This window comes from Herbaspirillum sp. VT-16-41 (assembly GCF_001994935.1).
Classification (GTDB): domain Bacteria; phylum Pseudomonadota; class Gammaproteobacteria; order Burkholderiales; family Burkholderiaceae_D; genus Herbaspirillum; species Herbaspirillum frisingense.
On record NZ_MUXB01000099.1, the window covers coordinates 1 to 57671 of the forward strand.

The 57671-nt window shown below is 61.7% G+C and carries 51 protein-coding genes and 1 tRNA gene (1 of these 52 running past the window's edge); 24 read left to right on the forward strand and 28 right to left on the reverse strand.

What is annotated here, in order from left to right; all coding sequences use genetic code 11:
- Positions 1-259: 259 nt before the first annotated feature.
- The gene (locus BTM36_RS08465) at positions 260-1036 is read right to left on the reverse strand and encodes an enoyl-CoA hydratase (RefSeq protein WP_006465093.1); all 777 of its coding nucleotides are present in this window, start codon (positions 1034-1036) and stop codon (positions 260-262) included.
- 214 nt (positions 1037-1250) lie between these two features.
- Here BTM36_RS08465 and BTM36_RS08470 point away from each other — a divergent pair, with 214 nt between their 5' ends.
- Positions 1251-1688: a universal stress protein gene (locus BTM36_RS08470; RefSeq protein ID WP_006465094.1), complete on the forward strand. Its 438-nt coding sequence runs from the start codon at positions 1251-1253 to the stop codon at positions 1686-1688.
- A 74-nt stretch (positions 1689-1762) separates the two neighbouring features.
- Here the strand turns inward: BTM36_RS08470 and BTM36_RS08475 are convergent, their stop codons facing one another.
- On the reverse strand, positions 1763-3013 hold the full coding sequence (locus BTM36_RS08475; protein ID WP_077235923.1) for a murein transglycosylase A: 1251 nt from the start codon (positions 3011-3013) through the stop codon (positions 1763-1765).
- Here BTM36_RS08475 and BTM36_RS28300 point away from each other — a divergent pair.
- Positions 3012-3176 carry a hypothetical protein gene (locus tag BTM36_RS28300; protein ID WP_168189762.1) on the forward strand — a complete coding sequence of 55 codons (165 nt, stop codon included), beginning with the start codon at positions 3012-3014 and terminating at the stop codon, positions 3174-3176. The two genes, BTM36_RS08475 and BTM36_RS28300, sit on opposite strands and share 2 nt — an antisense overlap.
- A 32-nt stretch (positions 3177-3208) precedes the next feature.
- On the opposite strand, the gene apaG is transcribed toward BTM36_RS28300, so the two are convergent.
- Complete coding sequence (apaG, locus tag BTM36_RS08480) at positions 3209-3583, reverse strand: Co2+/Mg2+ efflux protein ApaG (RefSeq protein WP_006465097.1); 375 nt, start codon at positions 3581-3583, stop codon at positions 3209-3211.
- A 210-nt stretch (positions 3584-3793) separates the two neighbouring features.
- Between apaG and rpe the strand changes: the two genes are divergently transcribed.
- The 6 genes from rpe (at position 3794) to trpC (ending at position 9518) form a co-directional block, all read left to right on the forward strand.
- Positions 3794-4459 carry a ribulose-phosphate 3-epimerase gene (gene rpe / locus BTM36_RS08485; RefSeq protein WP_013235823.1) on the forward strand — a complete coding sequence of 222 codons (666 nt, stop codon included), beginning with the start codon at positions 3794-3796 and terminating at the stop codon, positions 4457-4459.
- Positions 4460-4528: 69 nt separating this feature from the next.
- The gene (locus BTM36_RS08490) at positions 4529-5209 is read left to right on the forward strand and encodes a phosphoglycolate phosphatase (RefSeq protein WP_077235924.1); all 681 of its coding nucleotides are present in this window, start codon (positions 4529-4531) and stop codon (positions 5207-5209) included.
- A gap of 343 nt (positions 5210-5552) precedes the next feature.
- The gene (gene trpE, locus BTM36_RS08495; RefSeq protein ID WP_077235925.1) at positions 5553-7049 is read left to right on the forward strand and encodes an anthranilate synthase component I; all 1497 of its coding nucleotides are present in this window, start codon (positions 5553-5555) and stop codon (positions 7047-7049) included.
- Positions 7050-7625, forward strand: a complete 576-nt coding sequence (locus BTM36_RS08500) for an aminodeoxychorismate/anthranilate synthase component II (protein WP_077235926.1) — start codon at positions 7050-7052, stop codon at positions 7623-7625.
- A gap of 38 nt (positions 7626-7663) precedes the next feature.
- Positions 7664-8701: an anthranilate phosphoribosyltransferase gene (gene trpD, locus BTM36_RS08505; RefSeq protein ID WP_077235927.1), complete on the forward strand. Its 1038-nt coding sequence runs from the start codon at positions 7664-7666 to the stop codon at positions 8699-8701.
- A 16-nt stretch (positions 8702-8717) separates the two neighbouring features.
- A complete protein-coding gene (gene trpC, locus BTM36_RS08510; RefSeq protein WP_077235928.1) occupies positions 8718-9518 on the forward strand; it encodes an indole-3-glycerol phosphate synthase TrpC in 801 nt (266 codons plus the stop codon).
- An 81-nt stretch (positions 9519-9599) separates the two neighbouring features.
- Here trpC and BTM36_RS08515 read toward each other — a convergent pair whose 3' ends face one another.
- Positions 9600-10367 (reverse strand): 3-oxoacyl-ACP reductase family protein, encoded by a 768-nt coding sequence (locus tag BTM36_RS08515; RefSeq protein WP_077235929.1) that lies wholly within the window; start codon positions 10365-10367, stop codon positions 9600-9602.
- A 161-nt stretch (positions 10368-10528) separates the two neighbouring features.
- On the opposite strand from BTM36_RS08515, the gene BTM36_RS08520 reads away from it, so the two are divergent.
- On the forward strand, positions 10529-11455 hold the full coding sequence (locus BTM36_RS08520) for a LysR family transcriptional regulator (RefSeq protein ID WP_077235930.1): 927 nt from the start codon (positions 10529-10531) through the stop codon (positions 11453-11455).
- Positions 11456-11464: 9 nt separating this feature from the next.
- Here BTM36_RS08520 and BTM36_RS08525 read toward each other — a convergent pair whose 3' ends face one another.
- The 8 genes from BTM36_RS08525 to BTM36_RS08560 all read right to left on the reverse strand — a co-directional run bounded on the left by BTM36_RS08525 (position 11465) and on the right by BTM36_RS08560 (position 22371).
- On the reverse strand, positions 11465-12961 hold the full coding sequence (locus tag BTM36_RS08525) for an MFS transporter (protein WP_077235931.1): 1497 nt from the start codon (positions 12959-12961) through the stop codon (positions 11465-11467).
- Positions 12962-13015: 54 nt separating this feature from the next.
- Entirely contained in the window at positions 13016-14590 is a 1575-nt protein-coding gene (gene ubiB, locus BTM36_RS08530) for a ubiquinone biosynthesis regulatory protein kinase UbiB (RefSeq protein ID WP_006465107.1), read from the reverse strand.
- On the reverse strand, positions 14590-15198 hold the full coding sequence (locus tag BTM36_RS08535; protein WP_077235932.1) for an SCP2 domain-containing protein: 609 nt from the start codon (positions 15196-15198) through the stop codon (positions 14590-14592). The genes ubiB and BTM36_RS08535 overlap by 1 nt, the downstream gene beginning before the upstream one ends.
- Before the next feature lie 185 nt (positions 15199-15383).
- Positions 15384-16370 carry a Tim44 domain-containing protein gene (locus BTM36_RS08540; RefSeq protein WP_077235933.1) on the reverse strand — a complete coding sequence of 329 codons (987 nt, stop codon included), beginning with the start codon at positions 16368-16370 and terminating at the stop codon, positions 15384-15386.
- A 143-nt stretch (positions 16371-16513) separates the two neighbouring features.
- Positions 16514-17248, reverse strand: coding sequence for a bifunctional demethylmenaquinone methyltransferase/2-methoxy-6-polyprenyl-1,4-benzoquinol methylase UbiE (gene ubiE / locus BTM36_RS08545; RefSeq protein ID WP_077235934.1), 735 nt, complete (start codon positions 17246-17248; stop codon positions 16514-16516).
- A gap of 84 nt (positions 17249-17332) precedes the next feature.
- Positions 17333-17755 (reverse strand): gamma-butyrobetaine hydroxylase-like domain-containing protein, encoded by a 423-nt coding sequence (locus BTM36_RS08550; RefSeq protein WP_077235935.1) that lies wholly within the window; start codon positions 17753-17755, stop codon positions 17333-17335.
- A gap of 152 nt (positions 17756-17907) precedes the next feature.
- On the reverse strand, positions 17908-18354 hold the full coding sequence (locus BTM36_RS08555; RefSeq protein WP_077235936.1) for an HIT family protein: 447 nt from the start codon (positions 18352-18354) through the stop codon (positions 17908-17910).
- A 15-nt stretch (positions 18355-18369) separates the two neighbouring features.
- Positions 18370-22371 carry an FAD/FMN-binding oxidoreductase gene (locus BTM36_RS08560; RefSeq protein WP_077235937.1) on the reverse strand — a complete coding sequence of 1334 codons (4002 nt, stop codon included), beginning with the start codon at positions 22369-22371 and terminating at the stop codon, positions 18370-18372.
- A 336-nt stretch (positions 22372-22707) separates the two neighbouring features.
- Here BTM36_RS08560 and BTM36_RS28305 point away from each other — a divergent pair, with 336 nt between their 5' ends.
- Entirely contained in the window at positions 22708-22854 is a 147-nt protein-coding gene (locus tag BTM36_RS28305) for a hypothetical protein (RefSeq protein ID WP_168189761.1), read from the forward strand.
- Positions 22855-22950: 96 nt separating this feature from the next.
- Here BTM36_RS28305 and BTM36_RS08565 read toward each other — a convergent pair whose 3' ends face one another.
- Positions 22951-23442: a YqaA family protein gene (locus tag BTM36_RS08565; protein ID WP_006465114.1), complete on the reverse strand. Its 492-nt coding sequence runs from the start codon at positions 23440-23442 to the stop codon at positions 22951-22953.
- Positions 23443-23796: 354 nt separating this feature from the next.
- On the opposite strand from BTM36_RS08565, the gene ilvA reads away from it, so the two are divergent.
- The 6 genes from ilvA (at position 23797) to rapZ (ending at position 29963) form a co-directional block, all read left to right on the forward strand.
- Positions 23797-25335 (forward strand): threonine ammonia-lyase, biosynthetic, encoded by a 1539-nt coding sequence (gene ilvA / locus BTM36_RS08575; protein WP_256385239.1) that lies wholly within the window; start codon positions 23797-23799, stop codon positions 25333-25335.
- A gap of 86 nt (positions 25336-25421) precedes the next feature.
- On the forward strand, positions 25422-26306 hold the full coding sequence (gene queF, locus BTM36_RS08580; RefSeq protein ID WP_077235939.1) for an NADPH-dependent 7-cyano-7-deazaguanine reductase QueF: 885 nt from the start codon (positions 25422-25424) through the stop codon (positions 26304-26306).
- 314 nt (positions 26307-26620) lie between these two features.
- Positions 26621-27247, forward strand: a complete 627-nt coding sequence (locus tag BTM36_RS08585) for a hypothetical protein (RefSeq protein WP_077235940.1) — start codon at positions 26621-26623, stop codon at positions 27245-27247.
- A 261-nt stretch (positions 27248-27508) separates the two neighbouring features.
- On the forward strand, positions 27509-27982 hold the full coding sequence (locus tag BTM36_RS08590) for a PTS sugar transporter subunit IIA (RefSeq protein ID WP_077235941.1): 474 nt from the start codon (positions 27509-27511) through the stop codon (positions 27980-27982).
- Between the two features lie 56 nt (positions 27983-28038).
- Positions 28039-28977: an HPr(Ser) kinase/phosphatase gene (gene hprK, locus BTM36_RS08595; protein WP_006465120.1), complete on the forward strand. Its 939-nt coding sequence runs from the start codon at positions 28039-28041 to the stop codon at positions 28975-28977.
- A gap of 122 nt (positions 28978-29099) precedes the next feature.
- Positions 29100-29963 carry an RNase adapter RapZ gene (rapZ, locus tag BTM36_RS08600; RefSeq protein ID WP_168189763.1) on the forward strand — a complete coding sequence of 288 codons (864 nt, stop codon included), beginning with the start codon at positions 29100-29102 and terminating at the stop codon, positions 29961-29963.
- 22 nt (positions 29964-29985) lie between these two features.
- Here rapZ and mutY read toward each other — a convergent pair whose 3' ends face one another.
- Positions 29986-31119, reverse strand: coding sequence for an A/G-specific adenine glycosylase (gene mutY / locus BTM36_RS08605; protein ID WP_077235943.1), 1134 nt, complete (start codon positions 31117-31119; stop codon positions 29986-29988).
- On the reverse strand, positions 31116-31937 hold the full coding sequence (gene mutM, locus BTM36_RS08610) for a bifunctional DNA-formamidopyrimidine glycosylase/DNA-(apurinic or apyrimidinic site) lyase (RefSeq protein ID WP_077235944.1): 822 nt from the start codon (positions 31935-31937) through the stop codon (positions 31116-31118). Before mutM ends, mutY begins: the two co-directional genes overlap by 4 nt.
- Before the next feature lie 187 nt (positions 31938-32124).
- Between mutM and BTM36_RS08615 the strand changes: the two genes are divergently transcribed.
- From BTM36_RS08615 to BTM36_RS08640, 6 genes are all read left to right on the forward strand, one after another.
- A complete protein-coding gene (locus tag BTM36_RS08615) occupies positions 32125-33930 on the forward strand; it encodes a tetratricopeptide repeat protein (protein ID WP_006465124.1) in 1806 nt (601 codons plus the stop codon).
- A complete protein-coding gene (lolB, locus tag BTM36_RS08620) occupies positions 33927-34559 on the forward strand; it encodes a lipoprotein insertase outer membrane protein LolB (RefSeq protein ID WP_077235945.1) in 633 nt (210 codons plus the stop codon). The genes BTM36_RS08615 and lolB overlap by 4 nt, the downstream gene beginning before the upstream one ends.
- 57 nt (positions 34560-34616) lie before the next feature.
- A complete protein-coding gene (gene ispE / locus BTM36_RS08625) occupies positions 34617-35486 on the forward strand; it encodes a 4-(cytidine 5'-diphospho)-2-C-methyl-D-erythritol kinase (RefSeq protein ID WP_077235946.1) in 870 nt (289 codons plus the stop codon).
- Between the two features lie 70 nt (positions 35487-35556).
- Positions 35557-35633 (forward strand) — tRNA-Gln (locus BTM36_RS08630).
- A gap of 127 nt (positions 35634-35760) precedes the next feature.
- On the forward strand, positions 35761-36711 hold the full coding sequence (locus BTM36_RS08635) for a ribose-phosphate pyrophosphokinase (RefSeq protein ID WP_006465127.1): 951 nt from the start codon (positions 35761-35763) through the stop codon (positions 36709-36711).
- A 137-nt stretch (positions 36712-36848) separates the two neighbouring features.
- A complete protein-coding gene (locus tag BTM36_RS08640) occupies positions 36849-37457 on the forward strand; it encodes a 50S ribosomal protein L25/general stress protein Ctc (protein WP_006465128.1) in 609 nt (202 codons plus the stop codon).
- A 154-nt stretch (positions 37458-37611) separates the two neighbouring features.
- Here BTM36_RS08640 and BTM36_RS08645 read toward each other — a convergent pair whose 3' ends face one another.
- The 11 genes from BTM36_RS08645 to BTM36_RS08695 all read right to left on the reverse strand — a co-directional run bounded on the left by BTM36_RS08645 (position 37612) and on the right by BTM36_RS08695 (position 52478).
- Positions 37612-38316: a hypothetical protein gene (locus BTM36_RS08645; RefSeq protein ID WP_077235947.1), complete on the reverse strand. Its 705-nt coding sequence runs from the start codon at positions 38314-38316 to the stop codon at positions 37612-37614.
- Positions 38317-38356: 40 nt separating this feature from the next.
- Entirely contained in the window at positions 38357-38761 is a 405-nt protein-coding gene (locus tag BTM36_RS29255) for a helix-turn-helix domain-containing protein (RefSeq protein WP_306460534.1), read from the reverse strand.
- Between the two features lie 105 nt (positions 38762-38866).
- Positions 38867-39715 carry a hypothetical protein gene (locus BTM36_RS27720; protein ID WP_139347110.1) on the reverse strand — a complete coding sequence of 283 codons (849 nt, stop codon included), beginning with the start codon at positions 39713-39715 and terminating at the stop codon, positions 38867-38869.
- Between the two features lie 158 nt (positions 39716-39873).
- Complete coding sequence (locus tag BTM36_RS08660) at positions 39874-41166, reverse strand: PD-(D/E)XK nuclease family protein (RefSeq protein ID WP_254426963.1); 1293 nt, start codon at positions 41164-41166, stop codon at positions 39874-39876.
- A 68-nt stretch (positions 41167-41234) separates the two neighbouring features.
- Entirely contained in the window at positions 41235-41588 is a 354-nt protein-coding gene (locus tag BTM36_RS08665; RefSeq protein ID WP_254426964.1) for a hypothetical protein, read from the reverse strand.
- A 219-nt stretch (positions 41589-41807) separates the two neighbouring features.
- Positions 41808-43604 carry a M61 family metallopeptidase gene (locus tag BTM36_RS08670; RefSeq protein ID WP_077235950.1) on the reverse strand — a complete coding sequence of 599 codons (1797 nt, stop codon included), beginning with the start codon at positions 43602-43604 and terminating at the stop codon, positions 41808-41810.
- 165 nt (positions 43605-43769) lie between these two features.
- A complete protein-coding gene (locus BTM36_RS08675; protein ID WP_077235951.1) occupies positions 43770-45233 on the reverse strand; it encodes a glutamate synthase subunit beta in 1464 nt (487 codons plus the stop codon).
- 108 nt (positions 45234-45341) lie between these two features.
- A complete protein-coding gene (locus BTM36_RS08680) occupies positions 45342-50018 on the reverse strand; it encodes a glutamate synthase-related protein (protein ID WP_077235952.1) in 4677 nt (1558 codons plus the stop codon).
- 184 nt (positions 50019-50202) lie between these two features.
- On the reverse strand, positions 50203-50934 hold the full coding sequence (locus BTM36_RS08685; protein ID WP_077235953.1) for a transposase: 732 nt from the start codon (positions 50932-50934) through the stop codon (positions 50203-50205).
- Positions 50935-51124: 190 nt separating this feature from the next.
- Positions 51125-52096 (reverse strand): TerC family protein, encoded by a 972-nt coding sequence (locus tag BTM36_RS08690; protein ID WP_077235954.1) that lies wholly within the window; start codon positions 52094-52096, stop codon positions 51125-51127.
- A 61-nt stretch (positions 52097-52157) separates the two neighbouring features.
- Entirely contained in the window at positions 52158-52478 is a 321-nt protein-coding gene (locus tag BTM36_RS08695; RefSeq protein WP_077235955.1) for a zf-TFIIB domain-containing protein, read from the reverse strand.
- A gap of 165 nt (positions 52479-52643) precedes the next feature.
- On the opposite strand from BTM36_RS08695, the gene nhaR reads away from it, so the two are divergent.
- Entirely contained in the window at positions 52644-53618 is a 975-nt protein-coding gene (nhaR, locus tag BTM36_RS08700; RefSeq protein WP_077235956.1) for a transcriptional activator NhaR, read from the forward strand.
- Between the two features lie 349 nt (positions 53619-53967).
- Here nhaR and BTM36_RS08705 read toward each other — a convergent pair whose 3' ends face one another.
- Positions 53968-54831: a LysR substrate-binding domain-containing protein gene (locus BTM36_RS08705; protein ID WP_006465617.1), complete on the reverse strand. Its 864-nt coding sequence runs from the start codon at positions 54829-54831 to the stop codon at positions 53968-53970.
- 132 nt (positions 54832-54963) lie between these two features.
- On the opposite strand from BTM36_RS08705, the gene BTM36_RS08710 reads away from it, so the two are divergent.
- Positions 54964-56205, forward strand: a complete 1242-nt coding sequence (locus tag BTM36_RS08710) for an MFS transporter (RefSeq protein WP_077235957.1) — start codon at positions 54964-54966, stop codon at positions 56203-56205.
- A 56-nt stretch (positions 56206-56261) separates the two neighbouring features.
- Here the strand turns inward: BTM36_RS08710 and BTM36_RS08715 are convergent, their stop codons facing one another.
- Positions 56262-57671, reverse strand: partial view of an AMP nucleosidase gene (locus BTM36_RS08715; protein WP_077235958.1) — the 3' portion only. It continues 93 nt past the right edge of the window; only the last 1410 of its 1503 coding nucleotides appear in the window; its start codon lies off the right edge, out of view; the stop codon is at positions 56262-56264.

Below are 57671 nucleotides of genomic sequence, written 5' to 3' on the forward strand. Positions count from 1 at the left end.
TCGCCCACCTTCGTCGCTCTGTTTTTCAACTTCGCTTCGTGTGTCGCGTCAGCAGGGGGCGAACTATAGCAACGCCCTCCACACCACGCAAGCACTTTTTGAAAAATATTCGAAAATAATTTAGCCAAGCTTGGAAGCCGGCATGGTCGATGCCACGCAAACCCTTGCCCGGCATAGCTTTGAGCTCAAAATCTGGAAACAGAAACCCTACAAACAAGAATGGCCGCCCTGGCGGGCGGCCATTCTTCATCTTATCTATTCAGGCATTCTTGAAGACTGCCGGCCGCTTTTCCAGGAAGGCTTTCATGCCCTCCTTCTGGTCTTCCGTCGCAAAGCAACTATAGAAGAGTGCGCGTTCATACCGGATGCCGTCGGCCAGGCTGCTCTCAAAGGCCCGGTTGACGGAATCCTTCACCATCATCGCTACCTGACGCGGCATTTCGGTAATGGCCACTGCCGCCGCCATCGCCTCTTCCATCAGCTTGTCTGCGGGAACAATGCGCGACACCAGTCCGGCGCGTTCGGCTTCCTGCGCATCCATCATGCGCGCCGTCAGCGCCATGTCCATGGCTTTGGCCTTGGAAACGGCACGTGGCAGACGCTGCGTGCCACCGGCACCGGGAATGATGCCCAGCTTGATTTCCGGCTGGCCGAACTTGGCATTGTCAGCGGCAATGATGAAATCGCACATCATCGCCAGCTCACAGCCGCCACCGAGCGCGTAGCCGGCCACCGCCGCAATGACCGGCTTGCGGATGCGACGCACGGTTTCCCAGTTACGGGTAATGAATTCCCCGTTGAAGACGTCCATATAGTCATAGCCCGCCATCACGCTGATATCGGCGCCGGCGGCAAATGCCTTCTCGCTGCCGGTGACGATGACGCATCCGATCTCATCCTGGGCATCGAATGCCAGCAGGGCCTCGCCCAGTTCGATCATCAGGGCATCGCTCAGTGCGTTGAGCGCCTTGGGGCGGTTCAGGCGGATCAGGCCAACCTGGCCGTGCGTTTCAACCAGGATGTTTTCGTAGCTCATGTAGGTCTCCTTCTTATGGATGAATCGGGGAACCGCCCGGACGTGGCACAAACCCGGTACGGCGATGTGCAAGAATAAGCCAAAAATAATGAGGAAGTCCGACCTGGCGCAATGACTGCCGATAATTTCATGCGAGCAAGGCGGCACCAGACTATATTGGAGTCATCTAACCACCGTCACGCGTGAACCCAACTTCATCGACAAGGAGGCCTCCATGTTCAAGACCATACTCGTGCCCACCGACGGCTCCGAACGTTCGGACAAGGCCATCGCCACCGCCGTGGATTACGCCAGGCATTGCGGCGCCCGTCTCATCGGCATCTCGGTCGCAGAACCGTATCCGTTCTCTCCACTGGCCGAGAGCTCGATGGCCATCGATCCCGCCCTCTATGAGGAAAACGTCAAGACCCTGGCCAACCAGCACATCAAGAAGATCTCCGATGCTGCCGCAGCAGCCGGCGTGCCATGCCAGACCGAGATCGTGATGTCCTTCAACCCGGATGAGGAAATCATCAAGGCCGCCCAGCTTCATGGCTGCGACGCCATCTTCATGGCATCGCACGGTCGCAGCGGGCTCTCGCGCATGTTCCTCGGCAGCAAGACCCAAAAGGTGCTGGCTCACTCCACCATTCCGGTGCTGGTACTACGCTGACTGGCCCCTTCAACGGAAAAAGCCTGATCCATCTCCGGACCAGGCTTTTTTATTGCCGAGGGGAAATCTGAGGTTTAATTACCACCAGGCGGATTCATCCCCTTAGGCAGCAGCACCCACATCATCCCGCGCTGCTTCATCGAGCCCGCGCGGTCCTCGGCTTCGTCGCCGAAGCCCCAGAAGTAGTCCGCCCGTACCACGCCGCGAATGGCACCGCCAGTATCCTGCGCCACCACCAGACGCTGCAGCGGCCTATCGCTATTGGGAAGGGTGGTCGCCAGGAAGACCGGCGCACCCAACGGGACATGCTGCGGATCGATCGCGATCGAGCGCTGCGGCGTCAGCGGGATACCCTGGGCACCCTTCGGCCCCTTCGACGGATCGGGCAGCTTTTCCTCCTTGAAGAAGACATAGCTGGGATTGGCGTTGAGCAACTCTTCCTTGCGCGCCGGATTGGCCTGGACCCAGGCCTTGATGTTCTGGGCCGACGCCTGGGACAGCTCCATCTCTCCCTTGTCCACCAGATAGCGGCCTATGGATTTATAAGGGCGGCCATTCTGGTCAGCATAGGCCAGGCGAATGGTCTCGCGTGACTCCGGCAGATAGACCCGGCCGGAACCTTGTACCTGCAGGAAGAAGGCCTCCACCGGATCATCAACCCACACGATCTCCTTGCCAGCCAGATTATTGCCCTGCATCAACTCGGCGCGGGTGGGATAGGGCACTACCTTGCGCCCCACCACCTTGCCGCGCAGACGCAGGTTCTTCAATTCCGGATAGACGCTGGCCATGTCGATGGTCAGCAAGTCATCCGGCGCCTGATACAGCGGCGTCTGGTAAGGCCCGGCACGACGGCGCGAACCGCGCAGCAGCGGCTCGTAATAGCCAGTGACCAGACCGGTATCGGTACCGTCGGGGTTGAACAGCTGGTAAGGCGTGAAATAGGTCTCGAAATACTGGCGCAGGAAGCCCAGGTCGCCGGCATTGACCTGTTGGGCTGCACCACAGGCGGCGCGCCACTCCGGCTTGCGGATCAGCACCGAGCAGGAAGACTGCAAGGCCGGCCAGGCCTCGCGCAGGTCATCATTACCCCATCCCGGCAGCTGCGAGAAAGTGGTGGCGCGCATGGCCGGCCCCGGCTGGACGGTCGGCTTGGCCGGCGGCTGGCTCACCGGCGGCGTGGTCAGCGGCGTGGTCTGGCAGGCCGCCAGCAGGACGGCGACCGAGACTGCCAATGCGGGTACACTGAGGCGCCTGAGCGAGGCCAGGCTGAAGGAACGATTCAAGCGATTCAAACGATTCAATGACATCGGAGACAAATTCATGTTGTGGTTGATCCTGGAGGCCTGCGCCGCCTTCTTTCTGCTGGTCTTCATCGTCTGGTGGACCATGTTCTCGGGCCGCAAGGAAAAGAACGGCAGGCCAGTCACCCGGCGACAGCAGGCGCAGCAGCAGGCACGAGAGCAGACAGACAGCGACCAGCGCTGAAAAATCCGCTGGTCACCTCCAAAACCTTCATTTCAATGCAGCGTGCGCGGAAGGGAAAGGACGAACTCGGGAATCCGGGCGTCGAACTGTTCGCCATCCTCGGCCACGCAGAAGTATTCGCCGTGCATGCTGCCCTGCGGCGTCTTGAGCGAGGTACCGCTGGTGTATTCGAACTGTTCGCCCGGTTGCAGGAAGGGCTGATGGCCTACCACACCCAGCCCGCGCACTTCCTCGACGTGGTTGTTGGCATCGGTGATCACCCAGTGGCGCGAGATCAGCTGGGCCGGCACGGTGCCGGTGTTGGCGATGGTGATCGCATAGGCGAACACGTAGTGCGAACGCGATGGATCGGATTGTTCCTCCAGGTACTGGGTCTTGACCGTCACCGTGAACTCATACGCTGCCATGGGATTTTTCCTGTGTTGTCGTTATGTCGGGCCGCGCACGAAGAAAACTCGCAGCGACCATCCCCGATTGCACACGAATTCGTCACGCAGCGCAAGCCGCAACGTTCCGTCAGCGCGTCAGCGCCCGGCGACAGGGTAAAATAGCAGCTTTGCCGCCTCCGTGCCGAGCGCCGGGGCCGCCGTCGATTCAGCCATCCTTTCTTTACAGCCATGCCGACCTATCGTATCGCCCCCAGCATCCTGTCCGCCGATTTCGCCCGTCTGGGTGAAGAAGTGCGCAATGTCGTCGCCGCCGGCGCCGATTTCATCCACTTCGACGTGATGGACAACCATTACGTGCCCAACCTGACCATCGGCCCGCTGGTGTGCGAAGCGATCCGCCCACATGTACAGGTCCCCATCGACGTGCACCTGATGGTCAAGCCGGTGGACCGCATCATCCCCGACTTCGCCAAGGCCGGCGCCAACCTGATCACCTTCCACCCGGAAGCCTCCGAGCACATCGACCGCTCGCTGCAACTGATCCGCGACAACGGCTGCAAGGCCGGCCTGGTGTTCAACCCCGGCACGCCACTGCACTATCTGGATCACGTCATGGACAAGCTGGATATGGTCCTGATCATGTCGGTGAACCCCGGTTTTGGCGGCCAGTCCTTCATTCCCGAAGCACTGAAGAAGATCGCCGAAGTGCGCCGCCGCATCGATGAATCCGGCCGCGACATCCTGCTGGAAGTCGATGGCGGCATCAAGATCGAGAACATCGCCGCCGCCGCCCGTGCCGGTGCCGACACCTTCGTGGCCGGCTCCGCCATCTTCGGCAAGCCCGACTACAAGGCCGTGATCGACGCCATGCGCGCCGAACTGGCGCAGGTCTGAGCCCGCCCCTTCAACCTTTGCCCCAACCCGCCACCCATTGACGAATCGACCACGAGGTTTCCCGCGCACATGAGCAAGCTGACCAACATCAAAGCCGCCATCATCGACCTCGACGGCACCATGCTGGACACCGCAGCCGACTTCCATGTCGCAGTCAACCGCATGCGTGCCGAGTTGGGCCTGACGCCCCTGTCGCAGGAAACCATCGTCAACTTCGTCGGCAAGGGAACGGAAAACCTGATCCGCCGGGTACTGGCCGTGGACTATGCCGAAGACGAGGCGGCGCAATACTTCCAGCAGGCACTGGATGCCTATACCGAGCACTACCTGGCCATCAACGGTGACTACTCCTCGCTCTACCCGGGCGTGCTCGAAGGCCTGCAAGCCATGCGCGAGAAAGGCCTGCGCCTGGCCTGCGTGACCAACAAGCCGCTGGCATTCGCCGCGCCGCTGCTGGAAAAGAAGGGCCTCTCCGGCTTCTTCGAGATCGTCTATGGCGGCGACTCCTTCCCCCGCAAGAAGCCCGACCCCATGCCGCTGTTGCAGGTGTGCGAGGATTTCGGCCTGGCCCCGGCCCAGGTGGTCGCCATCGGCGACTCCAGCAATGACGCCCAGGCCGCCCGTGCAGCGGGGTGCCGTGTCCTGAATGTTCCGTATGGATACAACCACGGTGAATCTATACACGACGTCGATTCGGATGGTATAGTTTCGACGCTTGTAGAAGCAGCGCAGCAAATCTCGGTGGATTGACGCTTGTCAGCCACCGGTCGATAGACCAAAGATCGAACCGCGACCCCACATCCATGTTTCGCAACAACAAACGTACCGCACAAACTACAGCCGCCCCTGAGGCCTGGCTGTGGCGACGCTGGCAATTCCAGGCTCAGTGATTGACGCCTGGACCTGGCCGCACCTGCGCGCCGGGTCGTTTGTTGTAGTACCGCATCCCCTGCATTTCCCGCAATTCAAACAACGACACCGCTGACGAGAGTCCGCACCTGTCCACGTGCTTCGTGTGCATCGCGCTCATTGCGCCTGCGCGCCGCCCGGTGGCCAGCGCCGCGTACCCTACAATGGCGGTCTGGAGTGAAACATGACCGAACTCGAATTCAAATCGCTGGCCACCGAAGGCTACAACCGCATCCCCCTGATCGCCGAAGCCTTCGCCGACCTGGAAACCCCACTGACGCTCTATCTCAAGCTGGCCCAGAGCCACAACACCGGCAAGAATACCTTCCTGCTGGAGTCGGTGGTCGGTGGCGAGCGCTTCGGCCGCTACTCCTTCATCGGCCTGCCCGCCTCCACCAAGATCCGCTGCAGTGGCAAGCAGATCGAGGTCCTGAAAAATGACGTCGTCATCGAGACCGCCGAAGGCAATGCGCTGGAATTCATTTCCGAATACCAGTCCCGCTTCAAGGTCGCCATCCGCCCCGGCATGCCGCGCTTCTGCGGCGGCCTGGCCGGCTACTTCGGCTACGACGCCGTGCGCTACATCGAAAAGCGCCTGGAAGACAGCGCCCCGCCCGATACCCTGAGCCTGCCTGACATCCAGCTGCTGCTGACCGAAGAACTGGCGGTCATCGACAACCTCTCCGGCAAGCTCTACCTGATCGTCTACGCCGACCCCACCCAACCGGAAGCCTTCTCCCGCGGGCGCCAACGCCTGCGCGACCTGCGCGCCATGCTGCGCCGCCCTGCCGATGCGCCGGTCACCACCGGTTCGGTGCGCACCGAGACCATCCGCGAATTCCCAAAGGATGAATATCTCAAGGCCGTGGCCCGCGCCAAGGAATACGTGATGGCCGGCGACCTGATGCAGGTGCAGATCGGCCAGCGCCTGAAGAAGTCCTATGTCGATTCGCCGCTGATGCTGTACCGTGCCCTGCGTTCGCTGAACCCCTCGCCCTACATGTACTTCTACAACTTCGGCGACATGCAGATCGTCGGCGCCTCGCCGGAAATCCTGGTGCGCAACGAATCCATCGGCGAAGGCCAGAAGAAGATCACCATCCGCCCCCTGGCCGGCACCCGCCCGCGCGGCTCCACCATCGAGCGCGACGAACAGCTGGCCCGCGAACTGCTGGCCGATCCCAAGGAAATCGCCGAGCACGTCATGCTGATCGACCTGGCCCGCAACGACATCGGCCGTATCGCCACCACTGGCAGCGTCAAGGTCACCGACCAGATGGTGATCGAAAAATACTCCCACGTGCAGCACATTGTCTCCAACGTCGAAGGCATCCTCAAGCCCGGCATGTCCAACCTGGATGTGCTCAAGGCCACCTTCCCCGCCGGCACCCTGTCGGGCGCGCCCAAGGTACGGGCCATGGAAATCATCGACGAGCTCGAACCCAGCAAGCGCGGCATCTACGGCGGCGCCTGCGGCTATCTCTCCTTCGGTGGCGAGATGGACGTGGCCATTGCGATTCGCACCGGCGTCATCAAGGATGGCACGCTGTACGTGCAAGCCGCCGCCGGCATCGTGGCCGACTCGGTGCCGGAAATGGAATGGGAAGAAACCGAAAACAAGGCGCGCGCCGTATTGCGTGCCGCTGAACAAGTGCAAGACGGCCTGGACGGAGAAATCTAAATGCTGCTGATGATCGACAACTACGACTCCTTCACCTACAACCTGGTGCAATACTTCGGCGAACTCGGCGAGGAGGTCCTGACCATCCGCAATGACGAGATCACGCTGGATGACATCAAGAAGCTCAATCCCGAGCGCATCTGCCTCTCCCCCGGCCCTTGCAGCCCCAAGGAAGCCGGCATCTGCGTAGACCTGTTGAAGGAATTCTCGGGCAAGCTGCCCATCCTGGGTGTCTGCCTCGGCCACCAGGCCATCGGCGAAGCCTTCGGCGGCAACATCGTGCGCGCCAAGCAGGTCATGCATGGCAAGACATCGAAAATCGCCCATACCGGCGTGGGCGTCTTCAAGGACCTGCCCTCGCCCTACACCGTGATCCGCTACCACTCGCTGGCCATCGAACGCGCCACGCTGCCGGACTGCCTGGAAGTGACCGCCTGGACCGATGACGGCGAGATCATGGGCGTGCGCCACAAGCAGTTCGAGCTGCAAGGCGTGCAGTTCCACCCCGAGTCCATCCTTTCCGAGCACGGCCACGCCCTGCTGAAGAACTTCCTGACCGGCAGCGCCCACGGCTGAGGCCGCGCCGGGACCACAACACCAAAAAGAGACCAGACATGCCTATCACCCCGCAAGAAGCGCTGTTGCGCTGTATCGAACACCGCGAAATCTTCCACGACGAAATGCTGACCCTGTTCCGCCAGATCATGGGCGGCGAGATGTCGCCGGTCATGATCGCCGCCCTCACCATGGGCCTGCGTGTGAAGAAGGAAAGCATCGGCGAGATCGCCGCCGCCGCGCAGGTCATGCGCGAATTCGCCACCAAGGTGCCGATGGCCGACACCACCGGCCTGCTGGACATCGTCGGCACCGGTGGCGACGGCGCGCATACCTTCAACATCTCCACCGCCTCCATGTTCGTGGCTGCCGCTGCCGGTGCGCGCGTGGCCAAGCACGGCGGGCGTAGCGTGTCCTCCTCCTCGGGCAGCGCCGACGTGCTCGAAGCCCTGGGCGCGGACATCAACCTGCAACCGGAACAGGTGGCGCAATCGATCGCCCAGAGCGGCATCGGCTTCATGTTCGCCCCCAACCACCACGCCGCCATGAAGCACGCCGCCCCGGTGCGCAAGGAGCTGGGTGTACGCACCATCTTCAATATCCTCGGGCCACTGACCAATCCGGCCGGCGCCCCCAATATCCTGATGGGCGTATTCCATGCCGACCTGGTCGGCATCCAGGTACGCGTACTGCAACGCCTGGGCGCGCAGCACGCCATCGTGGTCTGGGGGCGCGACAACCTGGACGAAGTCACCCTGGGCGGCGCCACCATGGTGGGCGAGCTGGTCAATGGCGAGATCCGCGAATATGAAATCCACCCGGAAGACTACGGTCTGTCCATGTTCGCCAGCCGCAACCTGCAGGTGGCAAACTCGACCGAGTCCAAGGAGAAGATCTTCGAAGCCCTGCGCGGGGAACCCGGTCCGGTGCACGACATCGTATTGATCAATGCCGCTACCGCCCTGTATGCAGCCGGCGTGGCCCCCTCGATTGCCGATGGCCTGGCCACCGCGCGCGCCACCATCGCCTCCGGCGCCGCCCGCGCCAAGCTGGACCAGTTCGTGCAAGTCACGCGCCAGCTTGGCGGCAAACACTAATCCGACAAGGAAGCCCATGTCCGACATCCTCAACAAGATCCTCGACGTCAAGGCCGAGGAAATCCGCATCGCGCAAAAGCAGCGCGACCTGGCCAGCCTGCGCCGCGACGTCGAAACCGACAGCGAACTGCGCTCCGAACTGCGCAACTTCGAAGGCAGCCTGCGCGACAAGATCGCCAACGGCCAGGCCGGCGTGATTGCCGAGGTCAAGAAGGCCTCCCCCTCCAAGGGCGTGATCCGCCCCGACTTCAAGCCGGCCGAGATCGCCGTCAGCTATGCCACCCACGGTGCGGCCTGCCTGTCGGTCTTGACCGACGAGCAGTTCTTCCAGGGTTCACCCGACTATCTCAAGCAGGCCCGCGCAGCCTGTGCGCTGCCGGTCCTGCGCAAGGATTTCATGGTCGATCACTATCAGATCTACCAGGCCCGCTCCTGGGGGGCCGATGCCATCCTGCTGATCGTGGCCGCCCTGGACCACGGCCTGATGGCCGACATGGAAGCCTGCGCCCACGAACTGGGCATGAGCGTGCTGGTGGAAGTGCATGACAGCGCCGAGCTGGATGCGGCGCTGAAGCTGAAGACCCGCCTGCTGGGCATCAACAACCGCAACCTGCGCACCTTCGAGACCACCCTCGATACCACGCTGGGCCTGCTGCCGCGCATCCCGCCGGAAAAGCTGGTAGTCACCGAGTCGGCCATCGCCACCCCGGACGACGTCAAGCGCATGCGCGACGCCGACGTCCACGCCTTCCTGGTCGGCGAAGCCTTCATGCGGGCGCCGGAACCGGGCGTCGAGCTGGCACGACTGTTCGCCTGAACTGATCTTCGCGTGCAGGAAAAAACCTCGCCCGGTGCAAACCGGTGCGAGGTTTTTTTTTGCTCTCGGGGAGGACGCAGATCAGGCTGCGAAACCGCCGTCGATGGTCAGGTTGGCACCGGTGATGTAACCCGATTCCGGACCGGCGAGATAGGCCACGAAGCTGGCGATTTCCTCGGCCTTGCCGTAGCGCGGCAGGGCCATCAGGCCGGTCAGAGCGGCAGCGAAGTCACCGCTGGCCGGGTTCATGTCGGTATCGACCGGACCGGGCTGCACATTGTTGACGGTGATGCCACGCGGACCCAGGTCGCGTGCCAGGCCCTTGGTCAATCCCACCAGGGCCGACTTGCTCATCGCATACACGGCGCCGCCGGCGAAGGGGATGCGTTCGGCGTTGGTGCTGCCGATGCTGATGACGCGACCGCCGTCGCCCATGTAGCGGGCGGCTTCCTGGGTGGCGACGAAGACGCTGCGCACGTTCACGGCGAGGGTGCGGTCCAGATCTTCCAGCTTGAATTCATCGATCGGGCCCATGGCCAGCACACCGGCATTGTTCACCAGGATATCGAGACGACCGAAGGTTTCTGCAGCCAGGCGAATGGCTTGCTGCAGCGCGGTCGCGTCCGAGCTGTCGGCCTGGATGGCCAGGGCGCGGCCACCGGCGGCTTCCACGCTGCTGACCAGGGCCTGCGCCTTGTCCGGCGAGCTGACGTAGGTGAAGGCCACGGTGGCGCCTTCGGCGGCCAGACGCTGCACGATGGCTGCGCCGATGCCGCGCGAACCGCCCTGGACGAAGGCAACCTTGGACACCAGGGTGTTGTGGGAAGTGGTGGTGATTTGCTTGGTCATGATCTTGCTCCTTGGATAGATGCGTAAGTGATTGCGTAGGGTTGAACCCGTTGGCGCGTTTCTGTTTGCGTCTGGGTTGAAGCAAGTATCGGCGTTTGATTATGTTGCGACTAGCCGGAAATCAATATCTTCTTTTTAAACCAATGGTTTAGAATCAGTCCATGGAAACCATGACCAGCATCGAATGCTTCGTCGCTGCGGCCAATGCCGGCAGCTTTTCGGCGGCGGCGCGCCAGCTAGGCCTGACCTCGGCCGCGGTCGGCAAGAACGTGGCCCGGTTGGAATCTTCATTGGGGGTGCGCCTGTTCCACCGCAGCACCCGCAAGCTGTCGCTGACCGAGGCGGGCGAACGCTTCCTGCAGGAGGTGGCCGGCGGCCTGCAGGCCATCCGCAGCGCCGTGGCCAACCTGGCCAGCGCCGGCGGGCAGCCGGCGGGCACGCTCAAGGTCAGCATGGGAACGGGGTTCGGGCGCCAGTACATCCTGCCCTTGCTGGGGGAATTCCTGGGCCGCTATCCGGGCATCCAGCCGGACTGGCATTTCGAGAATCGCCCGGTGGATCTGATCACGGAAGGATTCGATGCCGCCATTGCCGGCGGTACCGAACTCTCGCCCGGGGTGGTGGCGCGCGAACTGGCGCCGGCACACCGGGTATTGCTGGCCTCACCGGCCTATCTGGAGGCGCACCCGGCGCTACGCTCGCCGGCCGATCTGGCCGACCATGCTGGCGTGCTGATCCGCTCGCCGCAGAGCGGGCGCATCCGCCCGTTCTCGCTGCGCGACCGCCATGGCCAACAGGCACCGGTGACCTTGCAACAACGGATGACCATGAGCGACGCCAACGCCGCCTGCGAGGTGGCCGAGGCCGGGCTGGGCATCACCCTGGTCTCGATGCCACATGCCCTGATCTACCTGGATCGCGGCACCCTGGTGCGGGTATTGCCGGACTGGTACGTCGATACCGGTATGCTGTCGCTGTATTTCACGGCGGCGCGGCTGTTGCCGGCCAAGACCCGGGTCTTCGTCGATTTCGTGGTGGAACATTTCCGCCAGCAGCGGCTGGCGCAGCGCTTCAACGCACTGGGCTGAAGATCGTCCTCACGCCTTGCCCTGCCGGGTGGCGCGCATGCCGCCGCCGATATTGCTGCCGGCATCGTGCGACAGACCACGGTAGCCGATCACCGAGACCAGTGTCACCAGGCCTGCCATCGCGAAGGCCCACTGGAAGTCGCCCAGCGTAAAGTGGGCGCCGCTGGCGTCCACCTCTTCCCCGCGCAGATAGGCCGCCACGCGCAAGGCCAGCGCGCCAAAGGCGATGCCCATGCCGATGGTCATCTGCTGCGCCACGCTCCAGAGCGTGCTGGCGGAGGATTTGCGGGCATCGCTGATGTCGGCATAGGCCAGCGTGGCGAGCGTGGAAAACTGCATCGAGCGCGACAGGCCGTAACAGAAGATCACCCCCAGGATCACCGGCAAGGGCGTGCCCGGCGTGAGCAGGCCGCAGGCAATGATGAGACAGCCGGCGATGGCCGCATTGTTCAGCGCCACGCTGCGGAAACCAAAACGCTGCAGGATGCGCGTGGTGAATGCCTTCATGCCCAGGTTGCCCAGGGCGGTCGCCAGCAGCAACAACCCCGACTGGAACGCCGTGAGACCGAACCCGATCTGGAACATCAAGGGCATCAGGTAAGGCACCGCATCCACACCGATGCGCGTGAGCGAACCGGTCAGCACCGTCACCGAATAGGTCGGAATGCGCAGATTGGAAAAGTCCAGCAGCGGATGTTCGATGCGCTGCATGTGCCACCAGGCGCACCCGCCCAGCACCACCCCCAGGGCCACGAAGCCCAGCGCCACCTTGATGTTGGATTCCATGTGGCTGGCGATCTCGGTGCCATACAGCAGCGAGGTCAGCGCCGCGCCCGAGAGCAGGAAGCCGATCACGTCCAGCGGCCGCCGGCTGTGGCCATGCTCGTTGCGCACCACCGTCATCACCGCGATGAAAGCGGCGATACCGAACGGCACGTTCATCAGGAAGATCCAGTGCCACGAGGCATAGGTGGTGATGAAGCCACCGATGGATGGCCCCACCACCGGCGCCACGATGGCCGGCCAGGTGATGGTGGCGATGGCCTTCATCAACCGCTCCTTGCCGGTGCTGCGTACCACGATCATGCGCCCGACCGGCACCATCATGGCCCCGCCCAATCCTTGCAAGACCCGCGCCGCGGTGAATTGCCAGACATTCTCCGAATACCCGCACAGGATGGACGCCAGGGTGAAGATGACGATGGCCATGCCGAACACGGTACGCGAACCAAAGCGGTCGGCCACCCAGCCACTGATGGGAATGAACACCGCCAGCGTGAGCATATAGGCGGTCATGCCCAGGCTCAGTTCGTTGGGACCGACACCGAAGGACTGGGCCATCTGCGGCAATGCCGTGGCGATGATGGTGGTGTCCAGATACTCCATGAAGAAGGTCGCCGCCACGATGTAGGGCAACATGCGCACGCGCGCGTCCGGCAAGCTGTTGTCGTTGGTTCCCACGTCCGCTATCCCTGTCTGCTGGTCCGACATGCGAAACGCCGGCATGTGCCGGCGCTTCTTTTCGAAATTATTTATATCATTTACAAAACCGGCCCTGCATCAATAGAACCTCAGTACATGCATCAGTACCTGGATCACGATGATGCCGCCGATCAGCCCGCCGCCAAAATAGACGATCACCCCGAGCAACATGTTGGTGCGACGCTGCTCGGCCAGGAGCTTGCGCATCAGTTCGGTATTCTGCGGCTGGCCTTCGCCGTTGGTGTAGCGGGTCAACGCCTGGTGTGCCAGACGCGGCAGCTCGGGCAGCAGACGGCTGTAGCGCGGCACCTCGACCTTCAATTGCTCGACGAAACCACGCCAGCCGATCTGCTCGCTCATCCAGCGTTCCAGATAGGGCTTGGCAGTCTTCCACAAGTCCAGGTCGGGATCGAGCTGGCGGCCCAGGCCTTCGACGTTGAGCAGGGTCTTCTGCAGCAGCACCAGTTGCGGCTGCACCTCGACATTGAAACGGCGCGAGGTCTGGAACAGGCGCAGCAGCACCTGGCCGAAGGAGATGTCCTTCAGCGGGCGATCGAAGATGGGTTCGCAGCAGGCGCGCACGGCCGCTTCCAGTTCATCGACGCGGGTATCCTTGGGCGCCCAGCCGGATTCGATGTGGGCCTCGGCCACGCGCTTGTAGTCGCGACGGAAGAAGGCCAGGAAATTCTGCGACAGGTAATCCTTGTCGAAATCGTTGAGTGTGCCGACGATGCCGAAGTCCAGTGCGATGTAGCGACCGAAGGTCTCCGGCGCCACCGAGACCAGGATATTGCCGGGGTGCATGTCGGCATGGAAGAAGCCATCGCGGAACACCTGGGTGAAGAAGATCTCCACGCCGTCCCGCGACAGCTTGGACAGGTCCACCCCTTCCGCACGCAGGCGCTCGGTCTGCGAGATGGGGATGCCATGCATGCGCTCCATCACGATCACCGAGGGCGAGCAGTAATCCCAGTACATCTCCGGCACCATCAGCAGCGTGGATTCGGCGAAGTTGCGGCGCAACTGGCTGGCATTGGCGGCTTCGCGCATCAGGTCCAGTTCGTCGTGCAGGTACTTGTCGAACTCGCCCACGACTTCCTTGGCCTTGAGGCGGCGGCCATCCGCCCACAGACGCTCCAGCCAGTCGGCGGCCACGTGCATGAGGCCGATGTCGTGGTCGATGATGTCGCGCATGCCGGGGCGCAGCACCTTGACCGCGACTTCCTTGCCATCCTTCAGGGTGGCGAAGTGGACCTGGGCAATCGAGGCCGAGGCCACCGGGGTGCGTTCGAAGCTGGCGAAGAGTTGGTCGGGATGGGCGCCCAGCGATTTCTCGATCTGCCTGACGGCCAGTTCGGATTCGAACGGTGGCACGCGGTCCTGCAGCAGCGTGAGTTCGTTGGCGATGTCGGGCGGCATCAGGTCGCGCCGGGTCGACAGCACCTGGCCGAACTTGATGAAGATGGGACCCAGGTCTTCCAGTGCGCGACGCAAGCGCTCGCCGCGTGGCGCGGACAGGTCGCGCCAGAAGAAGATGCGGTTGACGATGCGGGCGAAGCGCGGCGGCGCGAATTCGGAGGCGACGATTTCATCCAGGCCATAGAGAATGGCGACGCGGATGATCTTGAGCAGACGCATGGAACGCAGCAGCATTAGCGACGCTCCAGTTTCTCGATGCGCTTGGACAGACGTTCCAGGTCATCGCGCAGGCGCACGACGTCGGCAGAAAAGTCCTGCAGCTGGCGGGGGCGGATCAGCATCGGTTGTTCTTCCAGGAAATACTCGGCCAGGTTTTCGGTCAGCTTGCGCTGGGTGGTGCGGGCAGCTTCGAACAGGCCGCGCGCGCCGGAGACGATGCGCGTGGCGGCGACATCGCCGACCACGCGTGACAGGTCATCCTCGGCATCCCAGCGCAGCTTCTGGCTCAGTTGCGAAATGGCATTGGCAAAATCGGCATCGCCCTCCAGCTTGACGTAGGACACGGCGCGTTCGCGGTTGGCGACGATCAGCGGCAGGTCCGACAGTTTCAGGCGGATGGTGACATTGGCCGGCGCGTCGGCGGGGACATCCTGCAGGTAGCCGTCACCGGCCACCTTCAGGCGCAACTGCATGGCGCCGGTATCGATGCAGGCGACCTTGCCGGCATGGGTGATGAGGGTATTGCGCGCCCACGGCTCCTGCGCCAGCAGATGGTTGATCACCGCCGCAGCGGGTTTCATCGGGTCGAGGGCCAGGGTGGACGGGTCGGGCAGCACGGACATGGGTTCCAGAGACGGGTTGAGCCGGGGACAGCAATAAGAACGCGGAAGCGGCGAAGAATTCACCAATATTCAGCTCCGCAAAAACAAAACCGCCCGATCAAACGGGCGGTCTCAAGTGTAACAGCTTGGCGCGCCGGCAAGGCTCACGCGCCGCGTGTTCCTTGATCCAGCGCCGTCCGGCTCGGCTACACCTGCTGGATACCGGCCAGCACCCAGCCGCCGCTGCCGTTGAGCGGCTTGGACAGGTTCCAGATCTCGGCGAAGGGCTCGGCCGAGGCGTCCGGAGCTTCCTTGATCAGCCCCTGGAAGCGCACGGTGGCGAGGTAATCGAAGGCCATGGTCTCGATGCCCAGCAGTTCTGCATCCAGCTGCACGACATCGGTGGCATTGGGCGCGGCACCGCGTTCGGTGAGCTGCATGCGCAGTTCGGCGAACATTTCGGGCGTGGTGAATTCACGGATGTCATTGGCATCAGCGCGATCCCAGGCGGCTTGCAAGCGGATGAAGTAGGTCTTGGCATTGCGTACGAAACCGGCAGTGTCGAAGCCCTCAGGGATGCCCCAGTGCTGGATCTGCGCGGGTTGACCAGTGCCACCGTAGCCACCATGGCCGCTGCCTTGCAGCGCGGCCGGAGAGTTGCCGGGGGCGGCTGGCGGCGGGTTGATGTCACGCAGGCCCGAGCCGATTTCTGGTGTCGCACCGGCGGCGCTGCCGATGGGGCTCACGCCAGGCATCGGCGTGGCATAGGCCGGATTGCTGTTCTGCGCCTCGCGCCCACGGGCAAACATGCGGATCAGGAAGATCACTGCCGCGCACAGCAAGGCGATGGTCAACAGAGAACCCAGCATGCCACCCAGCGCACCGCCGATGCCGAAGTGCGACATCAGCGCACCCAGGCCGAAGCCCAGCAAGGCGCCGCCCAGCACGTTGCGCCAGGGGCTGGCAGGCTTGGGCAGGGGGGCGCTTTGCGGCGTAGCAGCTGGCGTCGCGGGCCGATAAGGGGTGGCGGCAGGCTGACTGTAGGACGGCGAAGACGGTGCCGCCTGGCGCGAATAATTGGACGATTGCTTGCCGAAGGAACCACCGCCGCCCAGGCGCTTGGCCTCGGCCGGTGACGTGAGCAGGGCTAGCGAAGTCATCGCCAGCAGCAGTGCGAGCAGGAATTTTTTCATGGCTTACCTCTTGTGGATGTTGCCGTCAGTGCGGGATGCCGGAGCGCAAAGCAGATTGGCGATCCGACAGGGCCATTGTCACCCGGCAAAATTAAGCCAGCCTTAATGCCGGGCCACGCCAGGTCAGCCGCTGCCCGCCTGGCTTACATCTTGATGCCGGTATGCAGCGCGGCCACGCCGGCGGTCAGGTTGAAATACTGCACGCGCTCCAGACCGACCTGTTCCATCATCTGCTTCAGGGTTTCCTGGTCGGGATGCATGCGGATCGATTCGGCCAGGTAGCGATAGCTGTCGGCGTCGTTGGCGACCTTCTTGCCCAGCCATGGCAGGACCGAGAAGGAGTACACGTCGTAGGGCTTCTTCAGCGGCTCCCAGACCTTGGAGAATTCCAGCACCAGCAGCTTGCCACCGGGTTTCAGCACACGACGCATCTCGGCCAGGGCGGCATCCTTGTGGGTCATGTTGCGCAGGCCGAAGGCCACCGAAACGCGGTCGAAATAGTTGTCCGGGAAGGGCAGCTTCTCGGCGTCGCACAGCATGGTGGGGGTGACGATGCCCTTGTCGAGCAGGCGGTCGCGGCCCACGCGCAGCATGGATTCGTTGATGTCGGTCAGCCAGACTTCGCCGCTGGGACCGGCCTGCTTGGCGAAGGCCTTGGACAGGTCACCGGTGCCACCGGCAATATCAAGCACCTTGAAGCCGGGGCGAATACCCGCCTGGGCGATGGTGAAAGCCTTCCAGATGCGATGCAGGCCAGCCGACATGAAGTCGTTCATCACGTCGTACTTGGCGGCGACGGAGTGGAACACTTCCGCGACCTTGCGGACCTTCTCTTCTTCTTTGACGGTTTCGTAACCGAAATGGGTGGTGTTGGTCATGGCTAGGCCTGTAACGTTGAAGACGACATTATAAAAGACCGGCCGTGCTGCGGTTTGCCCTGGATCAGCATGGCCTTGCAGTGTTCAGTGCGAGTGGCCGCAGCCGTGCCCACCTGCAGCCTCGGCCTGGTGGTCGCGCCCGCTCTCGCGGGTGAAGCCCGCCGCTTCCAGTTTCTGCAGATAGGTTTCCCACATTGCGGACTGGTCACGGCCGAGCTGGTACAGATAGTCCCAGGTGAAGATACCGCTGGCATGGCCGTCCGAGAACAGCGGTTTGACGCCGTAGTTGCCGACCGGTTCGATGCCGTTGATCTCGACCTCGCGCTTGCCGGTCTGCAGCACTTCTTGGCCGGGACCATGGCCACGTACTTCGGCCGAGGGGGAATACACGCGCATGAGCTCGAAGGGCAGCGAAAACATCACGCCATCATCGAACTCGACCTCCACCACGCGCGAGAGCTTGCGTACCTTGAAGGACAGCGGAACCGGAGAAGTCTGGGCGCTCATGGGCTATCCCTTGTGAAATGTGTGAAATGTGTGAAATCGGTGAGAGGAGAAATGACGCTGGCAAGCTTGCAGCATCACCCATCCGCGACATCTGTGACAGCGGTCGCACCCGGACGCGATTGATCACGCCCGGTGCGACAAAGCCAGCGCAATCAGGCCGTCAAACCCGCCGCATCCAACTGCCGGCGCACGGCTTCACGCAGTTGCGGCAGCAAGGCGCGACGCGCGGCAAGGCTGGCGACATCGGCCGGCCGGCGTGGCTCGGCCCATACCGGACTGGGGAAATGACGATCATCGAGGAAGCGCGGAATCACATGCCAGTGCACGTGCGGGGTCATGTTGCCCAGCGTGGCCAGGTTGACCTTCTCGGGTTGCATGACTTCGCGCTGCGCCGCTTCCACCGCCCAGACGGCGTTGGCCATGCGCGTGCGCTGGGCCGGTGCCAGGTCGGTCATTTCCTTGACGTGGGTGTTGCAGATCACGCGGCAAAAGCCGGGGTAATCCGGCTCATCGACCAGCACCACCCGGAACTCCGGATGGCGCCACAGCACTTCGCCGCCGTCACCGGCGCACAGTTCGCATGCAGGGGTCTGGCTCATCATGGGCTCCCGTGCTTACACCAGGATGCGTTCGATGCCGCCATTGTTGGCGCGCTCGACGTATTCGGGCATCCAGTTCTCGCCCAGCAGGTGACGCGCCATCTCGACCACGATGTAGTCGGCAGTGGTGCCGGCATCCTCGTTGTAGCGCGACAGGCCCTGGAAGCAGGACGGGCAGGAGGTCAGGATCTTGACGTCGCCGGTGAAACCATCGGCGCGCACCTTGTCGCTGCCCTTCTTCATTTCCTCTTCCTTGCGGAAGCGGACCTGGGTCGAGACATCCGGACGCGACACGCCGAAGGTACCCGACTCGCCGCAGCAGCGGTCGTTCTTCTCGATCTTCTGCGCATCCACCGTGGTGATGAGCGAGTTGACCGTCTTCAGCGGGTCCTGCAGCTTCATCGGGGTGTGGCAGGGATCGTGGTACATGTAGCGTGTACCGGTCACGCCTTCCAGCTTGACGCCCTTTTCCAGCAGGTATTCGTGGATGTCGATGATGCGGCAGCCGGGGAAGATCTTCTCGAATTCATAGCCCTGCAACTGGTCGTAGCAGGTACCGCAGGAGACCACAACGGTCTTGATGTCGAGGTAGTTCAGCGTGTTGGCCATGCGATGGAACAGCACGCGGTTGTCGGTGATGATCTTCTCGCCCTTGGCGAAGTCGCCGGTACCGCGTTGCGGATAGCCGCAGCACAGGTAGCCCGGCGGCAGCACCGTCTGCACGCCCACGTTCCACAGCATCGCCTGGGTAGCCAGGCCGACCTGCGAGAACAGGCGCTCCGAGCCGCAGCCGGGGAAGTAGAACACCGCCTCGGTATCGGCCGTGGTGGTCTTGGGATTGCGGATGATGGGGACGATCTTGTCGTCCTCGATATCCAGCAAGGCACGCGCGGTCTTCTTGGGCAGGTTGCCCGGCATCTTCTTGTTGATGAAGTGGATCACCTGTTCCTTGATCGGCGCCTTGCCGACCGTGGCTGCAGGTTTCTGGGTCTGCTTCTTGGCCAGCTTCTTCAACAGGTCATTGCCCAGGCGCTGCGCCTTGAAGCCCCACTGCGTCATCACCTTGCGGGTTGCGTTGATGGTGGCCGGGTCGGTGGCGTTCAGGAAGAACATGGCCGCATTGGTGCCGGCATTGAAGGACTTCTTGCCCATCTTGCGCAGCAGGTTGCGCATGTTCATCGAAACGTCGCCGAAGTCGATATCGACCGGGCAAGGCGTGACGCACTTGTGGCAGACCGTGCAGTGGTCGGCCACATCCTCGAACTCTTCCCAATGCTTGATGGAGACACCGCGACGGGTCTGCTCTTCATAGAGGAAGGCTTCCACCAGCAGCGAGGTCGCCAGGATCTTGTTGCGCGGCGAGTACAGCAGGTTGGCGCGCGGTACGTGGGTCGAGCAGACCGGCTTGCACTTGCCGCAGCGCAGGCAGTCCTTGACGCTGCTGGCAATGGCGCCGATGTCGCTCTGCTGCATGATCAGCGATTCATGCCCCATCAGGCCGAAGGACGGCGTATAGGCATTGCGCAGGTCGGCTTCCATGCCGGGCAGGTCCAGCAGCTTGCCCTTGTTGAAGCGACCTTCCGGATCCACGCGCTTCTTGTAGTCACGGAATTCGCCGATCTCGTCCTCGGTCAGGAATTCCAGCTTGGTGATGCCGATGCCGTGCTCACCCGAGATGACGCCATCCAGCGAACGCGCCAGCTTCATGATGCGGGCCACGGCGACGTGGGCATCCTGCAGCATTTCGTAGTGGTCGGAATTGACCGGGATGTTGGTGTGCACGTTGCCATCGCCTGCGTGCATGTGCAGCGCCACAAAGACGCGGCCACGCAGCACGCGCTTGTGGATGGCCTGGCATTCTTCCAGGATCAGCTTGAAGGCTGCGCCCGAGAAGATCTGGCGCAGCTGCGCGCGCACTTCCTGCTTCCAGGAGATGCGCACGGTGCGGTCCTGCACGACGTGGAAGACGGCGGCGCCGGGCTGGTCGAGCAGGCGTTGCTCAAAGACCGGCAGCATCTTCTCCAGGCCCAGTGCGGCCAGTTCGGCCTTGGCCTCGGTCAGCGGCTTGTCCAGGTTGGCCAGCAGATAGGACCAGCGTGCGTGGGTCTGCTCCAGCAGGGTTTCAGCCTGGTGGACGCGGTCTTCCAGCATTTCGGCGGCGGGGATGTCATCACCCTCGGCGTCATCGCTCTTGCCCAGCGGCAGGTTGCCCTTGACGAAGAAGCTGTCCAGTTCGGCCAGCAGTTGCAGCTTGTTCTTGATCGACAGTTCGATGTTGATGCGCTCGATGCCGTCGGTGTACTCACCCATGCGGTTCAGCGGGATCACCACGTCTTCGTTGATCTTGAAGGCGTTGGTGTGCTTGGCGATGGCGGCGGTGCGCGAACGGTCCAGCCAGAATTTCTTGCGCGCTTCCGGGCTGACGGCGACAAAGCCCTCACCCACGCGGTTGTTGGCCATGCGGATCACTTCCGAAGCGGCAGCGGCCACGGCGTTTTCGTCGTCACCGACGATGTCGCCGATCAGCACCATCTTGGGCAGCACGCCGCGCTTGGACTTGGTGGCATAGCCAACCGCGCGCAGGTAGCGCTCGTCCAGGTGTTCCAGGCCGGCCAGGATGGCGCCGCCCTTCTTGGTCTCGGCGTCGAGGTAATCCTTGATCTCGACGATCGAGGGAATCGCATCGCGCGCCTGGCCGAAGAACTCCAGGCAGACCGTGCGGGTCTGCTTGGGCATCTTGTGCAGGATCCAGCGGGCCGAGGTGATCAGGCCGTCGCAACCTTCCTTCTGCACGCCGGGCAGGCCCGAGAGGAACTTGTCGGTGACGTCCTTGCCCAGGCCTTCCTTGCGGAATTTCTTGCCGGAGATTTCCAGGATCTCGGTCTTGAAGACTTCGGTCTTCTGGCCCTTTTCGCCGGGGTGCGACCATTCCAGCTTGAAGCGCGCCACTTCGACGTCGTGGATCTTGCCCAGGTTGTGGTCCAGACGGGTCACTTCCAGCCAGTCACCTTGCGGATCGACCATGCGCCAGCTGGCCAGGTTATCAAGGGCGGTACCCCACAGCACGGCCTTCTTGCCGCCGGCATTCATGGCGACATTGCCGCCGATGCAGGAAGCTTCGGCCGAGGTCGGGTCGACGGCGAAGACGAAACCGGCTTTTTCGGCCGCATCCGAGACGCGCTTGGTGACCACGCCGGCACCCGAGTAGATGGTGGCGTAGGGCTTGTCCAGGCCGGGCAGGATTTCCATCTCGACCGCGCCCAGCTGTTCCAGCTTTTCGGTATTGATGACGGCCGACAGCGGCGTCAGCGGAATGGCGCCGCCGGTATAGCCGGTGCCGCCGCCACGCGGGATGATGGTCAGGCCCAGTTCGATACAGGCCTTGACCAGGCCGGCCATCTCGTCTTCGGTGTCCGGGGTCAGCACCACGAAGGGGTACTCGACGCGCCAGTCGGTGGCGTCGGTGACGTGGGATACGCGCGAGAGGCCGTCGAACTTGATGTTGTCCTTGGCCGTATAGCGGCCCAGCACCTTGTTGGCGCGCTTGCGCAAATCATAGGTCTGGCGGAATTCCTCGGCGAAATCGGCGATGGCCTTCTTGGCCGCCTTCAGCAAGGCTTCCACGCTGGCGCTGCGGCGCTGGGCCTCGGCGTCGCCGGCTTCGGCCAGATCGGTGGCCAGGCGGCGCTTGTCCACTTCGTTCAGGCGATGGTTGAGTGCCTCGATCAGCGCGGCGCGACGCTTGGGATTGTCCAGCAGGTCGTCCTGCAGGTAGGGATTGCGGCGGACCACCCAGATATCACCCAGGACTTCATACAGCATGCGCGCCGAGCGACCGGTCTGGCGCTTGCCGCGCAGCTCGTCCAGCAGGGACCAGGACGCTTCGCCCAACAACCGGATCACGATCTCGCGATCTGAGAAGGAGGTGTAGTTGTAGGGGATTTCGCGCAAGCGCGGAGGCGTGGCGCCGTGCGGCGCGTCTGTAAGCAAGGCCTGGATCTGTGCGGGGGCGTTCATCTATGTATGAGGTCAATCTGCTGCCGGAGGAGCATTTTAGCCTATTGGCAAAACTCGCGACGGGATGGGCCGGTTTTGGGGAGCGACCGGACGACGTTTGCAGGGGCGGCCTGGCGGTGGAAAAGGCAATAGCCAGGCTCAATTGAATTTATAAATACAATCAATTTCAGTAAATCAATTGAATAAATCTATACTTCGTTCAGACCTCAGGTGAACATTCCTGAACCAATACCAGCGAGGAGGCTCCCATGTTTCAAGCACTGATGACGGAATTCCTGGAAAACCTGGCCATTACCCTGGCCGACTATGCCCAATGCAAGGCGTGAGGAAGCGATCATGAACACAATGAACACCGCGACAACCTTCAGTGACACCGGCATTTACCTGAAGCTCAAGACACGCCACCTGGCGGTACTGGGCGTGACGGCCACCTTCCTGGCCATCCGCGTGGTGGAAGGCCTGCTGCCTGCATTGAGCGCCTGAGTTGACCGCGTGAGCGCTTGCTCCGGCCAGCCAGACGGCACCTTCGGGTGCCGTTTTCATTTGCGTGAGCGCTGGCCTATCGATCCAGGGCCCGGATCACGCCAGCCAGCTCCCCAGCTTGTGCCAGAAGCCGTCCGGCACATTCAACAGCAGCCAGGTCATCAGTACATAGCGGATGAACTTGCCGATGGCCATGTACACCACCGAGGGCCAGAACGGCAGGCGCAGCCAGCCGGCCAGGGTACAGATGGGGTCGCCGATACCAGGCAGCCAGGCCAGCAGCATGGTCTTGGCGCCAAACCTCTCCAGCCAGTGGAACCAGCGCGAGGAACGCTCCTTGGCAAAAGCCTGCTTGGCGCCATAGCCCATCCAGTAGTCGACGATGCCGCCCAGGGTATTGCCCAGCGTGGCCACCAGGATCACCGGCCAGAACATCTCCGGACTGGCCTTGATGACGGCGAACACCGCCGGTTCCGAGCCCAGAGGCAGCAGGGTGGCGGAGATGAAGCTGATCAGGAAGACCGACGTCAGGCCGACCGTGGGGATAGCGAGGATATTGAGCAGCCAGAGGACGGCGGATTCGATCATGCAGGCGGAGGGTAGATTGAAGGCTGGCCGCGGCCAGGGGGGAATATGTTGCGAAACTTGCCATCCATCAAGCCCGGTCGAATGGCGCAGCGTGCATTCTAGCTGGTGCCATCGGGGCTGAATTCAAGAACTGAACAAAGATTCACCCCCATCCGGAACTTGTCCCCCGGCTTGCCGGTGCCCTGCCCTGCGCCGGTGGGCTCCTTTATAATGTCCAGTTCCCCTGGACCGGAGCGGCTACCGCTCTCCGCGCCCAGGAGGAATCCCGACCGGCTTACCGAGCCGCTTTTTCCCTTTGCCTGATTGCGATATGACCGCGCCTGAACCCGCTGCTGCTCGCCTGACCTCACTTCACTGAAGACCGACATGAGTAACGATTATCTGAAAAAAATCCTGACTGCCCGCGTCTATGACGTCGCCCAAGAAACCCCGCTGGAACTGGCGAACACGCTGTCGCAAAGGATTGATAATCGAATTTACTTCAAGCGCGAAGACATGCAGAGCGTGTTCAGCTTCAAGCTGCGCGGCGCCTACAACAAGATGGCCCACCTGACCCCGGCGCAACTCAAGCGCGGCGTCATCTGCGCCTCCGCCGGCAACCACGCCCAGGGCGTGGCACTGTCGGCCGCCCGACTGGGCTGCCGCGCCGTGATCGTGATGCCCACCACCACCCCGCAGGTCAAGATCGACGCCGTCAAGGCGCGCGGCGGCGAAGTGGTGCTCTTCGGCGACTCCTTCACGGACGCCTATGAACACGCGCTGACGCTGGAAAAGAAGCAGAAACTGACCTTCGTGCATCCCTTCGACGATCCGTATGTGATCGCCGGGCAGGGGACGGTGGGTATGGAAATCCTGCGCCAGCACCCGGACCCGATCCACGCCATCTTCGTGGCCATCGGCGGTGGCGGCCTGATCGCCGGTGTGGCCTCCTACGTCAAGGCAGTGCGCCCGGACATCAAGATCATCGGCGTGCAGACCACCGACTCCGACGCCATGGCCCGCAGCCTCAAGGCCGGTCGCCGCGTGGCCCTGCCGGACGTGGGCCTGTTCTCGGACGGTACGGCCGTCAAGCTGGTCGGTGAAGAAACCTTCCGCATCGCCAAGGAACTGGTGGACGAGATCATCATCGTCGATACCGATGCTGTCTGTACCGCCATCAAGGACATCTTCCAGGACACCCGCAGCATCGTGGAGCCGGCCGGTGCACTGGCCGTGGCCGGCGCCAAGGCCTACGTAGAGCGCGCGCGCGCCAGCAAGAAGCCGATCAAGGGCGAGTCGCTCATCACCATCGCCTGCGGCGCCAACATGAACTTCGACCGCCTGCGCTTCGTGGCCGAGATGGCCGATGCCGGCGAGGCCCGCGAAGCCGTCTTTGCCGTCACCATCCCGGAAGAGCGCGGCAGCTTCCGCCGCTTCTGCGAGACCGTCGGCCCGCGCAACGTGACCGAGTTCAACTACCGCATCAGCGATGACAAGGCGGCGCACGTCTTCGTCGGCATCCAGGTCTCGGCCGCCGACGAGGCCGGCAAGATCGCCCGCAACTTCGAGAAGGCCGGCTTCGGCGTGCTGGACCTGACCCATGATGAACTGGCCAAGGTCCACATTCGTCACCTGGTGGGCGGCAAAAGTGAACTTGCCGGTGACGAACTGCTGTATCGCTTCGAATTCCCGGAGCGCCCGGGCGCGCTGATGAAATTCCTCTCCAGCATGAACCCGGGCTGGAACATCAGCCTGTTCCACTACCGCAACCAGGGTGGCGATGTCGGCCGCATCCTGATCGGCTTGCAGGTACCCAAGAAGGAGATGAAGGAGTTCCGCGCCTTCCTGGCGCAACTGGGCTATCGTCACTGGGACGAAACCAGGAACCCGCTGTACAAGCTGTTCCTCGGCTAGCACCGCTGGCCGCGTCCCACCCGGGCGCGGCCACGGCAATACCGAACGTCATCGCCAGCCCAGGCTGGCATCGCAGGAGCCTCACCATGAACCACACCACCCCGCCCGCCTCGACCGTCGCCACCACCGGCCATTCGCCGGAAAGCTCGCCCCTGGGCAAGAGCTCGGAATACCCCACCCATTACGATCCAACCCTGCTGTTCCCCATCCCGCGCGCGCCCAAGCGCGCCGAATTGCAGATCAGCGGCACCCTGCCCTTCTTCGGCGTCGATATCTGGACCGCCTACGAAATCTCCTGGCTGAACCTGCGCGGCAAGCCGCAGATCGCCATCGCCACCTTCATGGTGCCGGCCGATTCGCCCAACATCATCGAATCGAAGTCCTTCAAGCTGTACCTGAATTCGTTCAACCAGGAGCGCCTGGAAAGTGCCGACCAACTGGTGGAAAAGCTGCGCACCGACCTCTCTGCTGCCGCGGGCGCGGGGGTGCAGGTGATGCTGACCGAATCGTCGCAGTTCGGCCAGTTGCAGTTCGGCGAACTGGCCGGCCTGTCGCTGGATCGCCTGGATGTGGAAATCGAACCCGCCAGCGGCGGCGCCCATCCCGACGGCAGCCAACTGCGCGCCAACCACGAGGAAGCCCTGGTCGAGGAAACCCTGGTCTCGCACCTGCTCAAGTCCAATTGCCCGGTGACCAGCCAGCCGGACTGGGGCAGCGTACAGATCCACTATGTGGGCGCGCCGATCGACCAGGAACGGCTGCTGAAATACATCATCGGATTCCGCGAGCACAACGAATTCCACGAGCAATGCGTGGAACGCATCTTCAGCGACATCCTGCGCTACTGCAAACCGCAGAAGCTGGCCGTCTATGCACGCTACACGCGACGCGGCGGCCTGGACATCAATCCCTGGCGCAGCAACTTCTCCAGCGCCAAACCGCCCTCGCAATTGCGTAACGCCCGTCAATAAGGCGGCGCTACTGGACCCGCCCGTCGGGTGCCAGTTGTAAAAACAACGTCAGTAAATTGTTACCGGATCTTGCCATGCAGGCACTTGCCTCCTTTAAGGGACAGGCGGCATGACCAAGATTTGGTAACATTTTCCGTTTTACAACAATGCAGATGAAGGGATATTTTTTCCTTCATGTCTGTCCACTCTTATGTGCATGAGCTTGCCAATCAGGCAGCGCCTTCGCACACCCGATCTTTCTTCAACCCCGTGCTACCACGTTCCAGCTCCGCGCCCCGGAGTCATGGGACTTCTGCTTTACGTCCACAATAACGATGACAACCACCACCCCACTGCGGCCTGCGACCGCTTCTGAACTTCGCGCTGCGCCTGCCCGTCGCACGCTGTGTCGCGCCGCCTTTGTCGCGGCTGCCACCCTCGCGCTGGCACCGGCGGCCCACGCCGAAGACAACCAGTACAGCCTGTGGCAACAGACCAAGGATCACGCCGCCCACATCTGGGATCAGGGCGACAGCGCCATCTACCTGTCCGGCGTGGCCCACCACGGCCGCAGCACCTATACCCCGCAGAAGCTGGATGAGCTCAATGAACACGCCTGGGGCCTGGGCTACGGCAAGACCCTGCGCAACGAAAGCGGCAATGATGAGTCCCTGTATGGATTCGTGATCAAGGACTCGCACCGCCATCCGCAATACATGGCGGGGTATGCCTATGAATGGGTGTTTCCGATTGCCAAGACCGGCCTGGAAGTGGGCCTGGGCGGCACCGCCATGCTCATGAGCCGGCAGGATTACTTCCACAGCGTTCCCTTCCCGGTACCGTTGCCGCTGGCCTCCATCGGCACCCAGAAGGGCAAGATCATGTTTGCCTACGTGCCGCGCCTGTCCTCCAACAAGAACAACGGCGACGTGCTGCTGATCTTCGGCCGTATCGAGATGTAATTCGAGATGTCATTCGAGATGTCATTGCCGGTGATGCGATGACCGATGAGCGGGGCGGTGATGGATAAATCACCAACCCTCATCGGCACTGGGGTCGGCAAAAATATTTCCACCTATCTCTACAAAAGTCGTACCTTGGGGCAAATCCGCTCTATCCGCCCGAAATCACCTGCTGTTCGGCGCTTTCAAAGCGTTCCTCCGGGTCCAAAGAGGCCTATAATCCTGCTCAAAGCTTCAGCCCGTGGCAATTCCTTGAGCGTCATGACTAATCTCGCAAAAATCCTGTCTCCAGAAAATGTGGTTCTGGATCTGGAAGTCTCCAGCAAAAAAAGAGCCTTCGAACAAGCCGGCCTGACTTTCGAAAACAACAGCGGCATCGCCCGCTCCACCGTTTCCGAAAACCTGTTTGCCCGTGAGCGTCTCGGTTCCACCGGACTGGGTCACGGCGTGGCCGTGCCGCACGGGCGTATCAAGGGCCTGAAGGCGCCGCTGGCGCTGTTCATGCGGCTGGCCGCACCGATCCCCTTCGAATCGCCCGACGGCCAGCCGGTCAAGCTGCTGATCTTCCTGCTCATACCTGACAACGTGACGCAACAGCACCTTGAAATCCTCTCGGAAATCGCCGAGATGTTTTCCGACGACGCGTTCCGCAACGAGCTCGCCGTCGAGACCGACCCTGCCGTGGTGCATGCACGCATCGTGACCTGGCAGACCTCGATGGAGAAGGCCGGCTGATCAACCCGGCCGCTCCCGCTCGCCGCCCACCCGCCAGCAGACCAGACCGGATCTACATGCCCACTTATTCCGCGTTGTCGATACAGCAGCTTTACGAAGAAAACCGTGAATCCCTGCAATTGGGCTGGTTTGCCGGCTTCCCCGGCGGCGAACGCCTCATTTCCGGCGACGCCGTTTCGGCCTCCGACCAGGTGGGCCACCTGAACCTGATCCACCCGGGCCGCCTGCAGGTCTTCGGCCATCAGGAAATCGAATACTACAATCGCCTCTCCAACACCTCGCGCGCCTACCAGACCGCCGAGCTGGTGGCCGGCGAACCGCCGGCTTTCATCATCGCGCAGGGTCTCTCGACGCCGCCCGATCTGCTGGCGGTATGCGACGAAAAGAATATCCCGCTGTTCTCCACCCCGCTGCCGGCGGCGCAGGTGATCGACTACCTGCGGGTGTACCTGTCCAAGAAACTGGCACAGCAGATCACCATGCACGGCGTATTCATGGACGTGCTGGGCGTGGGTGTGCTGATCACCGGCGAATCCGGCCTGGGCAAGAGCGAGCTGGGGCTGGAACTGATTTCGCGCAGCCATGGCCTGGTGGCCGACGATGCCGTGGAGTTTGCCCGCATCGCGCCCAACATGATCGAAGGGCGCTGCCCGCCGTTGCTGCAGAACCTGCTCGAAGTGCGCGGACTGGGGCTGCTGGACATCAAGGCGATCTTCGGCGAGACCGCCGTGCGTCGCAAGATGCGCCTGAAGCTCATCGTGCACCTGGTCCGCCGCAGCACGCTGGAAGAAAACTACGAACGCCTGCCGCTGGATGCGCAGTATGAAGAAGTGCTGGGCCTGCCGATCCGCAAGGTGGTCATTCCCGTGGCGGCCGGCCGCAACATCGCGGTGCTGCTGGAAGCCGCCGTGCGCAATACCATCCTGCAGTTGCGCGGCATCGATACCCTCAAGGAATTCATCGAACGCCAGCGCCGGGCAATGAACGGCGAATAGGCAGCGCGACGACGACGCACCAGCACCAGCACCAGCACCAGCCCGCCAGCAAGCCTTTCCCGCCGCTCGGGAAACGCCATCCCCTCCCACGAATCGACGCCCCATGCGTTATGATTGCCGCCATGAGAATCGTTCTGATCACCGGCATCTCCGGCTCCGGCAAATCGGTGGCACTCCATGTGCTGGAAGACGCCGGCTATTTCTGCGTCGACAATCTTCCACCCTCGTTGCTGTGCGACCTGGTGCAAACCCGCATCAAGGAAGGCGCCAGCATGCTGGCCGTGGCCACCGATGCGCGCAGCGCCGATTCCCTGGCCACCCTGCGCACCGACATCGAGACCCTGCGCGCCGATGGACATGACGTCAAGGTCTTCTTCCTGACCGCCTCTGACGATACGCTCATCACCCGCTTCTCCGAAACCCGCCGCAGCCATCCGCTGTCGCACCGGCTGCTGCCCGGCCGCAATCCGGCCGACCGCCTCACGCTCACCGAATGCATTGCGCTGGAAAAGGAAATGCTGGGCGACATGCAGGACATCGGCCTGGTCATGGATACCTCGCAGCTGAGCTCCAACAAGCTGCGTCGCTGGATCAAGGAACTGGTGGACCTGGAACGCTCGCCGCTGACGCTGCAGATCGAATCCTTCGGCTTCAAGCACGGCCTGCCGCTGGACGCCGATCTGGTGTTCGACGTGCGCATGCTGCCCAATCCCCACTACGATGCCGAATTGCGTCCACTGACCGGACGCGATGCACCGGTCATCGAATTCCTGGCGGCCTATCCCGAGGTGGCCGACATGTTCAACGACATCCGTGGCTTCGTGGAGAAATGGCTGCCGGCCTTCAAGGATGACAACCGCAGCTACCTCACCGTGGCCATCGGCTGCACCGGCGGTCAGCACCGCTCGGTCTATCTGGTCGAATTGCTGGCCAGCCACTTCCGCGCCACCGAGCAGGTGGTGAGCCGGCACCGCCAGTTGAACTGATCGCCCGGGCCGGCGCCGCCGGCTACACCACCGAGAGCAGGTCCCGCGTCCCCAGCACGCCCAGCAACAGCTTCTTGACCGGCGCCGGCAACGGCGCATCGGCCAGCCTGTGGGCCGGATACCAGAGCAGGCCGCGCTCGGCGATGGCCTGGCTGCGACTGCTCAGCGCCACCTGGAAGGGCGCCACGTGCAGCTTGAAGTGGGTAAAGACATGCGAGAACGGCTGCAGCTTGCGGCAACCTTCCAGCTCGCCGTAGGGCGCCACCAGGGCGCGCACGGCGGTATCAAAGCGTGCCGCATCGGCCACGCCGATCTCCGGCAGCGACAGCAGGCCGCCCCAGATGCCACTGTCGGGCCGCTGTTCCAGCAGGACATCCTCACCATGGGTGATGACCAACATCACGGTTTCCTTTTCAGGAACCGCCTTCCTGGGCTTGCTCACCGGCAGTTCCGCCACCCGGTCCTGGGCCAGGGCCACGCAGCGCCCGGCCAGCGGGCAGCGCTCGCAGGCGGGCTTGCCGCGCACGCACAGGGTGGCGCCGAGGTCCATCAGGCCCTGGGTATAGGATTCGATATCCTGTTGCGGCAGGAGCGCCACGGCACGCAACCAGAGCTTGTCTTCGACCGGCTTGGCGCCAGGATAGCCATCGACCCCGAACACCCGCGCAAAGACGCGCTTGACGTTGCCATCCAGGATGGCGGCGCGGCGGCCATAGGAAAAGGCCGCAATCGCCGCCGCCGTGGAACGGCCGATGCCGGGCAGGTCGGCCAGCAGTTCGGGATCCTCCGGAAAGCGTCCACCGTATTCGGCCACCACGCGCTGCGCGCACTTGTGCAGGTTGCGCGCACGAGTGTAGTAGCCCAGCCCGCTCCAGAGCGCCATCACATCCTCCGACGGAGCTGCGGCCAGCGAGAAGACATCCGGGCAGCGCTCCAGGAAGCGCTGGTAATACGGGATCACGGCCGCCACCTGGGTCTGCTGCAGCATGATTTCCGAGAGCCAGACGCGATAGGCGTCGCGGGTGTTCTGCCAGGGCAGCTTGTGGCGACCGTGCTGTTTCTGCCACGCGATCACCTGAGCCGAGAAGGAGGAATCTTCATATTCCGACACATCACCGGCAGCAGCCTTGCCCCGTGATTCGACAATACCCTTCATTTCTGGCAACTCACGCAATAAAAAGTGGAACGCTGCCCCTGCTTGATCTGGCGGATCGGCGTGGCGCAGATGCGGCAGGCCTCGCCGGTGCGGTTATAGACGAAGTAACTCTGCTGGAAATAACCCGACTGGCCATTGACGGCAATGAAGTCGCGCAGCGTGCTGCCGCCCTGCTCGATGGCCGCGGCCAGCGTTTCACGGATGGCCTCGGCCAGGCGCTCGTAGCGCGCCAGGCTGATCTTGTAGGCCGGCGTCTTGGGATTGATGCGCGCCTTGAACAGGCTCTCGGACGCGTAGATATTGCCCACCCCCACCACGATGTCGCCGGCCAGCAATACCTGCTTGATCGGCGCGCTGCGGCCACGGGTCTGCTTGAACAGCTCGCGGGCGCTGAACTTGTCTTCCAGCGGCTCCAGCCCCAGGCTGCGCAGCAGCAGGTGTTCCTCGACGGCGCCATCGGCGATGTCATGCCAGAGAATCGCGCCGAAGCGGCGCGGATCGGTCATGCGCATGACCTGGCCGCCCACTTCCAGATCGAAATGATCATGCTTTTGCGGCGCGATGCCCGGCGGCAGGATGCGCAGGTGACCGGACATGCCCAGGTGCACGATCAGGGTGCCATGGTCGAAATGGATCAGCAGGTACTTGCCGCGACGTCCGGTACGCCGGATCACCCGCCCCGCCAGCAGGCCCTGCAAGCCCGTCGGGAACGGCCAGCGCAGGCCGGTGTGACGCAGGACGACGCCGCTGACGGTCTGGCCTTCGAGATAGGGCGCGACCCCGCGACGGGTGACTTCGACTTCTGGTAATTCTGGCATCGGCTGGCGGATAAGGGAGGACGGGCGTGAAGCTGCATATGATAATGCAGATGCCGAAAACAAGACCTGAAGCCGCAGGTGCAACCTGCGCAGGGAAGCTTGTCAAAGATGGATTACACTGCGCTGTCAGCAAAGCCACGTTTGTTGCGCGTAAAATCGAAACTCTCCGAATCGTCAGGATGAAATCTTGAAAAAAACCATCGCTCTCCTCACCAGTTCCCTGCTGCTGACTGCCTGCGCAAGCCTGCAACAGCCCGGCGACAAGGCGGATGCCCAGGCGGCCCAGGACCAGAAGAGCGCGTCGGCCAAGTCGGCCGCCAATCGCAAGAAAGCCCCCAAGGCCAAGGTCCAGCCGCAGGAAGACACCCTGCCTGCGCTGGAGCTGAGCGAGGACATCCTTTACAAAGTGCTGACAGCCGAGATCGCCTTCCAGCGTGGTCAATGGCAGTCGGCCTACGTGACCATGCTGGCGGCCGCGCAGCAGACACGCGACCCGCGCCTGGCCAAGCGTGCTGCCGAGATGGCGGTAGCGGCGCGCCAGGCGGGCGAAGCACTGGTGGCAGTGCGCCTGTGGACCGAACTGGCACCGCACTCCGATGAAGCCCTGCAGAACTACCTGGGCCTGATCATGCTCTCGGACAGCGTCGATGAAATCGAACCGCTGCTGACCCAGCGCCTGGCCGATGCCGCGCCCCAGGCGCGTGGCCCGATGATCCTGCAGATCCAGCGCCTGCTCTCGCGGGCCAAGGACAAGCAGGCCAGCTTCACCATCCTGCAGAACATCACCAAGCCCTATGGCGACCTGATGGAAACCCACCTGGCCCTGGCCCAGGGCGCCTTCAGCATCGGCGACGGCGCCCAGGCCCAGCGCGAGGCGCGCGCGGCCCTGAAGATCAAGCCGGACTCCGAACTGGCCGTGCTGACCGCCGCCCAGGTGGCTTCCGACAACAAGGACGCCACCAAGCTGGTGACCGACTTCCTGCGCAAGTATCCCGATGCGCGCGAAGTGCGCGTGGCCTACGCCCGCAGCCTGGTGGAACAGAAGGATTACAAGCAGGCCCGCAGCCAGTTCGAGACGCTGTTGAAGGAAGACGGCGAAGACGCCACTACCCTCTTCGCGCTGGGCGTGCTGTCAGCCCAGACCGACCAGTTGAAGGATGCCGAATACTATCTGCAGCGCTACCTGCAGGTGCTCTCGGCCCAGCCAGAAGATGATCGCGACCCCAGCCAGGCGCTCCTACTGCTCTCGCGCATCGCCGAGGAACGGCGCGATCTGGATTCGGCGCTGCGCTATCTCGACCAGGCTGAACCGGGCAGCGAAGGCTACGTCAACATCCAGGTCCGCCGCGCCCAGCTGCTGGCACGCAAGGCCGACATCGAAGGCGCCCGCAAGGCGCTGGAACAGGCCCAATCCGAATCGGCCAATGATGGTGAGCAACTGCAACTGCTGCTGGCCGAATCAAGCCTGCTGCGCGACGCCAACCGCAACCAGGAAGCCGCCGACGTGCTCAAGGGCGGTCTGGAACGCTTCCCCAACAATACCGACCTGCTCTACGACTATTCCATGGTCCTGGAAAAGCTGGGCAAGTACGACGAGATGGAAAAGTCCCTGCGTCGCGTGATGCAACTGGCCCCCGGCAACCAGCATGCCTACAACGCGCTGGGCTATTCGCTGGCCGATCGCAATGTACGCCTGCCGGAAGCGCTGGAGCTGATCCAGAAGGCCGCCGACCTGGCCCCGGAAGATGCCTTCATCGCCGACAGTCTGGGCTGGGTGCTGTTCCGCATGGGTCGCGCAGAACAAGCCGAAACGCAGATGCGTCGCGCCTATGGACTGCGTCCGGATGTCGAGATCGGTGTCCACCTGGGCGAAGTGCTCTGGACCAACGGCAAGCAGGATGAGGCGCGCAAGGTATGGCGTGAGGCTGCGCTGAAGGAACCCAACAATGAAGTCCTGAAAAGCACGCTGGCGCGGCTCAATGTGAAGTTATGAGTCGCTTGCGTTCCTATCATGGCTTCCTGAAGGCGGCACCTTTCTGTCTTGCCATCCTGCTGGCCGGCTGTGCCACCGTACCGCAGGACAGCGTGGCGCCCAACGCCAGCGCGCCGGCCTACCAGTCCAGCATCGAGATCGATGGCCGCATCTCGGTCCAGTACGAGCAGGACCAACGCCCGCAGTCTCTGCACGGCAGCTTCTTCTGGAAGCAGACCCCGCAGGAACTGAACCTGGAAATGTTCTCGCCCCTGGGCCAGACGGTCGCCACCATCAACGTCAAGCCCGGCATCGCCACCCTGGTGCAATCCGGGCGAGCACCGCAGGTGGCGCCCGATGTGGATGAACTGGCCGCGCAATCGCTGGGATGGCCGCTGCCGGTGTCGGGCATGCGCCAGTGGCTGCAAGGCAGCGGCATCGACGCCAGCGGCAAGCCCTTCACCGCCCGCGCCGGCACGGAAGCAGCCAGCTTCGACACACGCGATGGCTGGCGCATCACCTACGCCAACTGGGAGACCGATGCCGCCAGCGGCCAGGCCCGCCCCAAGCGCATCGACATGACCCGCAGCACCGCCCAGGCCGGCAAGGTCGCCATCCGCATCGCCATCGATGGCTGGAAAAAGCCCTGAACGCGCTGCCCTGAGACCACCTGTCTTCACTTGCCCTGACCCGACCACGCAACACGCATGACCACCACGCTCACCGCCTGCCCGGCACCGGCCAAGCTCAATCTGTTCCTGCACGTGACCGGCCGCCGTCCGGATGGCTATCACCTGCTGCAATCGGCCTTCCAGTTGATCGACCGGTGCGATACGCTGGACTTCGCCCTGCGCGACGACGGCCGCATCGTCAGGACCAATGAGGTGGCGGGCGTGCCGGCCGAGTCCGATCTGGTGATCCGCGCGGCGCACCTGCTGCGCGAGGCCAGCGGCAAGCCCCACCTGGGCGCCGACATCACCGTGCACAAGATTCTGCCCATGGGCGGTGGCGTCGGCGGTGGCTCATCGGACGCGGCGACCACGCTGATGGTCTTGAATCATCTGTGGAATTGCGGATACAATCGCGCCTCTCTGATGGAGATGGGCCTGAAACTGGGCGCCGACGTTCCCTTCTTCCTGTTTGGCCGCAATGCATTCGCAGAAGGCGTGGGTGAAGAGCTGGCGGCACTGCGCACCGCGGATTGCTGGTTCGTGGTCATCGAACCAGGCGTATCTGTTCCAACTTCTTTAATATTTTCTTCAAAGTTGTTGACAAGGGATACCGAACCCGTCAGAATAACGGACTTTCCTGATGCGACGAAACAAATCGCTTCCAGCTTCGGGAAGAACGATCTGGAAATGGTGGCAACTGCGCATTTCCCCGAAGTTGCAGCGGCAGTCGAATGGCTGAGCAGGTTCGGGAGCGCAAGAATGACCGGATCTGGCGCCTGTGTGTTTTGTGCATTCGAACACGAACATCAGGCAGACGAAGTGCTCAAGCAATTGCCTTCGCGCTGGATCGGCTGGAAAGCCAAAGCGATGCAGGAACATCCTCTCGCCCATTTAGTGCAGTCGTAAAGAAGAATTGGTTTGACGTGAGCGCAGCGCCTGGCATAGAGCGCGCGACACGGCGAGCAGCAAGTTGCGTAGGGGAATCGCCAAGCTGGTTAAGGCACCGGATTTTGATTCCGGCATTCCAAGGTTCGAATCCTTGTTCCCCTGCCATTTAATTCGGACAGGCCGCAGTACAGGCCCGGGTCCAGTCAGAAAAATAAGCCGTCAATGTGAGACCGATCAAGTCAAGCATTGTCGGCTTTTCGACTTTTTAACGATTGCATTCAGGGATACCCACATGGCACTTGAGAACCTGATGGTTTTTACGGGCAACGCCAACCCCGAACTGGCGCGCGGCGTCGCTGAGAAACTCGGTATCCCGCTGGGCAAGGCCAATGTTTCCAAGTTCTCCGACGGCGAAGTCATGGTCGAGATCAATGAAAACGTTCGCGGCAAGGACGTCTTCGTGCTGCAGTCCACCTGCGCACCGACCAATGACAACCTGATGGAAATCATGATCATGGTCGACGCTCTGAAGCGCGCTTCGGCCGGTCGCATCACTGCCGCCATCCCCTACTTCGGTTATGCCCGCCAGGATCGCCGCCCGCGTTCGGCACGGGTGGCCATCTCGGCCAAGGTCGTGGCCAACATGCTGCAGGAAGCCGGCGTCGAACGCGTCCTGATCATGGATCTGCACGCAGACCAGATCCAGGGCTTCTTCGACATCCCGGTGGACAACATCTACGCCTCGCCCATCCTGCTGGGTGACCTGGTCAACAAGAACTACGACGACCTGCTGGTGGTCTCGCCTGACGTCGGCGGCGTGGTGCGCGCCCGCGCGCTGGCCAAGCGCCTGAACTGCGACCTGGCCATCATCGACAAGCGTCGTCCCAAGGCCAACGTCTCCGAAGTGATGAACATCATCGGTGAAGTCGAAGGCCGCAACTGCGTCATCATGGATGACATGGTGGACACCGCCGGCACCCTGACCAAGGCTGCCGAGGTGCTGAAGGAACGTGGCGCCAAGAAGGTCGTGGCCTACTGTACCCACCCGGTGCTGTCGGGTCCGGCCATCGACCGCATCGCCAATTCGCCCCTGGACGAACTGGTGGTAACCGATACCATCCCGCTGTCGCCGGCTGCACGTGGCTGCGCCAAGGTACGCCAACTGACCTGCGCGGACCTGCTGGCCGAGACCTTCAAGCGCATCACCAAGGGTGACTCGGTGATGTCGCTGTTCGCCGAATAAGATTTTGCATTCGCCTCGCTGCGGTTTTCCGTGGCGAGGTTTTTTCATATTCCCTGGTCGCGGGGAATATTTAACTTGCGGGGCAACCGTCGATTGAATGATTCAACGACGAGCCCTGCCAACATTGGAGCTTCAACATGAAAGTGATCGCCTTTCCGCGTAATGAACAGGGCACCGGAGCGAGCCGCCGCCTGCGTCGCGCGGGTCAAACCCCGGGTATCGTCTACGGTGGCACTGCTGCCCCGCTGAACATCGCCGTTGACCACAACGCGCTGTACCACGCACTGAAGAAGGAAACCTTCCACTCGTCCATCCTGGACCTGGAAATCGACGGCAAGGTCGAACAAGTGCTGCTGCGTGACTTCCAAGTCCACGCTTTCAAGCAATTGGTCCTGCACGTTGACTTCCAACGCGTGGACGCTTCCCAGAAGCTGCACACCAAGGTGCCCCTGCACTTCGTGAACGCTGAAGTGTCGCCGGCCGTCAAGCTGCACGCCGGCATCATCAGCCACGTGGCTGCTGAACTGGACGTGACCTGCCTGCCGAAGAACCTGCCTGAGTTCATCGAAGTCGACCTGTCCAAGCTGGACGTCGGCCAATCGATCCACCTGGCTGACCTGAAGCTGCCCAACGGCGTGACCGCCGTCACCCAGGAAAACCTGACCATCGCCACCGCCACCGTGCCGGCCGGTCAAGTTGCCGCTGAAGGTGAAGCTGCTGCTGGCGGCGCCGAAGAAGCCAAGTAATCCGCTTTCTTCCGCTGCAAGAAAAAACCCGCCGAATCTGATTCGGCGGGTTTTTTCGTTAACAGCGCGGGCTCGCGCGCCGCCGTCATCGTGATTACTTCCGGCCCGCTTCGCCAGCTACCGCAGCCGCCGTCGGATTGCCCGTCACCGCGACTTAATAAACCTCCGCTTTCTCTGGACTATGACTACCAGTGTTTTCTTCCACAGACCGCCCCTGAGCTTCGAGAAACCAGAAATCTCCGTACTGAATCCAATCCAACAAGTATTGGTTTTTCAGGGTGATATTGATAGGTTTTCCGCCAATGGGAGTTGATAACTGAATTGGGCCAAAGGATGCACCATCCGAAATATCGTAATCCCAGCATTTAGCATCTTTTCTAGTGGGCTGGACCAACCGGCGCATGTCGGTCATCACCAGCGCAAGCCCCTCTTGAGCATGGCCACCGCCAACGTATTGCTCCAAAATTGCAAGATCTTCATAGACATCTTTCATAAAAATGTCCGTGGCACCTCTTGGATTTCCCGATGATGCCAATGTCTTGTAGCACTTCATTTCTATCGCGATTCGATGCTCCTGCTCCCCTGCTTTTCCTTTAAACAAAACATCAATTTCGCACGAGCCGTTTTCTAGCCGCACTCCAGTTTCAAGCTCCAATGCAAATACCTCAGATTTGTGAAAGGCAATAAGAGGCAAAAGTTGCTGCAGTATGTAGCTGAACTGCAGCTGCATCGACGCTTCTTTATTGACCTCAATAACACCCCCTCCGACCTTCCGGGCAAATAGAGACCAAGCAAAGCTAACGGCGGCCCGCATGCGATGAGGCAGGTAATCCGATTCGATATTGATAGCGTTGCTCATACTTGTTGAGATGTACGGTGGAATTGCTTACTAAGCCTATCTACGGCAAGACATCAAAAAGGGACGCCTGCCCCATCTTTGGGACTGGGGTGTGACCATATGTGATAGGTGACGAGCCGTGTCCCATCGACGTCAGCCGATACAAACCAACCCGGTGAAGCCCACCTGTTTCCGACTCCTGCATGGTCCAGCTTCTAACGATATGCCAACCCTCGGCCCTTAGCTCAGAAATCCTTGGTCGTGGATCTACGATCTCCAAGAAGCGTACGGCCTCCATTGTCGTCACACTCCCTCGTTTCTGTATGGTCTCCAGGAGACGTTGACGCTGCTCATACGAGGTGTTTCCTGGCCATGCTTTCACTATGTGCTGAAAGCCACTCTTGGCATCCGGCGGTTCGCTGTTCTTACCCATGATTGTCTTTTCAGGATTATTCATGGGTCGCATTATCAAATCGCTCGCGATAATTGACGTTACAAGAAAGATTGAAGCTATGGGTGAATTTCCCCCGGAGGAAATAGGGCCGAAATCGGCTATATTTCCTCCGCTTTTTTATTCATTTTCATTCGGCCGCATGCCAAGCTCAGTGGCTGCGGCATTAAGAACACCTATCAGTGTGGAAGCTGCCGTTGAATCGGCCATTCCCTTCGCCAGCTCAAGCATTTCAAGCAATCGCGCTGCGTCAGTTTTTTCTGGAGAAGCCGAAAGCCGAATGCGTTTCGCCACGCTCAGCCGGCTAATCAAGAGATGCGTGTCAACCTCGGCACTGACGGCAGATTTCCTTTTTAGCTGAACCTGGGCCTTGATTTTTTCACGCTCAGTGTTGGACAGAATCTCTCGAACCTGGCGCTCGTCGGTTTCCTCCCAAGCCTGTGCAGCAACGCCGGCGATAAACCTCACAGGAAAATCATCAACCAACCCATACAAAGATTCAGCCAGATGCAGCACAAAGCTACGACGCGGCAAGTTGGGCAATCTGCCCGCGCCTCGAGGAGCAACCGTTGATGGTGCCTCGGCTAGCCTAGCTAGCGGTACTTGAAATTCTTGACTGCGAGCTTCAGGGATGAGCCACGATCGGCCTGCTTTATCAAGCTGTGACTTTAACGCCGCCGCTTGATGTTGCAATGAATCAACTTCGGATTTTGCCGGGGGAATCCTTACATCCTCCCCGCAGCAGGAAAGAAAGGAGTTGGCCACAGCGGTGACAGCTGAAACTTGGAGCACGACCCCCTTGGACAACACAGTACGTTTGAAGAAAGTACGTGCGTCAGGGCTACGCTGGATGCTCAAGAACCATTCTGATGAGGCTCTCTCGCATATTTCTAACGCGAGGAAGTTGCCCGCCTCCAAGCAACATCTCTTAAGCAATATATTTTCTTGCGCAACAATCATATCCATCACCGTTGAGACTCGTGTCGACAGAGGTATTGTGCCCCAAGTCAGTACAATCTTGCGTCTACCAAGAAGCCCGCTTTATAGCGGGCTTCGTTTAAGGGAGCTACACCGGCACCAACGTCTGCATGCGATCGATAGACTTCACTATGCGCCTGCCCGTGTCCTCAAGTCCTCATTAATGCCGCTTCGAGCTTAATATTCATTTCACCAATCAATTTCAACAACTGCGGCAAATTCATTCCACGCTTAATGTACACACGCCGCCATGCACTATCAATATGTGTAGAAAATCTTGGCTCAACAAGCGCCAGTTGTTTTCGTAGAAACTCAGCTTCTTCATGCGTGCTTGCATGCTTTCCGTTCCAACATAAGCTCAAGGAGAACTTAGTTCGCTCCTGATCCGTGTAACGCACATTCATAAAGACTGGCCACCAGCCATCCGTTTCAAATTGCTTCCATCCAGACGGGCATAAATCAAGTCTCTTTCTCTTGAGGAAAATGCTATCGGAAGGGAGCGTTGGATTTTCCTCCAGAATTGTGGCCTTTACAGACGCCATTCCCTTTGTCTCCCTCAGTAAAGCGATTGCACTCTTATTCTGGAGCAGGAACAAGAGATTGTTATCCTCCTGCCGATTCTCTAACCATACTTTTTCAGTTCTCTTTGGGGTCATCTCAGACAAGAACCGCATCGCGGCTGGATAGGTACGGTGCAAAGCCGTGGCAATTTTCAGAGAAGCAGAGTTGGCAGGGCTCTCCCACTCTGTTTGTCGATTACAGTAGCTCACAACTAACCTGGCTGCAGAATTACCTCTCTGAACATGCATTAATGCGCGCCTCGCTGACGTCTGAAGCCATTCATAGCCCAGATGCAGCCAAGTGTCAGAGCATGCACGCGATGTTGTATCTTCGCTATCGTACTTCCTATCCAAGGCTAGATACACTTGGGAATAGCCCTTAAGCTTCGGATTCTCGGCGACGAACTTCGAGAAGTTAGCTCGATAGAGATTAAGTTGCTTCTCCGTGTGACCAGAACCAGCTTTGTTCTCGATAAGTAAGACAAATTTGTTTTGTTCGTCGATAACAAATAAATCAACCCGCTCGCTAGCGGCGATACCGAGTTCACGCGCGGTGAATGCCGCACCAAAGGATGTCGTTCTGATACGAGAAGGCGTCCACTTCGAGAAAAATTGGGAAGTAGAGCAGCGTCCGTCTAGTCCACTGTCTCCACTGGCTACCTGGGTAGACGCATGAGTGAGCAAATCACGGAGAATTTCATCGCCTTGCCCATGGCCTTCTCTTGCGTCAAACATCCAAGCAAGGATGTCAGAATGCTGATTTTCAGTCAGAGATATCACGTCCAACACCTCGTCGCCCGTCCGCTGTAGCTCGCAAAGTTCAACAAGTTGTGGATCAGCCATCAATTCATCAATGGATTCATGCAGGTCTTTTGTAGTCATATTTTTCGACGTTAGTACGTTCATAAACATGGCCGAGCAACTTCCCCGACCCTTCCCTTTAGATAAATTCAGCCACAGCTAACCAAGCTGCGCTGCTCTTTTTTTAGTAAGACATTCCCATACGCACGCATAGCCAGAGAGTATTGAGGGGCATAGGCTTCGTAGTCATTCAGCGCAACCTGGAAGATGCTTTCGGGGAATTCGGTGACCGTGATACCCAGTTTGGGCAACCAGCTTGGCCAGGCGTAATAGGCATTGCCGGCTGGCTTGCCACGCCCGTAGGGCGTACTTGAATGGGATGTCTGGACGATATGCACCATGTTGGTCGGCACCACGCGACGCAGGGTGATGGCGATAACGAATACCAGCAACAGCACGACGGCGACAACGGCCGCAATCAGACTCAACTGCAAGATGCTCATACCTCTCCTTGTGGATGAAAGAACGGTCGCCGTAGAGCAGCAATCCGTAGATCAGACATCGCGCGCGCGGTGCTTTTGCTGCCGGCAGTGTTACGCCGGGCGCAGCGCAATTTCCGGGGGGTTCTCATCCTACAGGAGCTTTCCATGTTGCAATACCTGCACCATTGTCGAAAAAAGAGGGCCGCTCCCGCCACGACAGACGGAGCAGCCCTTATTGACTCAGCCCCGGCTCTTGAGCCAGGCCTCGCGCTGGCGCACCGTCGCCACCGGCTTGGGCAAGGCCTTCAGGCTCACCTGCGGCGCCGTATCCGCCTTGAGCTTGACGTTGAATTCCATCAGTTCATCACGACGGAAGGCATGCACACGCACCGTATCGTTGAGTCGGTAACGCGCCAGCAAGCCATCGGGACCGGATGCAGGCACACGCAAGCCATCGATGGCCACCAGCTTGTCTCCGGCCGACAGGCCCGCCTGCATCGCAGGGCCGCCTTCGTACAGTGCTGCCAGCTTGGCGTCGCTGCCTTCCTTGGTGATGCGCGCGCCCAGCCAGGGCTTGGCGTCCGCCGGCAACGCAGCCTCATAGGCCAGTCCGAAGGCCGGCAGCAACGCTTCCAGCGGGACGTCCTCGGTACCGCGGATGTAGCGGTCGTGGAAGCGCTTGAGGTCGACGCCGGCGAATTGCTCCATCAGCTCCAGGATGCCCTCTTCCGGCACGCCCCGCGGCTTGCCCTGGTAGAAGTCGCGGCCAAAACCGGTCCACAGTGCGCGCATGACATCGTCCAGCGAACGGCGGCCGCCGGTTTGCTGGCGGATCGTCAGGTCCAGTCCCATGGCCACCAGCGAACCCTTGGTGTAATAGCTGACGATGGCATTGCTGGCGTTTTCGTCCTGACGGTAATACTTGACCCAGGCATCGAAGCTGGATTCGGCCACGCTCTGCTTCTTGCGACCGCTGCCGCGCAGCACGCCGGTGATGGTCTTGCCGATCAGCTTCAGATAGTTGTCGGTATCGATGACGCCGGTACGCACCAGGAACAGGTCGTCGTAATAGCTGGTGAAGCCCTCGAACAGCCATAGCAGGGAGGTGTAGTTCTCCTGGCGCAGGTCGTAGGGGGCGAATACGGCTGGCTTGATGCGCTTGACGTTCCAGGTATGGAAATATTCGTGGCTGCACAGGCCCAGGTAGGTACGGTAGCCATCGGTCTGCTCCGGCTTGCCCTTGACCGGGAGGTCGGCGCGCGAGCAGATCAGGGCGGTGGAAGCACGATGCTCCAGGCCGCCGTAGCCATCGCCGACGGCCAGCGTCATGAAGACATAGCGGTCCATGGGCGCGCGCTTGGTACGTGGCTCGAAGAAGGCGATCTGGGCTTCACAGATCTTCTTGAGGTCGTCGCACAGGCGCGCCATGTCGAGATTGGGCACGCGGCCGGTGATGACCACGTCATGCGGCACGCCATGCGCCTGGAAGCTGGCCAGGGTGAAATCGCCGATTTCCACCGGATGATCGATCAGCTCATCGTAGTTCTGCGCCACATAGGTGCCAAAGCCATAGCGCTTGGCCTTGAGTTCAGCCATGGCCGTGGCGACGCGCCAGCGCTTGAACTGCTCGCCCTCGGGACGGCGGATCTCCACCACCTGCTGAGCCTGCTCGAAACCATGCGCGGCCAGGAACACGCTGGTGCCATTGAAGAAGCCATGGGTCTCGTCCAGGTGCGCGGTGCGCACCGACAGGTCCCAGGCATAGACCTGGTAATGCAGGGTGAGCGCGCCCTTGCAGGGAGCGGCTTGCCAGGTGTGCTTGTCCAGCTTCCTGACCTGCACCTTGCGACCGGCTGACTCACCGCGCAAGGCCACGATGTTCTTGCCGAACTCGCGGATCATGTAGCTGCCCGGAATCCAGGCCGGTAGCGAAAACACCTGGCCCTCCGGCGCTGGCGAATCGACTGTGACGCTGACCTCATAGACATGGGAGGCGGGATTGAGGGAAGTGATGCTGTAGCGGATCGGGGTGGCCATTGCAGTGTGGAGATGATGCCGGCGGGCGGCGATGGCCCATTTTACACGCGGCAAAAATAAAAAAACCGGACCGACTTGCGTCGGCCCGGGTCCAGGGTCAAATGAAGCTAACCGTTAAAACTATTTAAATCATATAAATCGTTTGATGCAGTCCGCCATGCGGGATCAGCGCGGCAGCAGCGAGCTGCCCATCAGGAACTCGTCCACTGCGCGTGCGCACTGGCGCCCTTCGCGGATCGCCCACACCACCAGCGACTGGCCACGACGCATGTCCCCTGCAGCAAAGACCTTGTCCACCGAGGTCTTGTAGCAGCCTTCGCCATCGGTGGTGGCCTTGGCGTTGCCGCGGGCATCCTTGTCCACGCCGAAAGCCTCCAGCACCTGCGCCACCGGCGAGACGAAGCCCATGGCCAGCAGCACCAGATCAGCCTTGATCTCGAATTCCGAATCGGGGACTTCCACCATCTTGCCGTCCTTGAACTCGACGCGCGCGGCGATGAGCTTCTCGACCTTGCCGCCCTTGCCTTCCAGGCGCTTGGTGGTGACCGCGAAATCGCGCTCGCAACCTTCTTCGTGCGAGGAAGAGGTGCGCAGCTTGATCGGCCAGTAGGGCCAGACCAGCGGCTTGTTTTCGGATTCCGGCGGTTGCGGCATCAGTTCGAACTGGGTCACGGACGTAGCGCCGTGACGGTTGGAGGTACCGACACAGTCGGAGCCGGTGTCACCACCGCCGATGACGACCACGTTCTTGCCGGTGGCCATGATCTGGTTCTTCAGCTTATCGCCGGCATTGACCTTGTTCTGCAGCGGCAGGAAGTCCATGGCGAAATGCACGCCCTTGAGCTCGCGCCCCGGCACCGGCAGGTCACGCGGGGACTCGGCGCCACCGGCGATGATGACGGCGTCGAATTCCTTCTTCAGTTCGTCGGGGGAGACGGTTTCCTTGGACCAGTTGTTGACGGTCTCGGGGAAATCCTTGCCCACGAAGACGCTGGTACGGAAGGTCACGCCTTCGGCCTTCATCTGTTCCACGCGCAGGTCGATGTGCGACTTTTCCATCTTGAAGTCGGGGATGCCGTAACGCAGCAGGCCACCCACACGATCACTCTTCTCGAACACGGTCACGTCGTGACCGGCGCGTGCCAGCTGCTGGGCAGCGGCCATGCCGGCGGGGCCGGAGCCGACCACGGCGACCTTCTTGCCGGTCTTGACGGCGGCCGGCTGCGGCACCACCCAGCCGTTTTCCCAGCCCTTGTCGATGATGAAGTGCTCGATCGACTTGATGCCCACGGCGTCATTGTTGATGCCCAGGGTGCAGGCGGCTTCGCAGGGTGCCGGGCAGATGCGGCCGGTGAACTCGGGGAAGTTGTTGGTCTGGTGCAGGGTATCCAGGGCTTCCTTGTAGTTGCCGCGATAGACCAGGTCATTCCAGTCGGGAATGATGTTGTTGACCGGGCAGCCGTTGTTGCAGAAGGGGATGCCGCAGTCCATGCAACGCGCGCCCTGGATCTTGGCGTCGGCGTCGCTCAGGTGCAGGACGAATTCCTTGTAGTGCTTGGTGCGCGCTGCTGGCGCTTCACTGGCCTCTTTCAGGCGCTGGTATTCCATGAAACCGGTTGCTTTTCCCATTTTCCTCTCACATTCTCGCTAAGGATGCGGCGGGCGGCGCTCTTCATTTCTGGCGCCACGCCCGCCGGCGTGCTTGATTGACTCGAAAGTTACGCTGGCTGATGACGATCAGGCAGCGACCTTCTCCTTCTTCGATTGGGCAGCGGCGGCCAGCTCGGCCAGCGCACGCTTGTACTCCGTCGGGAACACCTTGACGAACTTGGCACGCGATGCCGCCCAGTTATCCAGCAGGTAGCGCGCACGCGTGCTGCCGGTGTACTTGAAGTGACGCTCAATCAAGCCGCGCAGGATGGCTTCGTCGGTCTGGCGATCGCCACCGCGCAGCAGGCTGTGCCAGATGTCGCGGTTGACGGTCTGTTCCTGTTCGGTGTCCGACAGGACCTTTTCCAGGCTGACCATGGCGGTGTTGCACTTGCCGGCGAAATCACCTTCCGGGTCATACACGTAGGCGATGCCGCCCGACATGCCGGCTGCGAAGTTGCGACCGGTATTGCCCAGCACCACCACGGTGCCGCCGGTCATGTATTCACAACCGTGGTCGCCGGTGCCTTCCACCACGGCGGTGGCGCCCGAATTACGCACTGCGAAACGTTCGCCGGCCACGCCGTTGATGAAGGCTTCGCCATTGATGGCGCCATACAGCACGGTGTTACCGGAGATCATGTTGTCCACGGCGCGGCCACGGAACTCGGTGTTGGGACGCACGATGATGCGGCCACCCGAGAGGCCCTTGCCGACGTAGTCGTTGCCTTCGCCGACCAGATCCAGGGTCACGCCCTTGGCCAGGAAGGCGCCCGCCGACTGGCCTGCGGTACCTTGCAGCTGGATGTGGATGGTGTCATCCGGCAGGCCTTCGTCGCCGTAACGCTTGGCGACTTCACCCGAGAGCATGGCACCGACGGTACGGTTGAGGTTCTTGATCGGAGAGATGAAGGAAACCTTCTCGCCCTTTTCCAGCGCGATCTTGGCTTGCGCGATCAGCTTGTGGTCCAGTGCCTTGTCCAGGCCGTGATCCTGAAAGTCGGTGTGATACACCGGCAGCTTCGACTCCGGCTGATGGAAGATGCGGCTGAAGTCCAGACCCTTGGCCTTCCAGTGGGCGATGGCCTTGGAACGGTCCAGCAGGTCGGCGCGGCCGATCAGCTCGTCGAACTTGCGGATACCCAGCTGGGCCATGATCTGGCGCGCTTCTTCGGCGATGAAGAAGAAGAAGTTGACCACGTGTTCCGGCTTGCCGGAGAACTTGGCGCGCAGCACCGGATCTTGCGTGGCCACGCCCACCGGGCAGGTGTTCAGGTGGCACTTGCGCATCATGATGCAGCCTTCGACCACCAGCGGTGCGGTGGCGAAACCGAATTCGTCCGCGCCCAGCATGGCGCCGATGACGACGTCACGACCGGTCTTCATCTGGCCGTCGGCCTGCACGCGGATGCGGTTGCGCAGGCCGTTCAGGACCAGGGTCTGTTGGGTTTCGGCCAGGCCCAGTTCCCACGGCGAGCCGGCATGCTTGATCGAGGACAGCGGCGAAGCGCCGGTGCCGCCATCATGGCCAGCGATGACCACGTGGTCCGACTTGGCCTTGGCCACGCCGGCCGCCACGGTACCCACGCCCACTTCAGAGACGAGCTTGACCGAGATCGAGGCACGCGGATTGACGTTCTTCAGGTCGTGGATCAGCTGCGCCAGATCTTCGATGGAGTAGATGTCGTGGTGCGGCGGCGGCGAGATCAGGCCCACGCCCGGCACCGACACGCGCAGCTTGGCGATGTATTCGGAGACCTTGTGGCCCGGCAGCTGACCGCCTTCACCCGGCTTGGCACCCTGCGCCATCTTGATCTGGATCTGGTCGGCGGAGATCAGGTATTCGGCGGAGACGCCGAAACGGCCCGACGCCACCTGCTTGATGCGCGAGCGTAGCGAATCGCCTTCCTGCAGCGGGATATCGACTTCGATGTGTTCGCGACCGATTTCCGAGGCCAGGGTGGCGCCCTGCTTGATGGGGATGCCCTTCAACTCGTTGCGGTAGCGGTTGACGTCCTCGCCACCTTCGCCGGTGTTGGACTTGCCGCCGATGCGGTTCATGGCGATAGCCAGGGTGGCGTGGGCTTCGGTCGAGATCGAGCCCAGCGACATGGCGCCGGTGGCGAAGCGCTTGACGATTTCCTTGGCCGGTTCCACTTCATCGATGGAGATGGCGCGCGACGGATCGATCTTGAACTCGAACAGGCCACGCAGCGTCATGTGGCGCTTGGACTGGTCGTTGATGATCTGGGCGTATTCCTTGTAGGTGTTGTAGCTGTTCGAACGGGTCGAGTGCTGCAGCTTGGCGATCGCGTCCGGGGTCCACATGTGCTCTTCGCCGCGGATGCGGAAGGCGTATTCGCCACCGGCGTCCAGGGCGTTGGCCAGCACCGGGTCGCTGCTGAAGGCGGCGGTGTGCAGGCGCAGTGCCTCTTCGGCCACTTCGAACACGCCGATACCTTCGACGTTGGAGGCGGTGCCCTTGAAGTACTTGTCCACCAGCGCCTTGGACAGGCCGATGGCTTCGAAGATCTGCGCGCCGCAGTAGGACATGTAGGTCGAAATGCCCATCTTGGACATGACCTTCAGCAAGCCCTTGCCGACTGCCTTCTGGAAGTTGTAGATGGCCTTTTCCGGCGACAGGTCGCCCGACAGGCCCTTGGCCATGTCGGACAGGGTGTCCATGGCCAGGTAGGGGTGGATGGCTTCGGCGCCATAACCTGCCAGCAGGGCGAAGTGGTGCGTTTCGCGGGCCGAGCCGGTTTCCACCACCAGGCCGGTGGAGGTGCGCAGGCCCTTGCTGACCAGGTGCTGGTGGATGGCGGAGGTGGCCAGCAGTGCCGGGATGGGCAGCTGGTCGGCATCGACCTTGCGGTCCGAGATGATCAGGATGTTGTGGCCCGACTTGACCGCATCCACGGCCTTGGCGCACAGCGAGGCCAGGCGGGCTTCGATGCCCTCCTTGCCCCAGGCGACGGGGTAGCAGATGTTCAGTTCATAGGACTTGAACTTGCCGCCGCTGTGGGCGCTGATGTTGCGCAGCTTGGCGATGTCGTCATAGTCCAGCACCGGTTGCGACACTTCCAGGCGCATCGGCGGGTTGATGTTGTTGGTGTCCAGCAGGTTGGGCTTGGGGCCGATGAAGGACACCAGCGACATGACCAGCGCTTCGCGGATCGGGTCGATCGGCGGGTTGGTCACCTGGGCGAACAGCTGGCGGAAGTAGTTGTAGAGCGTCTTGTTCTTGTTGGACATGACGGCCAGCGGCGAGTCATTGCCCATGGAACCGATGGCTTCCTCACCGCCCGTGGCCATGGGGGCCATCAGGAACTTGATGTCTTCCTGCGTGTAGCCGAAGACCTGCTGCAGGTCCAGCAGCTTCAGCGGCGACGACGGCTGGCGTGCCTCTTCCTTCAGTTCGTCCAGCTTGACGCGCACCGAGTTGATCCACTGCTTGTAGGGCTTGGCGTTGGCGTAGGTATCCTTCAGTTCCTTGTCGTCGATGATGCGGCCGGCGTCCAGGTCGATCAGGAACATCTTGCCCGGTTGCAGGCGCCACTTCTGGATGATCTTGGATTCGGGAATGGGCAGCACGCCGGATTCGGACGCCATCACCACCAGGTCGTCATCGGTGACGATGTAGCGTGCCGGACGCAGGCCGTTACGGTCGAGCGTACCGCCGATATGGCGACCATCGGTGAAGGCCAGCGCGGCCGGGCCGTCCCACGGCTCCATCATGGCGGCGTGGTATTCGTAGAAGGCGCGACGATTGTCGTCCATCGAGGTGTGGTTTTCCCAGGCTTCGGGCACCATCATCATCATCGCCTGCGGCAGCGGATAGCCGGCCATGACCAGCAGTTCCAGCGCGTTGTCGAAGCTGGCGGTGTCGGACTGGCCTTCATAGATCAGCGGGAACAGCTTCTTCAGGTCCGAACCCAGCACGGCGGACTGCATCACGCCTTCGCGGGCGCGCATCCAGTTGAAGTTGCCCTTGACGGTGTTGATTTCACCGTTGTGGGCGATCAGGCGGTACGGGTGGGCCAGCGGCCATTCCGGGAAGGTGTTGGTGGAGAAGCGCTGGTGCACCAGGGCCAAGGCCGAGACACAGCGCTCGTCCTGCAGGTCCTTGTAGTACACGCCGACCTGGTCGGCCAGCAGCAAGCCCTTGTAGACCACGGTACGGGCCGACATCGAGGGCACGAAGAATTCCTTGCCGTGCAGCAGGTTCAGCGCCTGGATGGCGTGACCGGAAGACTTGCGGATCACGTAGAGCTTGCGTTCCAGCGCGTCGGTCACCATCACGTCGGGGCCACGGCCGATGAAGATCTGGCGGATCACCGGCTCTTTTTCACGCACGGTGGGGGACATCGGCATGTCGCGGTCCACCGGCACATCGCGCCAGCCGAGCACGATCTGGCCTTCGGCCAGCACGGCGCGTTCGATTTCCTGTTCACAGGCGATGCGGGAGGCGTTTTCCTTGGGCAGGAACACCATGCCCACGCCGTATTCGCCGGGCGGCGGCAGGTCCACGCCCTGCTTGGCCATCTCTTCGCGGTAGTACTGGTCGGGAATCTGGATCAGGATACCGGCACCATCGCCCATGAGCGGGTCGGCACCGACCGCGCCCCGGTGATCCAGGTTCTTCAGAATGAGCAAACCCTGGTCAACGATGGAATGGGATTTCTTGCCCTTGATATGGGCGATGAAACCGACGCCACAGGCGTCATGTTCATTTGCTGGGTCGTAAAGGCCTTGCGCGTGCATAACGGAACTCCACCACATTGACAGTAAGGATTTGAAGAATAGTGCACTGCACCCAATAGTTCAATGAAAATAATTAGGGTCTGAGTGCAATTTTAATCCCTAGAAATTTCAGGATTTTTTAATTGGGGACAGAGTTATTGCAAACGAGTGCAAGTCATTGATCACAAAACAAAAATTTTAATGACTACGCATCCTGGGTTGCCGCCGCGTCTTCGTCGTCGATGACCACCCGCACGTTGGCAGGCCGGCCACGCTTGGCTGGACTGACGCGTCGATGGGTCTGGCGCTCCAGGCCCTGCTTGAAATCTTCCGAGCCCAGCGCCCAACCCTTGAGCGTGGCATCGGTGATGCGCTCCACTTCGGCTCGCGCCAGCCCATCTTCGGTGAGCTGTCGATAGGCGATCTCGCGATCGAAAGGAGTGTTGCCAATCGACCAATATTGAGGGTGGTCGGTGATCAGGCCATCCTGCTTGGCCCCGATGTGATGCATGTAGCTGGACCACGGGTACTCCCCGGGGCTGGCCACCAGGCCATTGCGCACGGGGTTGAGCTCGATGTAACGGCAGACGGCGAGCAGGTAGAGCTCGGCGTCGATGACGGTGGCACGATAGCGCCCCTGCCACAGCGTGCCACTGCGCCCATGCTTCTGGTTGAAATAGGGAACATAGTGGCGCCCTATCCACTGCATCATCCGTGCCAGGCCCTGGTCATCGGCAGGCGTAGCCAGCAGGTGCAGGTGATCCGGCATGAGCACGTAGGCATGTACCGCCACCTTGAATTGCCGCGCAGCATCCTTGAGCCAGCCCAGGAAAGCCTGGTGATCGTCGGCATCGCGGAAGATGACCAGACCGTCATGACCGCGTTGGATAATGTGATGAGGCTGGTTGGGAACGACGAGACGGGGAAGGCGGGCCATGGCGAACGCTGCAAACCGGTAGGGAGGAGGCGCTATTCTAATGCACTCCGTCCCCAATAAAAGCGCGTTGCCGAATCGGCATGACCGAATTGCAAAAATCCGGAATCATCTCGAACGGTGACGAGCATAAAAAAACCGGCCAGATTGCTCCAGCCGGTCAAGCCCCACGTTGATCTGTCTGCAAGTGTCGTTAGCTGGCGCTCTTTTCCTTACCTCTGGTCATCACCAGGCTGGCGATGATGGAAATCAGCAGGATGGCGCCCACGATGGACAGCGACACCAGCACCGGCACGTGGAACCAGTAGGCCAGCAACATCTTGCCGCCCACGAACAGGAGCACCAGGGCCAGGCCGTACTTGAGCAGGTGGAAGCGCTCTGCCGAATCAGCCAGCAGGAAGTACAGCGCCCGCAAACCCATGATGGCGAACATGTTCGACGTGAAGACGATGAACGGATCATTGGTAATGGCGAAGATGGCCGGGATGCTGTCCACCGCGAAGATCACGTCGGAAATTTCGATCAGCAGCAGAACCAGCATCAGCGGGGTGAAATAGCGCACGCCATTGATGCGGGTGGTGAACTTTTCACCGTCGTAGTCGTTGCTGATCTTCATATGACCACGCAACCAACGCAGCAGCGGGTTATCGCCCAGGTCGGCTTCCTTGTCGGCGAAGATCAGCATCTTCACGCCGGTGAAGACCAGGAAGGCACCGAAGACGTACAGGATCCAGCTGAACTGCGCGATCATCCAGGCACCCAGCAGGATCATCACGGCACGCATGACGATGGCACCCACCACGCCGTACAGCAGCACGCGGCGCTGCATCTCGGGCGGCACGGCGAAGTAGCTGAAGATCATCAGGAAGACGAAGATGTTGTCGACCGACAGCGCCTTCTCGATCAGGTAGCCGGAGAGGAACTCGGCACCCTTCTGGTTGGCGAATTCACGGCCGACGTTGGCATCCAGGTACCACCACATCAGGCCGGCGAACAGGAAGGCCAGCGACACCCAGCCCAGCGACCAGCCCAGTGCCTCCTTGGGAGTGACGCGGTGGGCATGGCGGCCGCCGAGGGCGAACATGTCCAGCGCCAGCATGCCCAGCACGAATACGATGAAACCGCCCCACATGGGCAGGCTTGCGAAACTCTCTACGCCGTTCACGATAGACCTCTCTCTTCTTTTCTATTTTCTGACTGCATTGATGCGTGATGGGTGGCCGGACTCAGTCGAAATCGAAGATCTCGCCGAGGAAGCCCTTTTTCCTGCGCTTGTGATCATGACCGTAGCTGCCGTGGTCATGGCGAGTGCCATGGCCGAAGCGCGGGTCGTAGCCCGGCGGCTGCGGCTGCTGTGGCATCGGCACGCGTACTTGCTGCGGCACCGGTGCTGCCGCCGTCATCTGGCTGGCTGCAGAGCGCTCGATCAGTTTGTCCAGCTCGCCGCGATCAAGCCATACACCGCGGCATTGTGGGCAGTAATCGATCTCGATGCCCTGGCGCTCCGAGATCAGCAGGTTGTGAGATGTACAGACGGGACATTTCATCAGGCTTCTCCTTGATGTCAGTGATGGCAACTGCGGCAGACATGTTGATAACTCATGTTCACACCGGACAAGGCGCTACTTTAGGCCAAAGCCTGATGAATGAAAATTCGAATATTCTGAGATAATCCATCGGAAAAACCGAAGTATTGAAAGCGGGAGTTCCACATGGCCAGCCTCAACTACAAGCATCTGCACTACTTCTGGACGGTCGCCAAGAGCGGTGGCGTGGCACGCGCCGGCGAACGGCTGCATCTGACGGCGCAGACCATCAGCGGCCAGATCAGCCTGTTCGAGGAAAGCCTGGGCTACAAGCTCTTCAAGCGGGTGGGCCGGCGGCTGGAGCTCAACGATGAGGGGCGCATGGTGTTCGATTATGCCGAACGCATCTTCAGCCTGGGCGAAGAACTGGAAGAAGCGCTGCGCCTGCGCCCTGGCGGACGCGCCCTGCAGTTACGTGTCGGGGTGGCCGACGCGGTGCCCAAGGCGATTGCCTACCTGCTGCTGGAAAGCGCACTGGCCATGCCGGACCCGATCCGCATCATCTGCCGCGAAGGCAAGCTCGACGTGCTCCTGGCTGACCTCGCCATCCACAAGCTGGACATCATCATTGCCGACAGCCCCATGCCGCCCAATGTAGACGTGCGCGGCTACCACCACCTGCTGGGAGAGTGCGACACCAGCTTCTTCGCCACGCCCGAGCTGGCCCGGCGCTATCGCAAGGATTTCCCGCGCAGTTTCGATGGTGCGCCCTTCCTGATGCCCGGCGAGGACGCCGCCGTCAGGCCGCGCCTGCTGCGCTGGTTCGAAAAGGAAAAGATCCGCCCGCAGATCAGCGGCGAATTCGACGACGGTGCGCTGCTGCTGGCCTTCGGCGACGCCGGCGCCGGCATCTTTGCCGCACCGTCCGCCATCGCCGCGCAGATCCGCAAGCAGTACGGACTGGTGGAAATCGGCAGGACCGATGCCATCCGCGAACAGTTCTATGCCATCTCGGTGGAGCGCAGACTGACGCATCCTGCGGTGCTGGCCATCCAGTCGGCCGCACGCGGCAACCTGCTGGTCGGCAGCGCGGGCAGCAAGTCCGAAGAGCCACCTGCTCGGCGCAAAGCCACAACGGCCGCAGATGGGCGCCGGGGCTGAACCTGGAAGGTCAAGCAGACAAGAATCACCACGGGGATATCGGCAACGGCGAGCATATGCACTCACTAAACATCACAGGCCTTACACGAACCGCCCATCACGAGGAAACAAGGCTGACGGGGTAGCTCGTCACAGATTTGGGACGTCCGAAAAAAGCGGAAGTACAAAAGAAAAACCCCACGTCCCTTGCGAGCCGTGGGGTAAATCCCATTCTCGGGGGGGAGAATGGAGGGGGAACTTCAATATAGGGAAATCAATGTGCCGTCGCAGCGGTTTTTACAAATGGTTACACCCTCTTTATATGCTGCACGGCAGTACATATTTGCATCAATCCATATGATCAAATATATCAAACACTCGCCATAAGTAAAGAACGCAACGCCAGGAAGGACGCGGAGTAGCGATCCCGTCTACTGATCAGATAAGTGGTGACACGACCATCGCGGCCCAGCGAGTGGGTGGCGAACCCATGGGGCTCCATCTGCATTGCGATCACCGAGCGCGGCACCACGGCCACGCCGGCCCCGGCCGCCACGCACGCCAGGATGGCGTGATAGGACGCCAGCTCCAGCGTACGCACCGGCACACCACCACGACCATGGGTGGCAAACCAGGTCTGCGCGTGGCGACGATAGGCGCAGCCCTGCTCGAAGACGATCAGCGTATCCAGCGTGACATCCTCCGGCGAGCGCACCCGGCGATGGCTGCGCGGTGTCACCAGCATGAGTTCTTCCTTGAACAACGGCGTGGCATCGAAGGCCGGATCATCCAGATGACCGGCCACCAGTGCAGCATCAAGCTTGCAGGCGCGGACCTGGGCCACCAGCACGTCAGTGGGCGCGGTGGAGAGCTCCAGACGCACTTCCGGCCAGCGTTGGTGGAATTCGGCCAGGGGCGTCGGCAACCGGCTGGCAGCAGTGCTTTCCATCGACCCGATGCGCAGCCGACCGCGCGGGCTCTGCGGAGCGACAGCGTGGCGAGCCTCCTGCACCAGATCGAGGATGCGCTCGGCGTAATCCAGCAGCGCCTCGCCAGCCGCGGTCAGGACCAGGCGCCGGCGGTCGCGGACGAACAGCGGCACGCCCATGGACTCCTCCAGTTGCTTGATGCGCGTAGTCACATTCGACTGCACCCGGTTCAGGCGCTCGGCCGCCCGGGTCACGCCGCCCTCGGCCACCACGGTGCGGAAAATCTCCAGTTCAGCCAGTTCCATGCGGTTCTCCTGCCTTTTCCTGTGTTCTCGAAAAAAGATGAAGTCATTCTAATTATTCATTTTTTCGAATGACCGGAAAACGATAGCATAGACACCTATCCCTGACACTCCCCCCATCCATCGATCGCCGCCATGACCGCCATCCCTCCCTCCGCCCGCCCCCTCGCCACCCCATCCCGCCACGGCATGGCATGGAAGGTCTGCCTGTCGGGCATGGTGGCGCTGTCGGTGGCCATGGGGATCGGTCGCTTCGCCTTCACGCCGCTGCTACCGATGATGCTGCACGAGGGCAGCCTGTCACTGCAGATGGGCGGCTGGCTGGCCACGGCCAACTACCTGGGTTATTTCGCTGGCGCCATGCTGTGCGCCTTCCATCGCAGCAAGCGCGGCGTGGCAATGCTGCGCGGCGGGCTGGTGGTGACCATCCTGCTCACCCTGGGCATGGGCGTGCTGCATCAGGATTGGGCCTGGTTGTGGATGCGCTTTCTCTCCGGCGTGGCCAGCGCTTACGTATTCGTCTACACCGCCGGCTGGTGCCTGCAGCAGCTGACACAACTGGACCGGCCGGAACTGGGCGGGGTCATTTTCTGCGGCCCCGGCCTGGGGATCGCCATCACCGGGCTGCTTTCCGGCCCCATGATCGCGGCCGGCTGGCTGGCCGCGGGCGGCTGGATCGCCTTTGGCGTCATTGCACTGGCCCTGACAGCAGTCGTCTGGAAATCCTTCAGCTTCGATGCCGGTCGCGGCCTGAGCGTGCACAGCGACCCGCTCCATGGCGAAGCATCCAAGGCCGTCGAGAGCGCACAGCAAAAACGTGAAGTGCTGGTGCAGGTGATCGCCTATGGCATTGCCGGCTTCGGCTACATCATCACCGCCACCTTCCTGCCAGTGATCGCGCGCCAGGCGCTGCCGGGCTCGGCCTGGCCGGACTATTTCTGGCCCATCTTCGGCCTGTCGGTCGCGCTGGGGGCCTTCAGTGCCACCCGTTTACCGGTACAGGGCGATCAGCGCCTGCTGCTGACCGGCGCCTATCTGATGCAGGCGGCCGGAGTGCTGCTATCGATCCTCTTCCCCAATGCGCTGGGTTTCGCGCTGAGCTGCCTGTTGCTGGGCCTGCCCTTCACCGCCATCACCCTGTTCGGCATGCGCGAGGCGCGCCGCCTGCGCAAGGAACAGGCCAGCAGCCTGATGGCCCTGATGACGGCCGCCTACGGCATCGGCCAGATTGCCGGACCGCCGCTGGCCACCGCACTGGTGCACGGCAGCGGGTCCTTCACGCCTTCGCTGTGCGTGGCGGCGGCCACCTTGCTGATCGGTGCCGGGCTGTATTACCGCCTGACGCGCAGCCATCCGTTGCCACGCCAGGCCGCCTGAATGAAAAAACGCCCGCGACATCCACGGTCGCGGGCGCATCCCTGCTGCATTCCCGATCAGCGGAACGCCGGTTCCGCAAAGCTGCGCAACTTGCGGCTGTGCACCTGTTCGATACCATTGTTGCGCAACAGCTCCAGCGCGCGGATACCGATCTGCAAGTGCTGCGCCACGCGCTGCTCGTAGAAGGTATTGGCCATGCCGGGCAGCTTGATCTCGCCGTGCAGCGGCTTGTCCGACACGCACAGCAAGGTGCCATAAGGAACCCGGAAGCGGAAGCCGTTGGCCGCGACAGTGGCGCTTTCCATGTCCAGCGCAATGGCGCGACTCTGCGAAAAACGCAGCAGCGGCATGCGGTGGTCACGCAACTCCCAGTTGCGATCATCGACTGAGGCCACGGTACCGGTGCGCATGATGCGCTTCAATTCATAACCTTCCAGCCGGGTGATGCTGGCCACTGCATCCTGCAGCGCCAGTTGCACTTCGGCCAGCGCCGGAATCGGCACCCACAGCGGCAGGTCGTCATCGAGCACGTGGTCATCGCGTACATAGGCGTGCGCCAGCACATAATCCCCCATCCGCTGCGACGCCGACAGCCCGGCGCAATGTCCCAGCATCAGCCAGCCATGCGGACGCAACACCGCCACGTGGTCGGTGACCGTCTTGGCATTGGAAGGACCGACACCGATGTTGACCAGCGTGATACCACTGCCATCGGCCCGCTGCAGGTGATAGGCCGGCATCTGCGGCTGGCGTGCCGGTGCCACGCCGGAAGCGGCACGCGTCTCCAGGCCTTCCTGATTGGCGCTCCAGGTGGTGACATTGCCGGGCTCCACGAAAGCGGTGTACTGACGCCGATAGGCCAGTTCCTCCGGGTCGTCGGTCGGCTCCATCAGGCGCCGACCGAGGCGTACGAACTCATCGACGTAGAAGGCATAGTTGGTGAACAGCACATAGCGCTGGAACTGGTCCGGCGAGGTCGCCGTGTAATGGCGCAGGCGATGCAGTGAATAGTCGATGCGCGGCCCGGTGAACAAGGCCAGCGGATGCACACCCTCGCGCCAGGCGCCGTTGTCTACCTCGTAGCTGCCGTTGGCGATGCGATCGTCCATGGTCGCCAGGTCCGGCAGATCGAAGTAGTCGGGCAAGGTACGCAGGTGCTCAGGATCGAGGCTGCCCTCGACGTGTATGCCCTCGGGGAAGGCGAAATGTACCGGAATGGGCATGTCGCTCACACCGATTTCCAGTGGCACCTCATGGTTCTGCAGCACCAGCTTGAACTGCGCCAGCAGGTACTGGTGGAACAACTGCGGTCGCGTCAGCGTGGTCTCGTAACAGCCAGGGCCGGCCACGAAGCCGAAGGACTGGCGGGTATCGGTATGGGTGGATTTTTCGGTGGTGATGCGCACGAAGGGATAGCAGGCGCGCACCCGCTGCGACATGCCCTGCCCGCTGGAGAACTGGCGGAA

Coding starts and splice junctions, on each gene's coding strand:
- lolB (WP_077235945.1), top strand. CDS start 33,927: ATGAGTCGCTTGCGTTCCTATCATGGCTTCCTGAAGGCGGCACCTTTC.
- BTM36_RS08475 (WP_077235923.1), bottom strand. CDS start 3,013: ATGAATTTGTCTCCGATGTCATTGAATCGTTTGAATCGCTTGAATCGT.
- queF (WP_077235939.1), top strand. CDS start 25,422: ATGAACCACACCACCCCGCCCGCCTCGACCGTCGCCACCACCGGCCAT.
- trpD (WP_077235927.1), top strand. CDS start 7,664: ATGCCTATCACCCCGCAAGAAGCGCTGTTGCGCTGTATCGAACACCGC.
- BTM36_RS08675 (WP_077235951.1), bottom strand. CDS start 45,233: ATGGGAAAAGCAACCGGTTTCATGGAATACCAGCGCCTGAAAGAGGCC.
- rapZ (WP_168189763.1), top strand. CDS start 29,100: ATGAGAATCGTTCTGATCACCGGCATCTCCGGCTCCGGCAAATCGGTG.
- BTM36_RS08520 (WP_077235930.1), top strand. CDS start 10,529: ATGGAAACCATGACCAGCATCGAATGCTTCGTCGCTGCGGCCAATGCC.
- hprK (WP_006465120.1), top strand. CDS start 28,039: ATGCCCACTTATTCCGCGTTGTCGATACAGCAGCTTTACGAAGAAAAC.
- BTM36_RS08470 (WP_006465094.1), top strand. CDS start 1,251: ATGTTCAAGACCATACTCGTGCCCACCGACGGCTCCGAACGTTCGGAC.
- trpC (WP_077235928.1), top strand. CDS start 8,718: ATGTCCGACATCCTCAACAAGATCCTCGACGTCAAGGCCGAGGAAATC.
- BTM36_RS08710 (WP_077235957.1), top strand. CDS start 54,964: ATGACCGCCATCCCTCCCTCCGCCCGCCCCCTCGCCACCCCATCCCGC.
- BTM36_RS08705 (WP_006465617.1), bottom strand. CDS start 54,831: ATGGAACTGGCTGAACTGGAGATTTTCCGCACCGTGGTGGCCGAGGGC.
- BTM36_RS28300 (WP_168189762.1), top strand. CDS start 3,012: ATGTTGTGGTTGATCCTGGAGGCCTGCGCCGCCTTCTTTCTGCTGGTC.
- BTM36_RS08560 (WP_077235937.1), bottom strand. CDS start 22,371: ATGAACGCCCCCGCACAGATCCAGGCCTTGCTTACAGACGCGCCGCAC.
- ispE (WP_077235946.1), top strand. CDS start 34,617: ATGACCACCACGCTCACCGCCTGCCCGGCACCGGCCAAGCTCAATCTG.
- BTM36_RS08500 (WP_077235926.1), top strand. CDS start 7,050: ATGCTGCTGATGATCGACAACTACGACTCCTTCACCTACAACCTGGTG.
- BTM36_RS08695 (WP_077235955.1), bottom strand. CDS start 52,478: ATGAAATGTCCCGTCTGTACATCTCACAACCTGCTGATCTCGGAGCGC.
- ubiE (WP_077235934.1), bottom strand. CDS start 17,248: ATGACCAACACCACCCATTTCGGTTACGAAACCGTCAAAGAAGAAGAG.
- BTM36_RS08635 (WP_006465127.1), top strand. CDS start 35,761: ATGGCACTTGAGAACCTGATGGTTTTTACGGGCAACGCCAACCCCGAA.
- nhaR (WP_077235956.1), top strand. CDS start 52,644: ATGGCCAGCCTCAACTACAAGCATCTGCACTACTTCTGGACGGTCGCC.
- BTM36_RS08490 (WP_077235924.1), top strand. CDS start 4,529: ATGAGCAAGCTGACCAACATCAAAGCCGCCATCATCGACCTCGACGGC.
- BTM36_RS08535 (WP_077235932.1), bottom strand. CDS start 15,198: ATGTCCGTGCTGCCCGACCCGTCCACCCTGGCCCTCGACCCGATGAAA.
- BTM36_RS08590 (WP_077235941.1), top strand. CDS start 27,509: ATGACTAATCTCGCAAAAATCCTGTCTCCAGAAAATGTGGTTCTGGAT.
- BTM36_RS08565 (WP_006465114.1), bottom strand. CDS start 23,442: ATGATCGAATCCGCCGTCCTCTGGCTGCTCAATATCCTCGCTATCCCC.
- BTM36_RS08525 (WP_077235931.1), bottom strand. CDS start 12,961: ATGCCGGCGTTTCGCATGTCGGACCAGCAGACAGGGATAGCGGACGTG.
- BTM36_RS08465 (WP_006465093.1), bottom strand. CDS start 1,036: ATGAGCTACGAAAACATCCTGGTTGAAACGCACGGCCAGGTTGGCCTG.
- ubiB (WP_006465107.1), bottom strand. CDS start 14,590: ATGCTGCTGCGTTCCATGCGTCTGCTCAAGATCATCCGCGTCGCCATT.
- BTM36_RS08645 (WP_077235947.1), bottom strand. CDS start 38,316: ATGAGCAACGCTATCAATATCGAATCGGATTACCTGCCTCATCGCATG.
- rpe (WP_013235823.1), top strand. CDS start 3,794: ATGCCGACCTATCGTATCGCCCCCAGCATCCTGTCCGCCGATTTCGCC.
- BTM36_RS08680 (WP_077235952.1), bottom strand. CDS start 50,018: ATGCACGCGCAAGGCCTTTACGACCCAGCAAATGAACATGACGCCTGT.
- BTM36_RS08550 (WP_077235935.1), bottom strand. CDS start 17,755: ATGAGCGCCCAGACTTCTCCGGTTCCGCTGTCCTTCAAGGTACGCAAG.
- BTM36_RS08665 (WP_254426964.1), bottom strand. CDS start 41,588: ATGAGCATCTTGCAGTTGAGTCTGATTGCGGCCGTTGTCGCCGTCGTG.
- BTM36_RS29255 (WP_306460534.1), bottom strand. CDS start 38,761: ATGCGACCCATGAATAATCCTGAAAAGACAATCATGGGTAAGAACAGC.
- BTM36_RS08660 (WP_254426963.1), bottom strand. CDS start 41,166: ATGACTACAAAAGACCTGCATGAATCCATTGATGAATTGATGGCTGAT.
- BTM36_RS08685 (WP_077235953.1), bottom strand. CDS start 50,934: ATGGCCCGCCTTCCCCGTCTCGTCGTTCCCAACCAGCCTCATCACATT.
- BTM36_RS08670 (WP_077235950.1), bottom strand. CDS start 43,604: ATGGCCACCCCGATCCGCTACAGCATCACTTCCCTCAATCCCGCCTCC.
- BTM36_RS08640 (WP_006465128.1), top strand. CDS start 36,849: ATGAAAGTGATCGCCTTTCCGCGTAATGAACAGGGCACCGGAGCGAGC.
- trpE (WP_077235925.1), top strand. CDS start 5,553: ATGACCGAACTCGAATTCAAATCGCTGGCCACCGAAGGCTACAACCGC.
- BTM36_RS08555 (WP_077235936.1), bottom strand. CDS start 18,354: ATGAGCCAGACCCCTGCATGCGAACTGTGCGCCGGTGACGGCGGCGAA.
- BTM36_RS28305 (WP_168189761.1), top strand. CDS start 22,708: ATGAACACAATGAACACCGCGACAACCTTCAGTGACACCGGCATTTAC.
- BTM36_RS08585 (WP_077235940.1), top strand. CDS start 26,621: ATGACAACCACCACCCCACTGCGGCCTGCGACCGCTTCTGAACTTCGC.
- BTM36_RS08540 (WP_077235933.1), bottom strand. CDS start 16,370: ATGAAAAAATTCCTGCTCGCACTGCTGCTGGCGATGACTTCGCTAGCC.
- mutY (WP_077235943.1), bottom strand. CDS start 31,119: ATGAAGGGTATTGTCGAATCACGGGGCAAGGCTGCTGCCGGTGATGTG.
- mutM (WP_077235944.1), bottom strand. CDS start 31,937: ATGCCAGAATTACCAGAAGTCGAAGTCACCCGTCGCGGGGTCGCGCCC.
- BTM36_RS08515 (WP_077235929.1), bottom strand. CDS start 10,367: ATGACCAAGCAAATCACCACCACTTCCCACAACACCCTGGTGTCCAAG.
- apaG (WP_006465097.1), bottom strand. CDS start 3,583: ATGGCAGCGTATGAGTTCACGGTGACGGTCAAGACCCAGTACCTGGAG.